The organism is Vibrio sp. YYF0003, assembly GCF_036350715.1.
Taxonomy (GTDB): Bacteria; Pseudomonadota; Gammaproteobacteria; order Enterobacterales; family Vibrionaceae; genus Vibrio; species Vibrio natriegens.
The window spans coordinates 403232-459896 of sequence record NZ_JAZDWA010000002.1 but is presented as its reverse complement, the minus strand read 5'-3'; the positions used below and the strand labels follow the sequence as shown (position 1 = coordinate 459896).

Here is a 56665-nt window from a genome sequence, read left to right as displayed (position 1 = left end):
TTCTAGTTGAAAAAGCGAAAGCTGCTCTTTAATTAGCAGTTTAGGTTTAAGAAAAGGAGAGCATTAGCTCTCCTTTTTTATTACCTCTAAAAGCCAATCCCTCATATTTCTCTCAATTCCCTTATCTCTACTGCTCTTATCGTCTCTCCAGCTGTCATACCATACTTGTCTGTGAGCAGGTGAAAGCCATTACTCAGTCCAACTGCTAAATTCTACGCTTGTCATAGTAGGTTAATCCAAGTCGATGATGATTTTACCAAAGTCCACGGTTTCAATGTCGTAAAAGGGAGGGGGTAGCGATTAATTTCCCCTGGTTTGATAAATTGTATTTTACTGCGCATATTGTGAATTATTATTCATTCAATGTTTTGGGTTGGTAAAGTGTAACATTCTGAAATGGTATAATTTCTATGGTGTAACATTCTGAAGTTTATGAACGGAATGTTGTAAGTGTCTAAATAAATGCTGAATTTATTTGTTTTTATTATCAATAAGATTTGATGGGAATAATGAAATCAACAGCATTTTTCAATGTGCCATTTGTCATGCGAATGTAAGGGGCGGTATATTAATTCATATTTTTATGATAAAAATATGAACTATTCACTAGCTGAGTGATTCTAAGTTGTTACAAATGTTGTGCAGCTGTAACTTTGCCAAAAAGGAATCGTAGATGAGAGATTTGACTCCCGAGTATTTGCTAGCCGCTTTAAGACAAGCGATTAAGACAAAAGGGCTAACATATCGAGAGCTATCTGAAAAAATGGGCATGCCGTTGTCCACTTTTAAAAGACATTTAACCAGTACCAACCTAGCTCTAGATAAATTACTCGAATACTGCAGAGCCATTGATTGCACGTTAGATGAACTGCAAAAGCTAGCAGACCAGCTTCAAGGTGAAGACGAAGACTACTTTAGCCGCACTCAAGATGAAGTGTTTTTCCAATACCCACACCTTTACGACTTTTATCGCGAGTTAAGGATGCTACGTGGTAAAGACGGTTACTCTATTTTGAAGAAAAAGTATGAACTGTCTAAACAGAGCATGTCTGATTATCTCAAGGCTCTTGAGCTGTTGGATCTCGTCTATGTTGATGAAGAGAACAATATTACCCTGCATGGTCCGCTTTTTTACAGCTATGCTGAGAACTCGAAGCTTAACGATAAATACACAGAAATCATTAAAAAGCAGGCCATTGCCGCTGAGAACTGTGTCCGTGTTGCTTTGGCAAGGATGAAGATCACTGAAGAGCAGCTTTTACAGCTTGAAGACATTGTCGCCAAGACAGTGCTTGATTTCCATTCAAAGAATGTTGTCGCAGAGAACTATGACGTTTCGGATTTCACCAACATCGTCGTATTGGCTGGCCCGCATCAGCCTGTCACATTCTCTGATGGCATTACTGAGACAAACACGCATTTTATTGACGACATTCGCTATGCGATTGCATCCGCGGGTGAAAAACCGAGTTTATCTATTTAACTATTCTTCGCTTGTTGGTATCTCTACTATTTCTTAAACCATGGGATGTCTGAAATAGACATTGGTTTGAAATAGTAGCGGTATCTTGCAGCAGCTTCGAAATACTCTCGCCGTGAATGTTTACGGTTTCCCTTTGATTAGTTGTTCTTTGTGAAAATCACGTATTGTTCGAGTTTCATTTTCCGTAATCAACTCAGATGAATTCGGCTCAATTTAATAACAACAGTGCTTTTTTTGCGTTTTTGTGTTCTTTTTATTCAATAACCTCTTCTTTTCGTAATTCAATTTGGCATTGGTGTCTGGTTTGGCTACTATGTACAGCTATCAAAAAACCAATCACTCCCTTATGGATACTACCAACAGGTAGATGAGGAAACGATGCAACATCTAGAAGAGATCATTGCTAGCGCAAGCACTGCAATTGAAGCTGCCGAATCGCTAGTCGCACTTGATGAAGTGCGTGTTCAGTATCTAGGTAAGAAAGGTGAGCTAACTGCTCAGCTTCAAAGCCTAGGCAAACTACCACCAGAAGAGCGCCGTGAAGCTGGTCAAGAGATCAACAAAGCGAAAGGTGCCGTTCAGCAAGCAATCGCTGCTCGCAAAGACGCGCTTCAACGCGCTGAGCTTGAAGCAAAACTAGCTGCTGAAACCATCGACGTAACCCTGCCAGGTCGTCGTATTGAAAATGGTGGTCTACACCCAGTAACTCGCACTGTAGAACGTATTGAGAAGTTCTTTGGCGAACTTGGTTTTAACACTGAGTCTGGTCCAGAGATCGAAGATGCATTCCACAACTTCGATGCGCTAAACATTGCCGCTGATCACCCAGCGCGTACTGATCACGATACTTTCTTCTTCAACCCAGATTTGATGCTTCGTACTCACACGTCAGGCGTACAGATCCGTACGATGGAAAATGGCAAACCACCATTCCGTTTCATCGCACCGGGCCGTGTATACCGTAACGACTACGACCAAACGCATACGCCAATGTTCCACCAAGTGGAAGGTATGCTGGTTGATGAGAACGTAAACTTTGCTCAGCTGAAAGGCATTCTGCACGATTTCCTATGTAACTTCTTCGAAGAGGAAGTAGAAGTACGTTTCCGTCCATCTTACTTCCCATTCACTGAGCCTTCAGCAGAAGTAGACGTGAAAGGTAAAAACGGTAAATGGCTAGAAGTACTAGGCTGCGGTATGGTTCACCCGAACGTACTACGTAGCGTAGGCATCGATCCTGAAAAATACTCTGGTTTCGCATTCGGTATGGGTGTTGAGCGTCTGACGATGCTTCGTTACGGCGTGAACGACCTGCGTGCGTTCTTCGAGAACGATCTTCGTTTCCTAAAACAGTTCAAGTAATCCAGAGGGTTCATTAACATGAAATTCAGCGAATCATGGCTTCGTGAGTGGGTAAACCCTGCGGTTACTACTGACGAGCTAACTCACCAAATTACAATGGCCGGCCTTGAGGTAGACGACGTTCTTCCTGTAGCGGGTTCATTCACTGGCGTTAAAATTGGTCACGTTGTTGAATGTGGTCAACACCCAGATGCAGACAAACTACGCGTAACTAAAATCGATGTGGGCGAAGAAGAACTTCTGGACATCGTTTGTGGTGCGCCTAACTGTCGTCAAGGCCTAAAAGTTGCAGTTGCTACAGTAGGCGCAGTGCTTCCTGGTGATTTCAAAATCAAGAAAGCAAAACTACGTGGTCAGCCATCTCACGGCATGCTTTGTTCATTTACTGAACTAGGTATCGACGTAGAATCAGACGGCATCATGGAACTGGCAGAAGACGCAGCGATCGGTACTGATTTCCGCGAATTCCTAGGTCTAAACGACGTAACGGTAGACGTAGACTTAACAGCAAACCGCGCTGACTGTTTCAGCATCCGTGGTATGGCTCGTGAAGTAGGCGTACTTAACCGCGCTGATGTAACTGAACCTGCAGTAGAAGCCGTTGCTGCTTCTATTGAAGATACAGTATCTATCGACGTAAAAGCGCCAGCAGCGTGTCCACGTTACATGGGCCGTGTAGTTAAGAACGTAAACGTTCAAGCTGAAACTCCACTTTGGATGCAAGAGAAACTGCGTCGTTGTGGTATCCGCTCTATCGACCCTGTAGTAGACATCACTAACTACGTACTGCTTGAGCAAGGCCAACCAATGCACGCGTTCGACCTAGCGAAGATCGAAGGCGGCATCGTTGTTCGTCTGGCGGAGCAAGGCGAGAAGCTAACACTTCTTGACGGTAGCGAAGCAGAACTAAACGCAGATACTTTAGTTGTCGCTGACCACAACAAAGCACTCGCTATTGCTGGTATCTTTGGTGGCGAAGGTTCTGGTGTAACATCAGAAACTAAAGACGTCCTACTTGAGTGTGCGTTCTTCGCACCTGACCACATCCGTGGTCGCGCGCGTAGCTACGGTCTGCATACTGATTCTTCAATGCGTTATGAACGTGGTGTGGATTACGCACTTCAAGCAAGCGCAATGGAACGTGCAACAGCACTTCTTGTTGAAATCTGTGGTGGTGAAGTGGCTCCTGTTGTTGCGGTTGAGTCTGAAGCAGACCTGCCTAAGCCAAACAAAGTAGCACTACGTCGCGCGAAACTAGACAACCTACTAGGTCACCACATCGAAGATGCTGACGTTGTAGAAATTCTGGAGCGTCTTGGTCTAACGGTTGAAGCTTCTGCTCTTGAAAACGGTGAAGCAGGTTGGGTTGCTATTGCTCCAACGTGGCGTTTCGATATCGCTATCGAGCAGGATCTGATTGAAGAAGTTGGCCGTATCTACGGTTACGACAATATTCCAAACCAGCACCCAGCAGCAGCGCTTAAGATGCACAACCACGTTGAAGCGGATCTTCCACTGAAACGCGTTCGTGATCTTCTTGTTGACCGTGGTTACCACGAAGCAATTACTTACAGCTTCGTTGAGCCTGAGCAACAAAAACTGGTTGTTCCGGGTGTTGAGCCGCTAGTGCTTCCAAACCCAATTTCAGCAGATATGTCAGCAATGCGTCTTGGCCTTATCCAAGGTCTGTTGAACACGGTTGTTCACAACCAGAAACGTCAACAGCCACGCGTTCGTCTATTCGAATACGGTCTGCGTTTCATCCCATGTGAATCTGCTGAAAACGGTATGCGTCAAGAGCCTATGCTAGCAGGTGTTATCGCTGGTACTCGTAGCGAAGAGCACTGGGACATCGAAACTAACACAGTTGATTTCTTTGATCTTAAAGGTGATCTAGAAGCGATTCTTGAGCTATCTGCTAACGAAAAAGCGTACTCTTTCGCAGCAGCGAAGCATCCTGCACTTCACCCAGGTCAATCTGCTGCAATCATCGTAGATGGCAAAGAAGTTGGTGTAATCGGTACGGTTCACCCAGAGCTTGAGCGTAAGTTTGGTTTAAACGGCCGCACTATCGTATTCGAAATCGAATGGTCTGCAATTAACGCTAAAGTGATTCCAGAAGCAGTCGCGCTTTCTAAGTTCCCTTCAAACCGTCGTGATATCGCGGTAGTAGTGGATGACGCAATTGCTTCAGGTGACATTGTTAATGCTTGCCTAGAGCAGGGTGGCGAATTCCTGAAAGATGCGAAACTATTCGACGTTTACGTAGGTAAAGGCGTTGAAGAAGGTAAGAAGAGCCTTGCAATCGCTCTGACTCTACAATCAGTAGAGCGCACGCTTGAAGATGCAGACATCGCGGGTGCGGTAGAAGCTATCGTTGCTCACGTATCTGAGAAGTTTGGTGCAACTCTACGTGACTAAGCGTATCGCAACTCTTCTCTAATTAGAGTGTTTAAAAACCCTGCCAACTCGGCAGGGTTTTTTTATACTTTCAGTCAGTAAATCAAAATAAACGAGCATGACAAATAAGGAACGTTCCCAACTAAAAGTGAAGATAATGGCGTTTAATGGACTTTATCGGGTCTAAAAACAAGACCTACCTCAACTATGGCTACTTAAAATATGTGGAAAACTAGGAAATTAATGGATGCTATGCTAATTTTGCAAACGTTCCCAATTTAACTGTTTAGGTAAACTGATGTCTTTAGCACCATACTTTGATGTTTGTGGCGGTATTGAAAATATCACCCGTACTCTGCTTACAGAAAAAGACCTTATGATAGAAGTCCGGGATAAGCATTTAGTTCAGGATTCTGAACTGATAAAAGCCCGAGATCAGATTCAGGGAGAGACTCAGTTAACATTCTCCCGTCCAGAGAGCTTGACCACAGAGATGTTGCTCAAAGTGGGGGAAGATATTGCGGCCCAGCAATCTAAACGTTTTTCTGTTTTACAGCAGCCTGTTGAGTGCGAATATCGCCCATCATGGCATATCTCTCCACCGCAGGGGTTGCTCAATGATCCCAACGGGTTTATTTATCATGATGGTGCTTATCACCTGTTCTACCAATGGTTTCCTTATGGCTGTGAACACAAGGACAAACATTGGGTGCACCTAACGAGCCAAGACTTGGTGGAGTGGGAATGGCAATCCGTCGCTTTGACGCCTTCACTTTGGTGTGACAGCCACGGTGTGTTTTCTGGACACGCATTAAGTCAGGGGAAAGAGTTGATGCTGTTCTACACCGGAAATACCCGTATAGGGCAAGAGCGGGACAGACAAACTACCCAATGTTTAGCGACCTCTAGCGATGGTTTGAACTTTACCAAGCATGGCCCCGTCATTGACGCTCTGCCACCTAATGTCACCCCACATATTCGAGATCCAAAAGTCGTTCGTCATAACGATAAGTGGCTAATGTTGCTCGGTGCACAGACAACAGAGCTGAAAGGGCGTCTGGCTATTTACCAGTCTGAAGATCTGTACCAATGGGCGTTCGTTGGTTTATTTGGTGAAGAGATGGGTGATTTTGGCTACATGTGGGAATGCCCGGATTTGTTTACATTGAACGAACAACTGTTTGTCGTTATTGGTCCACAGGGTATTCCCTCATTCTCTGAACATAACACCATTCCTCATCATAATGGAATTGTGAAAGCGCAATGGGTTGATGGTGATGGCTTGAGAATGGGTGACTTTCAGCATTTAGACTACGGTTTTGATTTTTACGCACCGCAAAGTATGCAAACGCCGGATGGCAGACGTGTAATGTGTGGCTGGATGGGGTTGCCCGACGAAGTAGATCAGCCAAGCACCGGTAACGGTTGGGTACACCAGCTTACTGCGATGAGAGAGCTGTCGTATCGGGATGGTGCTTTATACCAGTGGCCTATTCTTGAAATGGAATCCTTGATTGAGTCTTCTTCTGAGATCAAATTGGATTCGAATGGCGTGGATGTTGGGACTAAGTCCTTTGATCTGACGGTTACTTTAGATTGGGGCGACGAACTGAATCTATTTGAAAACTCCGTGCAGAAATTCGTATTACGAGCGGATGAAGAAAACCGACGTCTGATAATGGATCGTTCACAAACACTTAATCGTGCCCAAGATACGATTCGTGAGCTGCCGTTGGCGAGTGAACGTATTGAACTTCGTATTCTTGCCGATAATTCTTCGCTTGAAGTGTTCGTTAACGGTGGTGCAGCGGTCATGACGTCGCGTGTATTCACGGATAAAGATGCGACGAAAATTTCGATTCAAGGCGAAGAGAAAACAGCGACATTCCGCCTTTATAAACCGATTAAAGCGCCTTTTAGTCAAAGATAAAAATGGTTGCAAACAATCCCCGCACTTGCGGGGATTTTTCTATTGGTCGATTGTTTCTTTAATCTAGATGTAAGCGATGAGGGCATCCTGAGTTGGTAATGCTGTCATTGCGCCTTTTTGAGTTGTGGCTAACGCGCCGCAACCATTCGCCCATGTCACCGCGGCGTGAATAACCTCTTTATTCGCCCATTCAGTATGCTGAGCTAATTTCGCCAGCAAACCACCGACAAACGCATCGCCAGCACCCGTCGTATCGACTGGTTTTACAGCTTGACCAGCAATCAACTCTTGCTCTCCTTCAAAGACGGTCAGTGCGCCTTTCGCACCTTGAGTGATTAAGACCAGAGTATTATTGTAAACTTTGATCGCTTCTAAGCCTTCTTCTAAAGAGCTGGTATCGGTTAAGAAAAGTAGCTCATCGTCTGAAAACTTGACGACATCTGCCAGTTCTATGGCTTGGTGAACCACAGGTTTCAGTTGCTCTGGGTTCGCCCACACCTCCTCTCGAAGGTTAGGATCAAAGCTAACAAAGCCACCGGCTTGTTTAACGTCTCGCATTGCTTTTAGAGTACTGCTTCGGCTTGGCTCGTTTGCCAGAGCGATGGAACACACATGCAGCCAGTCTCCCTTCGTGAAAGAAGGAATATCTGTAGGAAGCAAGAACTGATCAGCACTTGGTTTGACCATAAAGGTAAAGCTACGCTCACCAGAATCATCCAGATCTACAATGACAGTAGACGTTCGTTGTGCCTCGTCAAGCAACATAAAATCGGTATTGACGGTTTCGTTGGTCAACGTTTCCTTCATAAAGCGACCTAAAGGATCAAGCCCCACACGGCCAAAAAATGCAGCCGCGCCGCCCAATCGTGCGATAGCAACTGCGACATTAGCAGGTGCGCCTCCAGGACATTTCAAATATGTGTCGTTGGCATCCGGAATCAAATCAACCACGGCATCACCAGTCACCCAAATCGTACTCATCATTCTTACCTTAAACTTCTTAATTTCACTGAGAGTATTTTTAGCTAAAACGATTTAGCTAATCAATGGAAATTGACTTATCAGAAGCAAAAATGATCCTGATTGTGATCTACGCCGCGAGTCGACAATGCAGCCTTAGTCCCAAGATACTAAAAGTGATGGTTTTCGACGTTTTCATCGGTATGATGACCGCCGATGTGTCGAATCCAAATAGCCAGAGCGAAACTCATCTCGGAAGGGTAAGGTGAAGAAGAAAAAACTAAAGTTAGCAGATATCGCTGAGCTCGCTGGAGTTTCAAAGTCCACCGTTAGCTTTGTCCTCAATGGTCATGCGAAGAAACATCGTATTAATGAAGAGACCGTAAAGCGTGTTCAAGCTGTGGTAGATGAACACAATTACGCTCCGAGCTTATACGCTCGCGCTTTAAAGGCAAACCGTACCTACACGCTGGGTCTTGTTATTCCTGATTTGGCCAATATGGGTTTTGCTACAACGGCCAAGTTTTTGGAGAAGTTGGCGCGTAGCCATGGTTATCAGCTTTTAATCGCCTCTTCTGAAGACAACCCGAAACAAGAAAAAGCGGCAGTTAAAAGCTTGCTAGAAAGGCAAGTCGATTTGCTAATGGTGGCAACGGCTATGACTGAAGACACCTTCTATCGCAAAGTCACCGAGCAAACCCCCGTGTTGGTGTTCGACCGTATTTTCGACGCCACGACGTTAACGACGATAAAAACGGATGCTTATAACGCGACTAAGCAACTGGTAGAGAAGCTGTGTCAGCAAGCGGAAGAATGTGCTTATTTAGGCGGACAGTTAGAGCTCTCTCCGAGTAAAGATCGATTCTCTGGTTATCAGGCGGCTGTGTTAGCCGCTGGAGTGGAGTTGGATACGGAGTTAGTGAAACACAAAGATTATCAACCCGACTCCGGTTACGCCATGATTGAGGAAATCCACCAGAATATTGGGCGTTTGCCAACTCGCATATTTGTCGCTTCGTATTCGATTCTCGAAGGTGTTTTGCGTTATATGTCTGAGCATCAGTTATTGAATGCTAATGTGAAAATAGCAACGTTCGATAACTCACCGATTTTAGATTGCTTACCGATCAACATTGATTCAATCGAACAAGATTGCGAGCTCATCGCTAAAACGTTATTTGAGCAAGCAACGGCATCTATAGGTTCACCCGATCGTAAAGCCGAGCATCTGATTCTTCCTGCGAAACTGCACTATCGTTAAGCTAGCTAATCTCAGCGCTAAGAGAGCGACAACGTATAAGAGAGAAGAAGGGGTAGGGTCAAGACACTGAAAAAGTTGCCAAATAACACCATCGACGCCACTTTCATCGGTTCTATATTGAGTCTCTCTGCAAATAAATAGTTCATAACCGCAGGCGGTAACATGGTGAAAAGTACCATCATCTGCAATTGCATTGTGGGTAACGGAATAAACCAATAGATAAGCGCAAAGGCAACTGCACCTGTGGTCAGCGATTGTACCGTACATATCACGCCAACTCGCAGACCATCCAATCGTAAGTTGCACATTTGTGCCCCGAGAGAGAGCAACATTACCGGTACTGCGGCCTGACCTAATAATGCCGTCGCTTCATAAAGCGGTGCCCAAGCGCCAATTCCTGACAAGTTCAGGCCCAGCGCGAGAGAAGCCGATAAAAAGATTGGCATTTTTATGATCTGTTTTAGTGGGTTGCCACTGCTGAGAAGCATCACCCCTAAACTAATGTGCAGACAGGCCGATACAACAAACAGTAAGACGGCAGAAGAAAGCGCCACGTCTCCGAACGTATAAGTAAATAGTGGGATAGCCAAGTTGCCACTATTGCGAAACATGTGGGGTGGTGCCCAGGCTTTGAAAGTTAATCCGGTCGCTTTACAGATCGGTATCATGACCAATCCAGGGACGAGAACCGCAACAATCGCAGCAAAAAGAAGAGGGCCTTGTTCCGCATCGAGCGGCATGCTGACTAGAGACGAAAACACCAGCGCAGGCGTAAAGACATCAATATTGATTCGATTGATTGGGCGAAAATCTGGCTTGATATGCCGACCGACTAAATAGCCGACGCCGACAAGAGCGAAGACGGGAAAAAGAATATTGATGACTTGATTAATCATGACCGCACTTTAATTAAAGGTAAAAGATGTGATTATTTCGTTAAGTAATGAATCTAGGTTCACACTAACAACCTTTGATTAGTGAGTCATCGTAAAACAGTGAGAATCTTGGCGTTTATCAAGCTTTATAAAAGTAAAACTGCTGGTAAGTGGTCATACTTCTTATCAAGTGTTTATGTACCTAGTTACTTACAAATCAATGAAATACCGACAAGTTCTATGTCAGGTGTTTGTAAAATAGCCTATACCTGATAAATTTATTAAATGGTTTTTTATTTCAAATTTTACCAATTTATTGGTTTAATTGACTGGTTGAGTTTTGTATTTAAGAACTCTCTAAATAAAAAATGTTAAAATGTTGGTATTTAACAATAATTTATACAGCCATATTCCATTTATTCGCAAAGAAAAAAGTTGGCGAAAATCATAAGCTTGTCATACACTTCCTGATGTAACCCCGATATGTTCTTGAATTGGTAGGGTAAAACTGCTCTGGCGCTACACTAAGTAGCATTGTTTAACATAGCTTTGAGGAAAGTTTTATGGCGCTCACAAAAGCCGAACTGGCAGAAAACCTGTTTGATAAATTGGGATTTAGTAAGCGGGACGCCAAGGAAACGGTGGAAGTGTTCTTTGAAGAAATTCGCAAGGCACTAGAAAGTGGCGAACAGGTAAAACTGTCAGGTTTTGGTAATTTTGATCTTCGTGACAAGAATGAACGGCCTGGTCGTAACCCGAAAACTGGTGAAGATATTCCAATTACTGCTCGACGTGTAGTGACTTTCCGCCCGGGTCAGAAATTAAAAGCTCGCGTAGAAAATCTTAAGAAAGAACAGTAAGCTAACCAAATAGATCACGCTTCGTCGTGGTCTTTTGTCGTGCATGCATTTTCGTTTCGGCATGCAAAAGAAAACCACCGCATTGCGGTGGTTTGTTGTTTTCAGGGAAGCAATTTTTTATGCCGCTTCTAAGTGAGTTGTTAAGTATGGTTGCCACGCGTGCTGGTACAAGTTCTTAGCTTGGCTTCGCATGCTTCGAATCGCTGCCGTTTCAAATTCAGTCAGCTGGCGTTTTTCTGCCATTGCCTGACGTTCAAGCTTTTGAATTTTCTCATAAAGGTCATGCTCAGGACCATTCTTCACATCCGCAATGGCTTTCAAATGGAGCTGAACTTCTGCAATTAGGTTTGTTTTCGGTAAACGAACCAGTAAGTTTAAATCTCGGTAACCCGAAGGTCCCGGCTTTTTGAATCTGTTTTTCACTTTAACGATAGTTGTTTCGCGCTCTAGTGTTTCATAGATAGAGACCAAACTTGCCACATCTTCCGCAACTATCGTCGCACGTGCTAGATCGGTAATGCGTTCAACCTGACCATCCAGTTCGTAAGCAATTTTTTCCTCTGCACGTTGTTTGGATTTTACGCCAGCGAAGTAAGGTTGGGCGTCGTTGAGAAGGGCGGTACTTTTACAGATGGTTTCCAGTTCGAACTGAGCTTGGTGAGCTTTGGAGTAAAGAATATCAAAATCAGCGTATGGCTGGGTTGGATTTGAGTCGATAGTTTGAATGCCATATAAGCCACTTAGGCTATGTTTGAAGAGTTTTGAACAAACCTCGTTTTGACTTGCAGAACGATTCTGTTCACTAGTTGTTGGCGCAATAGGCATTGCGGCAATTGCAGGTGCACGGCTTAGTACCAAAAGCATCAATGCTGCTGTACGTAAAAATAAGCTCATTCACTCTCCTTAACTTGCTTGCACTTAGAAAATGGGGACAAAGAAGTCGCTAAGATTTGCAAATCAGGTTGTTATTAATAAATGGGGATCTTTTGAAACATTCCAAGGTTAACTCTCATGTTTACAGTGGAATTATGCGTTAGATCACTATTTATATTTTCATTATTCTGTTAATTAAACGTCAGTATCATTTCGTATATCGTGATTGCATCGTAGCATTTGAGGATTAACGAAAGATGAACGGCATAGACAAATTCGAAAAAATCATTAGTCTTACTCCACAAAACGTAATTCAGCCGATAAGTAGAAAGTAAAATGAGAGACCCAGAATTTTGGCACAATAAGTGGGCCAGCAATAAAATCGGATTCCATTTGGAAGATGTAAATCCATTACTGCCTCAGCATTGGCACCACACCAACCCTAAGCGCGAAGACACTGTGTTGGTTCCGCTTTGCGGTAAGTCTGAAGATCTTGTGTGGTTGGCGACCAAACATGATGAAGTGAATGGCGTTGAATTAAGCCAAATTGCAGTTCGAGCTTTCTTTGCAGAGCACTTTTATACTCCAACTGTTACGCCAATAAGTGGTACGCATGAGTTGTATCAGTTTGATGAGCTTTCTATTTATACCGGAGATTTTTTCACGGCACCGGTTTCTCAAGTCGATATCATTTACGACCGAGCGGCTTTGGTTGCGCTGCCACAGGAGATGAGACAAGAGTACGCCGAACGTTTGAAAGAGTTACTTAAACAGGGTGGCCGTATTCTGCTTGTGACACTCAATTACCCTCAGCAAGAAATGGCGGGACCTCCATTTAGCGTACCAGTAAACGAAATCGAACAGTTATTCTCGGGTTACAAAGTGACTTGTCTCAACGTGGACGAAGCGGATGAGAATCACCCGAAAATTGCTAAGCAAGGCTTAAGTCGTTTTTCTGAAGAAGTGTATTTGATTGAAGCTCAGTGATTTCGAACAGCGTAAGTGACTGACTACGTGTACGAAAAGACTAAAAAAGCGCAGCTATTAAATAGCTGCGCTTTTTTGTTGATAAAAGATGGCTTAGTAAACGATGTTTACCTTCGATGCATTTGCTACCGCATCTTGAACGGACTCTTCTGTACTATTTCGACGAGTAAGAACAACACCTAAGCGGCGGCGACCGTCGATTTCTGGTTTGCCAAATAGGCGAACTTGAGTCTGTGGTTGTGCCAGTGCTTCAGACACATTGTCAAAACGAATGTTTGTTGACGTACCTTGACCAAGAATCACCGCTGATGCAGAAGGACCATATTGAACGATTTGGTTAATCGGCATACCAGTAAACGCGCGCACGTGCAGTGCAAACTCAGACATTTCTTGAGAAATAAGCGTAACCATACCTGTGTCATGTGGACGAGGAGACACTTCGTTGAAGATGACTTTATCGCCCTTCACAAATAACTCAACACCAAAAATTCCGTAGCCGCCAAGTGCATTCACTACTTTTTTCGCAGTGTATTCCGCTGCTTTGATGGCTTCTTCTGACATCGCTTGAGGCTGCCAAGACTCACGGTAGTCACCATCTTCTTGACGGTGACCGATTGGTGCGCAGAAGTGTACGCCGTCAACCGCACGTACGGTTAGTAGGGTGATCTCGTAATCAAAGTCAATAAAGCCTTCAACAATGACACGGCCAGCACCAGTGCGGCCACCTTCTTGAGCGTAGTTCCATGCTTTTTCAATATCAGCTTCTGATTTAATGACACTCTGGCCTTTACCAGATGAGCTCATCACTGGTTTAACTACACAAGGGATGCCAACAAATTCAACTGCTGCTTTGAAATCGTTGTAGTTGTCTGCAAATCGGTAAGGGGAGGTAGTAAGCTCAAGCTCTTCAGCAGCTAAACGACGAATACCTTCACGGTTCATTGTAAGCTTAGTCGCTTTTGCTGTTGGAACGACATTCAGACCTTTTTCTTCTAACTCAACCAGTTTATCGGTCGCGATAGCTTCAATTTCAGGAACAACATAAGCAGGTTGCTCTTTATTGATGATTTCTTCTAATGCTTGACCATCCAACATATCAAGCACGTAGCTGCGGTGAGCGACTTGCATCGCCGGTGCATCCGCATAGCGGTCACACGCGATGACTTCCAGACCTAGTCGTTGGCATTCAATCGCGACTTCTTTACCAAGCTCGCCAGAGCCTAAAAGTAATACACGAGTAGCGTTTGCGCTGGTTGCAGTACCGAACATATCGTTCCCTTACAAAATAAAGTGATGAGACAGAATTTGCAGGGGATCATACTGAATTTTTATCGTAAAGCAAACGTTTGCGTATGGTTTTTTGCTAATAAAAAAGCTCTACATCATGTAGAGCTTTCATCGACATCATTATGTAAATTACACGTTAACGAAACTTAGTGGAATGTCGGGATTCAACGCTTCTAACGTTGATTGCGTATCAGCAAGATGACTGATCTTACCTTCTGAATTTTCCACTAAAGCGGCCGCTTTGATGCTATCAAAGGTTTCACCCGCCAGTAGCACTTGAATCAAAGCAACTTGAAGAGGAGGAAGGCTCGGGTTAAACGCCGCATTCTCTGCGTAAGCGCCTTGGAAAACGCGACCATCAGCAAGCTCTAACGCCAGTCCACTCAGGTTATTGGTGTAAGGAGCATGGCTCATGTTCATCGCATCGACGGCTTTTTGAATCAACGCATCGTTCTCATCACATTCGAATTGATGCTTAACTTCTGCCATTAAGCCAGATTTGATACCCAAATCGGCCGGGCCAAATGCTTCAGGCAGATATTCATGTAACGATTTTTCTTCACGCTCTGGCAACTGGACTTTTAACTCTTTCGCTGTAGACAGCTCGTTCATGAACTGACGACAGTGGCCACAAGGGCTAAAGTTAATCGTGATGTCTTTAACACCGCGTTCACCCTTCATCCAGGCGTGGCTGATTGCAGATTGTTCTGCGTGAACTGTTTGCCCAAGTTGAACGCCAAGAAACTCCATGTTTGCGCCGAAGTAGAGACGGCCAGAAAGCCCGCGAACAATGGCACCAACATAAAACTCAGAAATAGGCGCGTAAGAATAAGCAGCGGCAAAAGGAAGCAGAGCAACACGCAGCTCTTTGTCAGATAGAGCGGTAGCAGACAGTAACTGCTCAAACTGCTGTGCTGAAAGAGTAGCATCAAAATCGTCGGCTAAAACGATAGGAGCAAGTTGGTTTGAAAGTGCTTCAGGTGCGCTTGCTAGCGCTTGTTCAATGCGACTTTTCATGTTGAATCCTTGTTATTGCATGGACAGTTATTCTATGCAAAGTGGGAAAATGTTCTGTGCTTTAGATCACGCAAAGTAATGCAATTAAATTTCACGTTACATAATTAGAGTGAAGTCACACATGTATTCGATTGCACAGGCGCTGAATGTTAGGTCGATCTCTTAACTATATTAACTCATACACATATCGCCAAGTAATGAGGCTTTGATCGTCGCTCTATTACATGTCCAAGAGGTAAGGTTGCAAACGGATTTAAATCTTTAGAGGGAGACTTGGAGAGAATTGGGGGAAGACCTGCCCGGATGATAGGCAGGCCGAAAACTTGATTCTTATTGATATAACCAGACAGCCAGAGCGAAAAAGCTCGGAGCCAGAACCGACGTAATAATGCCGCAAAGCACTAACGCCAATGACGAGAACGCCGCGTCTGCTGGTTGTTTCTCAACACACGTCGCGGTACCCAGTGCGTGGGACACCGTACCCATGGTTAAACCTCGGGCAATAGGATGCTTGATCCCAATCAGGTTGTAGATAGGGTAAGCCACAATCGCACCCAACAAGCCAACTAGAAGAACTAAAATCGCCGCAACTGCCGCTTCACCACCAAGGTGGCTGGAGATTTCCATCGCAATAGGGGTGGTCACTGATTTACCAACCAAGCTCGCGATCAAACTTAACTCGGTGTGAAACGCAACGGCGATGAGAGTTGCCGTCATCATCGACATCACACTACCCAAAACACAAGCGAAGGTAATGATGCGCCAGTTTGCTCTGATCTGAGGAAGCTGCTCATATAACGGGTAAGCTAGCGCCACAACGGCTGGTTGTAGCAGGAAACTAAACACTTCGTTGTCGGCGTAGTAAGTGTCAAACGGCACGTTCAAGTAGGTCAACAACGGAATAATGACCGCAATACAAATAAGCAGTGGGTTAACAATTGGGTGGTTCGCTTTAATCGCAATCTGACGTGCAACAAGGAAAACAACAATAGTGAGTAAAATCCACATATTAGTGTTTCTCCTTTAGCAAATAATCCAGCAGCCATGCGAGACTCACCAGCACAATCAAGGTGCCGCCGACCGCACTTGCAAGAATGGGTAGTGCGTTGGCGAAAAGCATGTCGAAGTGATCCATCAGGCCAACACTAACCGGAACGAACAATAAGATCATGTAGCGAATAAACAGAGTTGCGCCAGTTTTCACCCACTCAACTTTGACAAGTCCGGTTGCCATAGAAAGGAACAACAGGATCATGCCGATAACACTGCCTGGGACGGAAGTGTCAGTAAATCTTTGAATAGTAACTCCGATCCCAAGTGCTCCCATGATGAGAAAGAGGGAAACGAGCAATTGGGTCAGTTGTAATAATCGATCTTTTATCATTTGGGCAGCATATAAAAACAACAAGTGCACCTGACGGTGCCCTTGATTAAGTAAGAAATTAAGAGGCTAGGCTCTCTACGTAACGATAAACGGATTTTAATAGTGCTATTTTCTTTTCGTCACTTTCATGTTCGTGAACTAAGTTTTCTAAATTCAGCATATACTCTTCGATTTGGCTTTCAAACACTTCACGGCAGTGCTGTGCCCAACGTCTTTGTTCCTGTTCGTCTAGCGTGCCAGGGAAGTTTCGAGCACGGTAACGGAACAACAGTGGTTTAATGCGCTTGTCATCGAACTCAATATCCAGAGCGGCCAGATTATTCGGGTCGGTCTCGCGAATAATATCCATCGCTGCGCGATCCGCCGGAGAGAAAAAGCCATCGTACAGTTGAGTATCCACATCATCACTTTTTTCAAATGTGCGCTCAACAGAAAACAGGCTGATCAGCTTTTCTCGAATCTCTGGGTGCTGACGCAACAGAGCCAGATTGTTCAAGCATTGTTGACGATCAATGCCGATAGACTCCGCGTTTTCAGCCGTCAGTGTTTTCGCTGGTGCCAGAATAGGGCACTTATTCAAGTGAACAAGTTTAACTGGCACAGGCAGTAACTCACCGAGATCTTCTCGCTTGGTGTACAACCTTTCGTGCAGCTCTTCCGCAGACAGTTCTAAGATTGGTTGCGGATCTTTGGCTAAATCAATGGTGATAACCGCGTTGTTGTTCGTCGGATGCCATGCAACAGGCACAATCCAGCTTGTGTACTGACACTCGCGTCCTAACATGCCAGAAACGTGCATTAGAGGCGTCATATTAACGATATCAACCAATTCATTCAGCTTACGCTTTTGACGCATGGAGAAGAAGTAATCGAACAACTTAGGCTGAGCGGCTTTAACTTTCTTCGCCATCTCGATCGTTGCGATAACGTCAGCCATGGCATCGTGTGCATTGCTGTGTTCAATACCGTTGGCAACAGACAAATGTTCAAGTTTGAAGCTAGGAAAGCCTTCTTCATTTTCTGGCCATTCAACGCCTTCTGGTCGAAGGGCATGACAAGCGCGCAGCACATCAAGTAAATCCCAGCGCGAATTGCCGTTCTGCCAACTCCACGCATACGGGTCAATAAAGTTGCGGTAACAGGTGTAACGCGTCACTTCATCATCAAAACGAATACTGTTGTAACCCAAGCTGGTGGTATTGGGTTTGGATAACTCAGCATGAATTTTAGCAATGAACTCAGGCTCAGGCAGACCTTCCTGCACCGCCTTTTGTGGGGTTATCCCAGTAATTAAAGCAGCTTCAGGAGAAGGAAGGTAATCAGCAGGTGGCTGGCAATACATAACTAAAGGCTCGCCGATGATATTGAAATTTTCATCTGTGCGAACACCAGCGAATTGACTCGGACGATCTTTTGCAGGGTTTGTTCCCCAAGTTTCGTAGTCAAAGAAGAAAAAAGTGGGCTGATTATCTTGGTGCATTCTGCTTACCGTTTACGGAACCGATAAGAGTATTAGACCATTCAATGCCTTAACTCGCAACGAAAGATGCAAGGTAAAGTTGTGAATATGAAAAAGCCGATAAGTGTCCATCGGCTTGATTTTTCCGCAACTATTGTGAGCCCAATTTGAAAGGTTACGCGATAACTTAATCTTACCTCAGTGGCGAGCCCACGACTTCCGCCGCAGTATTTCTACCACCTGTTCAGAACTCGGCAACATGCCGCACGTGACCGAAAAAATGCTCGGGCATGAGCAGGTCGGCGTAATGGCGATATACAACAAGCATGATTGGCTATCAGATCAAAAAGAAGCATACGAAAAGTTTGCAGAAGCGTTGTTTACGCAAGTGCAAAAAGGGTTGGAAAATAAAAAAGTAGCTGTGAGTTAGTATGCTTATTGCTGATCAATTAGTCTCATAGATCACTAACTCGCTGATTAGCTTTTGAACACGTCAATGAAAAGCGGCATGATGATGGAAGAAAAAGACGGCTCTGAGCCGCTTAATATGCGTTAGGGCTTTAGAGGTACGGTTTTGGAACTAATAAATGCAATCTTCAGTTTTATATTAGATGCAGGCTCAACAATAGCGATAGCGTTGATATCTTCTGCTTTTTCGGTTTGGCTTGCTTTGAGTCGCTATAAGTCTGAAAAATGGTGGGATAAAAAGCTATCTTGTTATTCGGAAATCGCTGATTCTTTGAGTCAAGTAGTTATTTACGCAGATATGGTTATGGATGTTGAGTTGGATAATGTGGAGCATGCAGAGGACTTGTATACGGCTCAAAAAGTAAAGTTCAATGAAGCTCTCATAAAGTTACAAATGCATTCACATATGGGGGCATTATTCCTTGACCAAAAATCTCAACGAGTAATTGCTGTCTTTGAAGGGGCTATATTTCGCTTTAACACTAGCGGTGAAGACGCACAAAAGTTGAGTCAGTTAAGGGAAGTAGCGTACGAGTGCTTGGTGGAATTGTCCAGAAACGCGAAGAAAGCGCTTAAAGTAAAGCCCTGACAAACTATTCAAGAGGATAGAAAATGGTACTAGACGAAGAAAAAGAATATGTAATAACGATAAAAGAGTATTCAAGAAATGAAGCTGTAAATGCGTTTGAATTAGGGTATTTTCTATATTTTTTCCGTTCAGCATATGTCGCGTGCCTTGAATTAGCAGAAGATGAATCTTTTATTAATAAGTTCAGTTTTAGCTCAGTTATATATAATGATATCATCTGGGAAAATTTGGAAGCTAAGGATATTGAACTACCTTTACACCATAGAGTGATAGACTTATGGATGACTGATTTAGAACAAGAGTTTGATTTAGAATTTGTAAGTATATCAAAAAATAGCCCATTAAAGTTCGTAGCAAAATCAGCAGGCATTAGCTTAATAGCTTTAACACTTGCAGTTATACTGTCAGGAGGAAAAGCTAATATATATGAAGGTAGTTTTGAATTACCTCCTTTGGCTGTGGGCATTAGAGCCTTAAAAGATGCATTTCACCAACCTCAGACTAAATCCTTGCCATCTGAAATAAAAGAAAAAAACTAAAATAGTAACGACAGAAACTAGTTGTGAATATTAGGTCCTATAAGGAGCCGGAAATGGAAATAACAGGAGTTCCCAAATCATTTTGGCATGCATCAAGCTTTTGTATAGTAGCACTTACTATTAGCTTTATAGTGTTTTCTTTTAAGTCAGGTGAGTTAAACATTAAATTTAATCAATTGGAAATTAAAGCTACACAAACTTTAGCTCTTCAGCAGACTATAGAACGACAAAAGCAAAATTTGGATAGTCAAAGAAAGCTTATTGAAGAACGAAGTAAAATTCTTAGTGATGTTGAGGGGCAAATCTCGACAAAGATTAGTGAATTAAAAAAACTCGAAGAAGAGCTGACAAGCGTGAAGGACGATATAGATGCGGGTCGTCTGAAAGACTTCTACGATAATGTGTTAGGTGGGAGTATAACTTCAGATGCGTTGGTTGACAAAAAGCAGGAGTTGAAAGCTATACAAAGACAAGAATCACTTTATCTTGATTTATATAATCGAGACAATGAGCTTTATGAACGACAGAAAACACTCCGGGGTAATGAAACGGTAAAAGATTTATTGGATAATCCCGAAATTGATGGGCAGTGATTTATGGACTATTTAATAAAAAGGCCAAACTGTCGATTTGGCCTTATTAGATTTATTTAAAATGTATTAATAGCTTAAATCTTGATGATGTCTTAATATTTCAAACTCGGCTGATAAGCGAGCGTAATCCTCAGGTCTTAACAGCATAGGATCATCTAGCTTTATGACATGAGCTCCTTCAGCGAGGCTAGTTAACGCTGGGTGCTCCATAGCACAAATTATTACCTGAGTGTTTCTAGGTATATTATCTTGAAGTACATTAATAATGTTTGTGTAGTGGTGGTATGCTTGGTCTTGTTGGTTTGGTGTATCAATTACAAACGGGCTTAATTTGCAGCTTTGGACATGCGCTATCATTTTAACTATGGTCAGTTGATAAGCTAGCAAGCTGCGTGTAGCTTCCGCAGCACCGCCACCAATGATTTTTTTGTAGTCAGTTGGTCCTTTTACTCCATCAAGTTCTACTTTCTTCGCACCAAGAACTGTGCACTGCTCTTCAAGCGTACTAATGAAGAAATCATTTAAGGCATTAGTTTCTTCTTTAGATAGAAGTTTCCTTTGTTTTTTCTTTAGTTCACTTTTTCTTTCTTCAGCTTTTTTTGAAGTAAGTTGATGGGTATCTTTCTTTTTAACTACTTCACTCTCAACATTCTTTTGTGCGATTTGATTCAGCACATAAGAAAAATTTGATTCATGAGATTCACTACCAAGATATTTATTATTGATACGCGTAATTTCAGATTCAATAACATCAAGTATGGTTTCTACCTCTTCTAGCTCGACCTTTTTAGCGTTCAATGCATTTTCAAGCTCATGGATTTGATCCTGCATCGTAACTTTGTCTGCCAGAATTGAAGACCGACTAGCCAGTGAATTGTCGTGCATAGTGCCACACATAGGGCATTCCAGTTCATCATTAATGACTGACTCAACTGAGAAAGCATAGTCTTTGGATAGCTCAGATACAGATGCCTTTGCGACTTCGATTTCTTTCTCGACATCATAGATTTCGGCTAATAACGTAGCCTGATGTTCTAAAGCATCAGCTTGAGAACGAGTAAAAAATGTAAGTTCTTCCTCTATCTCTGACTGAATATCATTGAATTCTTGTACGCTAAGTGCCAGTTTAGGCGCATCTGATTCTGTAGATAGTGATACAGAATCTAGAACCTCAAGTGCAGAGTCGATCTTTTTTACTTCGTCTTCAGCTTCAGAAATAATCACTTTTTCACTGAACACTTCCTCTTCAATATCAAAATGCTCTGGAGTGTAATAGCCACAAAAGTATCTGATTAATGATCGCTTCCAGTTTGTATATTGCTTCAAATCGTCAAATGCTTCCCATGGCTCCGACCAACTTTTACGTTGATCTATATAAAATGGGAGAAAGAAGAATGCCGGAGGAGGGGTCTCAAGTTCCAAACCAGATCTGGCCGCTAAACGAAGCTTAAACCCCAACAGTTCTGCAATGTAACGAGAGTACTTACCCGTAATTTTTGTGAATTTATGTTGAACCCCTTTGTTGTCAGTTATTGTAATGGATTCGCCTACTCTCGTACTGATGTAGTCTTTTCCATCTATGCTGAAAAAAAGAGCAGCTTTTACATTTAGTTTCTTCCAAGGCTCATCGAAAAACGGAGTACAACCTAAAGCCCAAAAGATGTTCATAACAATAGACGATTTACCAATACTATTGTCGTTTCCGGTAATTAGATTCAATCTCTTCGGGAATGTGAACTGATTGGCCGACCTTGTCGAATCTGATACGAGTATTAGGCGATTGAATCTTAAGCCGTTCATCTTTTTGATTCCTCAAATTTCTAATTAGTAGTTTGTAGTTTTTAAGCATCGGATTCATCCAAAAATGCATATAGTGATTGAATAATGACCTCATCATCACCGAGTGGCACCAACGACGGAACAGCTTGCTTTACTCTAGAGAAAAGAGTTTCGAAGTATAGTTTGTCATCATCAGGGTCGTCTAAGTCGTCGATGATTCTTTGTATCTTTTTCGTGATGTTAATGTCGCGTGCAGAGTTCCCTCCCAGCCTCGACATACAACGCTTTCTGAAGCTAATTGTTATTTTTCTACGTCTTGGAGCACTAAACTGTAGCGGTTTTATGCAGTCGGCTAAGGCATCAATTTTTCGTTGAACTGATGGGTGTTCAATGTTTGAAGCAATTACAGAAGATACATCTTCAGAAGTAAGAGATTTATATTGCACTAAGTCTTCCCATTCTTTGTAGTCTGTAATCTTGGCTCCCTTTCTATGGAGGTCATCTATAATCGCTCGATAGATATCGAGCGCCCTGTGGGTAGCTCCTGGCATCGTAGTTTCTATTAGCTCTGCAAACTCACCAATGACGTATTTTTGTTGGTTTTCTTCCTTAAGAGTTGGAATTATGAATTTTAGGTTTTCGGGAATGGAATCACTGCCAAGCTCTTCTTTCAAGCTTTGTTTCAAATGTTCAACACAGTCATTTGACAAGTCACCCTTTGAAATGACATTTAAGTTCATTTTTTCCTTATCTAATCCAAGGTTAAAACCTGATGCTACAACCAATCCTATCTCGTTGATTCTTTTTTCATAAGCTGAGTAAGTCGTTGATTCAAGCAACTTACCAAGGATAGAACTTTTCAATTTGCCCGAGTTGCCTTTAGCCCGCTTTGTCAGTGATTTGGTCGTCACCTTGTTAGTTGAATACGCCTTAACCTGATAGAAGTCGTATTGAGAATGTTCACCATCAAGTGAATCACTGATGACCACATCCTCATGAAACTCAACTAGCAGCGCATACTCTTGTTTCTTAGCATGTTTTTCTATGATTTTGCAAAGTGCCCAGTGGTATTGGTATTCATACTTTGAAAAAGTAGAGCCACCTGAAGTTTCACGTTGGGGTTCATAAAGAACGTTTTTGCTCATTGAATAGACAACCATTTGTATTTGTTTACAAATGATACTATCACTGAACTTTTTTATTCGCATGTGCCTAATAGCAAATCGTTTGCTTATGTCACAAGTTGTCTAGAATTAGTTCTGTTTAAAACCTCCTTCATGCTCAACCCATTCCATCACCGCTGCTCGTATCCAACGCAGCGGTGATTTGCTAATTTGCTCTGGGAAGTTGGGTTCTTGGTTTATGCAATTTTGCTAATATGCCTATTATTGCTAAAAAATTAGTTCCATAGATCACTAACTCACTGATTTTACTTTGAAGCTCGTAATGAAAGGCGGCATGATAATTAACAAAGGATGGCTAGGAGCCGCCTTATAAGCGTTAGGCAAAAGGAACAAAAATGAGCATCAAGCAATCAGTTTTAGTGCTACTTATAGGAACAACGTTAGTCGGTTGCAATAATAGTGATAAAGAAGAACCCTCAAATGAGAGTGGTGCCGAGCCAATCAAGGTAAAGATAACATTTGAGGAGTTTCAGGCTCAGGTCCTATCTACTATCCCCGATACAGGGTTGTACGTAGATTGTGGTGTTTCTCAAATAGATCAAGATGTAGACGAAGTTCAAAAGTGTATAGAATCATCGTTTTATGATGCTAAACCGTTTTATGGTTTTGACAAATTTGTGGGTGTTGACACTTTGCTGGGAGCAGCTTCAATCTTGAACGAGAATGGTACAGTTACAAATTGGTATTACGATAAAAACTGTTTAATCGGCGCAGCAGAATGCAATAGCTTTGTTGAGTCAGTTACTTGTGAAAATCCAGCACTGCGATCAATAGATGAAATTCAAGAGAAAGAACTTATGATGCAGTTCAGAGATAGGTTTTTTGAATGTAGTAATAGTAGTCAGTAATTTGCCCAACAAAGAGTTAAATGGGACTTGGCTCGCGCAGCATTAGTCCTTTTACATAGATATATTTGCTAAACATCCAGCCAGTTTAGTAATGGAGAATTGAGTGTGAAACAAAATAAATACGACGATCCGGCTTTTTTCGAAGCTTACGCCAAGATGCCGCGTTCAACTGATGGCCTAAAGTCCGCTGGTGAGTGGAAAGTATTTCGTTCCAACTTGCCTGAATTGTCGGGGAAGAAAGTACTGGATTTAGGTTGTGGTTACGGATGGCACTGCCAGTATGCCGTTGACCAAGGCGCTGAAGCCGTAGTAGGTATAGACTTATCAGAAAAGATGCTAGAGAAAGCTCGTGAGTTAACAGACAAAGGCAATGTTACTTTTGAGCGATGTGCGATAGAAGATTTTGATGCAGAAGACGGATCCTTTGACGTCATATTTAGCTCCCTTGCTTTACATTATGTTGAAGATCTTCGCTCGGTTTTTCAAAAAGCATTCAAGTTATTAAAGTCCAAAGGTGTTATCTGTTATTCCGTTGAACATCCAATTTTCACTTCAAATAGTTCTCAAGATTGGTATTACGAAAAAAGCAAAATTCAACACTGGCCTTTGGATAATTACTTTCATGAAGGGGAAAGAAAAACAGAGTTTTTAGGCAGTGAAGTCATTAAATATCATCGCACAATAGAAACTCATATATCTACTCTGCTGTCCGAAGGATTTGAAATACGATCGGTATTGGAGCCTAAACCATCGGAAGAAATGGTGGAAAAAATGGGGTGGCATGATGAACTGAGAAGGCCAATGATGTTAATAATAACAGCCGTTAAAAAATAGCCACCTAACAAGTGATTTACTTGCTCTTCTTTAAGAGGTTTTACCCATCTAATTTGTATTATGGATCGCTAACTCACTGATTATCATTTCAATATTCGAATGAAAATCGGCATGATAGCGGAAGGAAAGGACTCTCAGCCAATTTACAACCGGTCTGTGCTGGAACATAAAAACAGGGAAGGTTGATGAAGAGAATAAACGTCGTTGGGACGAGTGGGAGTGGTAAGAGTACATTCGGTCGAAGGCTTGCGCAAAAGTTGAATTATCCGTATCTGGAAATGGACGCGATGTTCTGGAAACCGAACTGGCAAGAGTCACCTGATGACGAGTTTTTTGCCACACTTGAAGTGCAGTTAAGGGAAGAGCATTGGGTGCTTGATGGCAACTATAATCGTACTGCGCCAATAAAATGGGCAACGGTTGATACTGTTATATGGATTGATTATTCGTTTCCCAGAACGATTTATCAGGCGGTAAAAAGGGCGGTCACCCGTTCTTTAACCAAGCAAGAACTCTGGCACGAAACCGGGAATGTTGAATCATTCAAAAAGTCGTTTTTCAGCCGAGACTCCATCATTCTTTGGACATTGAAAACGTATAAAAGCAATCGGCTGCGTTATCAGGAAATGTTCTCAAACCCGCAATACAGTCACATTAAATTCGTGCGTATCTCATGCCCTAGAGAAGCGCAGGCGTATATCAATGGCTTTCACACCTAACTAGTGGGATTCGAAATCAATCAACTGCTCAGTTTGTAATTAATAATGGAGTAACTGTGTTTCACGTCATCTACCGTTTAGTCGCAAGTCGCGACTCGTTTCTGACTATCTTGCTGCCTTCAATTTTGTATTTTTTGGCTTATCAGTACGTTGGTTTAATGTCGGCAGTGGTAGTCACTTCACTATATGGTCTGCTAACCCTCTTGTTTCGCAAAGAGTTAGGCATGATTTCGTTAGCCTTTGCCTTGTCTGGCTTTGTTGAGTTAACCATCGCAGCTTTCGTTCCTAGGGAGATTCTGGTTGAAGCTGTTGTGCTTAAGCTCGCCATGGGGTCGCTCAGCACTGCCAGTGTGTTTCTAGTCTTTTCGTGGTTTAAAAAGCCTATTCCTATGTTGGTTGCTGAAATAACCACGCCAGCCTTAAAGGGAAGTCGGGAATCAACGGGCATTCCAAGCTTGATGACGTGGCAGAGGGTCAACGGGATTTGGGTATTTAGCTATCTGTGTAAGAGCGTTTTTCTGCTAAGTGTTGACTCGGTTTCTGAATCCGAATTGGTGGGCTACACACTGGCGCTGGGTTGGCCCTTACATGTAGGTTTAATCGTGGTGTCAGTATGGGTTGTCAACAACAGCTATAAACAAGCATGCCACAAACGGGCTGCTAATAAATCGTGATGAGGGATTCCCTACACTTGGCAAGTTTGCTCTAATTGAGTTTGAAATTTGACTGCATAACAGGTTAGGCGAGTGGTTTATATTACGCCCTATATCCGCGGTGTTCCGAGTCATGGATCGACGGCAATTTTGGGTGTGAACTCTATTTCTCTGGTCTGAAATGAAGGGTATATAAGCATCGAGGGGAAAGATGATTTCAATTGAAAAATATAGTGATAAATGGAAATCACAAATAGGGTTTCTGAGTGTAAAGCAGGAACAGGCACAGTTTACGGTGAGCAATGTTGGCGACGTTATTCCCACTTTGCAGCAACACGAACATCCTTTTTTAGTCATTGAAAATGATAAAGTGGTTGGCTTCTTTCTTCTGGATTTATCGTATTCAGAAACGTATAACTTCGGCAATAGGAAAGCGCTGGGGATACGCTCTCTTTTAATTGACCAGCGATCTCAAGGAAAGGGTATTGCAACTCAAGCAATCAAGTTATTGCCGGATTACGTTCGCTCAAATTATCCTGATTTTCAGGTTCTCCAACTAACGGTGAATTGTCGTAATAAAGCCGCTTATCAGTGTTATTCCAAATGTGGCTTTGAAGATACCGGAAAATTGTATTTGGGCGGCCCAGCTGGCCCGCAACATATAATGCAGAGAGAGATTGTCTAGCAATGGATTCAACAAGGGCTATTAACGCTGATGGATTGTAGTCGTTGAGATCGTTTGTTTAGGTTTGGTGCTATTGCCCGCTTTGTAACTGAATAACTTATGGGTGCATTACACAGTTAGAAAATATGCAAAAGCCGATGGCGAACCATCGGCTTGAGTTTTGCGCTGAACTGTTTTCATTGCAGTTAGCGGATTACGCTTTTGCCTCTTCTGGCTTTGCGTCCGCTTCAGTATGAGTTGATTTCAACAAGCGGCTTGTGATGGTACCTGCCGTCATAGAACCTGAAACGTTAAGTGCAGTACGCGCCATATCGATGAGTGGTTCGATAGAGATAAGCAGTGCAGCGATAGTCACTGGCAAGCCCATAGCAGGAAGCACGATTAGCGCAGCAAAGGTTGCGCCGCCGCCAACGCCCGCGATACCGAACGAACTGATGGTGATAATCGCAATCAGTGACAGGATAAAGTTGAACTCTAGTGGGTTAATACCCATTGTTGGCGCAACCATTACCGCAAGCATCGCTGGGTAAATACCTGCACAACCATTTTGACCAATCGTTGCACCGAATGATGCTGAAAGGTTAGCAATCGCTGGTGGCACGTTTAACTTAGTGATTTGCGCTTCTACGTTCAGAGGAATCGTTGCCGCTGAGCTACGTGAAGTGAAGGCAAACGTCAGTACCGGCCAAATTTTCTTGAAGTATTCTGCTGGGCTAACGCCAACAAAAGAAACAAGGATACCGTGTACAACAAACATCAATGCAATCGCAACGTATGACGCAACGATAAAGCCAAGCAGATTCAGAATGTCCGCTGCACTTGATGTCGCAACCACTTTGGTCATCAATGCTGCGATGCCGTATGGGGTTAGCGCCATGATCATCTTAACTAAGCGCATTACGATAGACTGAGCCGCTTCAACGAATGTGCGAATTGGTGATTCCAATTCTGCTTTTTCGGCCATTACTTTACGTGCTGCAATACCCGTTAGAACACCGAAGATAACAACCGCGATAATAGACGTTGAACGTGCGCCTGTTAGGTCTGCAAATGGGTTAGTTGGAATAAAGCTAACCAGCATTTGTGGAATGGTTAGATCGCTTACCGAGCCAGCACGGCTTTCCAATACCGCAATGCGAGCCGTCTCGCGAGCACCTTCCGTCAGGCCTTCTGCCGACAGGCCAAACGCTGATGTGACGAAAATACCAATTAATGCCGAGATCGCTGTGGTGATAAGCAGGACTGAAATTGTCAGACCAGAAATCTTACCCAGTGAGCCGCCTTTTTCCAGCTTCACAACCGCTGAGATCATCGATACCAACACAAGTGGCATGATCACCATTTTCAGTAGGCCAACATAGCCACTACCAACGATAGCTACCCAAGAAAGGGTTTCAGAAATGACGCTGCTGCCTTCACCGTGGATCAGTTGAAGGGCAAGGCCAAAAAGGGAACCAGTGACAAGACCAATTAAAACGAGACGAGAAAGTGTGTTTTGTTTTTGTTGCTGGTTAAAAAGAAAGAATAATATGCCAACAAAGACTGCAAGTGAGGCAATTACTGCAAAATTCATACTCTTACCTTAGTACTCAGTCAATATGCTGAGGGTTGTATACGAGGTGATAAAGGGGGCAGTAAGATAGCTTTCAATATATAACTTTTAAAATGATTAACGGGTATTAGATATATCAAAATGGAATATGTTTTGACGTAAGTGACCCGTTAGACCGTCACTCAGTACTTATTGAGCGTAGTTGAGGCTACTCGTAGTGTCGCAATAAATCGAGCATTTCTCTGCGTTGCAGATAAATTATTGAGTCTTCTTGATAGCTGAAAATTTGATAAATCATAGCCTTGGCGACCAATTCCGCATCGATTGGAATAAAGTTAGAGAGTTTCCCCAACATGAACGGACGAATCACTCTAAAAATCCATTGAACGATTTTCTCGTCGTTTCTTGGATTTGTACGCTGGCCAACAAGCGGACCCGGACGAACGAAGACCACTTCTTCAAACCCCATTTCTTCAATGTTGGCTTCCATCTGACCTTTGCAAGCTAAGTAATGCGAAGGAGATTTACTGTTAGCACCAAGGCTAGAAACCACTGCGACTCGCTTCACGCCGATCATTTTCATTTGCCTGGCAACGTTTGTCACAAGGTCTACATCAACCTTGCGCAAGTTCTCTTTACTGCCAGCTTGCTTGAGCGTCGTTCCTAAACAGATAAAGCCGATTTCTGGCGTCAGGTGTTGCTCATCCCAATTTAGGATAGAAAGATCAGCGTCTATCATCGGAACGATTTTTTGCTCAGGGTCCGAGATATCGGTAAGAGGGCGTCTGGAAAGTGAATATAATGTGTGGATACCCGGTTGGGAAACCAATTGAGTAATCACTTTGCTGCCAACTAAGCCAGAGGCTCCAGCAATGATCACACAGGTATTATTACTCATGCCTCTTCTCCTCTATGGCAGCAGCGTGAGTTAATAGTAGCCGATTTCAATGACTTATACCCAGCTTTTACGTGGCTTGAGTGTAACAACACAAATCGTTTTTGAAATAAGTTGGTTGCTTGTAAACACGGCATCACGGCTTTACCGAGCGAATCGACATTATTTGGCGAAAAGTTTTCGTAATTAGGAGAAAGTAGGTGAATTACCTTTAGAGAAAGGTACACTGTTTCTCTTTATCGTTTGAATTTGCGATATTATTTCGGCACACGCGAATCAAGGAAGAAAAATGAATGTAGACGTCAGCACACTTGCTCCGACGCAGGTGTATCACCTAATGACTCAGACGGTCATTCCTCGCCCGATTGCTTGGGTGTTAACGGACTCTGGTGAAGAGAATTTCAACCTGGCTCCATTTTCATATTTCACCGCCGTTTCCAGCCGTCCTCCCTTGCTAATGCTATCTGTTGGTAAAAAGCCAACTGGCGAGGTTAAGGATACGACTCGCAATGTATTAGAGACAGGAAAGCTGGTCATTCACATCGCTTCGAGCGCACTGGCGCAAAAGGTTACGGATTCTTCTGCTGGTTTAGATCACGGACAGTCAGAATTAGCGCTGACAAATCTGGAAACGGTTGAATTCGGTGGCTTTGAACTTCCTAGATTAAAAGACGCACCGATTGCGTTCGGTTGTAAATTACATGAAGTCATTGAGATGGGTGAAACCCCTCAAAGCTTAATTTTTGCCGAAATAGAACACATTTATGTCGATGAGAAAGTGATAACTACTCAAGGCGACAGATTAAAAGTGGATGCTTTAGCCGTTGATCCTCTCTCTCGTTTAGGCGGAAGTGAATACGCCACTCTAGAGAAGACTTTCTCAATTGCTCGTCCCCAATAAATAAAAGGAACCAAACACATGGACCGCACTTTCGCCGCTGATATTCAAGCGCGTATTGATAACAAAACCAAACCAGTTGGATCGTTAGGGCTGCTTGAGAAAGTCGCCTTGGAACTGGCACTGATACAAAGCCAAGATCAAAGCGCAGCGGTAGAACAAATCACAATTCGTCAGCCAACCATGCTGGTATTCGCTGGTGACCATGGTGTAGCCGAAGAGGGCGTAAGCATTGCACCTAGCGCCGTCACACAGCAAATGGTCGCTAACTTTCTCGCTGGCGGCGCGGCAATCAACTGTTTTTGCGAGCTTAACCAAATTCAATTCAAAGTGATCGATTGTGGCATGTTGTCACCGATAGATACGCTGGTACCGGACTTTAAATCGCATCCGAACTTGATAGAGAAACGCTTGGGTAATGGCACTGCGAACTTTTCCAAACAAACCGCGATGTCTTTAGAACAAGTGGCGCTTGGTTTGGAATATGGCGCGAAGGTGGCAGAGCAAGCCATTTTGTCGGGTTCCAACCTGCTTATGTTCGGAGAGATGGGGATAGGCAACACAAGTTCTGCGTCGGCATTGTTAACCGCACTTAGCCCACTGGAAGTAGATCACTGTGTTGGATTGGGTACTGGCATCAATCAAGAGCAGTTAAACCGTAAGATTAGAGCCGTTGCCCACGGTGTGGCGCGTTGCCATGAACTCAGCACGAAAGAAGTGTTAGCCCAAGTGGGTGGCTTTGAAATTGTGCAAATGGTGGGGGCATTTTTAGAAGCAAAACGCCAGAAAACACCAGTATTGGTCGACGGCTTTATTGTTTCAGTTGCAGCATACATTGCCACGTTGCTTGACGAAGAGACACGCGATTTCATGTTGTTTGCTCATTGTTCTGAGGAAGCCGGGCATAAGTTTGTTCTGGAGTATTTGCAAGCAGAGCCTTTATTGGACCTTGGTTTGCGTTTAGGTGAAGGAACGGGTGCAGCGCTGGCTTTACCTTTAGTGAAAGCGGCAGCTCAGTTTTACAACAACATGGCGAGCTTTGAGAGCGCTGGAGTAACAGTTTAGTGTCAGAAGCACCTCATGAAGCAAAGACAGGTAATTGGCGTTATCAATGGGAGCTGTTCCTGTTAGCGGTGAGTTTCTTTAGCCGTTTACCTGTTCCTGAAAATTTGCCATACAGTGAAGCTCGCATGAACCAAGCCGGGCGCTACTTCGCGCTGGTTGGTGTTGTGTTGGGCCTACTGTGCGCTGCGACTTTTTGGCTGTTGAGTTTGGTTTTTCCTGCTTCCGTCTCGATCGTTTTAACCATGGTATTTAGTCTGCTGCTGACAGGGGCATTTCATGAAGATGGTTTAACCGACATGGCGGATGGTATCGGCGGTGGAATGACCGTCGAGCGACGACTGTCTATCATGAAAGACAGCCGTATTGGTACTTATGGCGCTGCAACTTTGGTTATGGCACTGCTGGCGAAGTTTGTCTTTTGGGGCGAGCTGGCTCAGGAGCCACAATTTTTGCTAATGATTGTAGTTGCATACACCGCCAGTCGTGCTTTGGCGGCTACGCTTATCTACGACATGCCGTATGTCAGTGACAGCGACACTTCCAAAAGCAAGCCCCTTGCCAACAAACAGTCGTCATTAGAAGTGGCGATCCTACTGTTCACCGGTGGCCTTGTTACTTTGTTTCTTGGCGTTACTCAGGCCGCCGTTATTGTGCTGGTCTTAGCGGTATTTCGCTATGGTTTTAAACGATGGCTGACCAAAAGAATTGGCGGATTTACCGGCGATTGCTTAGGGGCTGCGCAACAGTTATCTGAGTTGCTGGTTTATCTCACTCTCATTGCCTTTTATCACACATCATGAAACAACTAATATTAGGTGGAGCACGCTCCGGAAAATCCAAGTTAGCAGAACAAACCGCGAGACAAGCTGCTGACGCTCAACACGCTTGCTTGCATTACGTCGCGACGGCCTTGCCGTTTGATGATGAGATGCGTGATCGAATTCGTCACCATCAAAAGCAACGCGGAGAAGGGTGGCAGGAACACGAATGTCCGCTGCATCTTGCTGATTTGCTATTAAGCTTTAATCACGATGATGTCGTTTTGATTGATTGCCTGACACTGTGGCTGAACAACTGGATTTTCGAACTGGGCGACGAATGCTCAAATGAGAAGTTAGAAGCAGAAGTTCATAAACTGGTAGAAGCGGTGTCTCACTCACAAGCGACGTTGATCTTTGTCTCTAATGAAGTCGGGATGGGTATCGTTCCACTTGGCGCGATTAGCCGCTATTTCGTCGATAATGCCGGTCGAATGAACCAACAACTTGCGCAAGTGTGCCAGCGAGTTTCATTTGTTGCTGCTGGCTTACCACTCGTACTCAAAGCATAGGGCTCAATATCATGGAAACGCTTAATATCTATCTCATGCGTCACGGTAAAGTGGATGCCGCACCTGGGTTGCACGGTCAGTCGGATTTAAAGGTAAAAGAGTCCGAGCAGCAAGACATTGCTCAGGCTTGGAAAGAGCAGGGACGTGAAGTCAGCGGTATTATTACGTCTACACTTTCCCGTTGCAGCGACGTGGCAGAAATCATCGGCGAGCAGCAAATGCTTCCTGTGAGCGAAAATTCTGAACTAAGAGAAATGAATTTTGGCGATTTCGATGGTGTGCCGTTTGACATGCTGAACGACAATTGGAAAAAACTAGAGTCCTTCTGGCAATCTCCGTCACAACACACCTTACCCAATGCTGAGAGCCTTAACGCATTTTCACAGCGTGTAACTAGTGCCTGGTCTCAAATTATCAATAATATCAATGACAACCTGCTGATTGTCACGCATGGTGGCGTTATAAGAATGATTCTCGCTCATATATTAGACGTTGACTGGCGCAACCCGCGTTGGTATTCGACGTTAGCGATCAGCAATGCGTCAATCACACATATAACAATCACTATTGATGACCAAATCTACGCCTCCGTTCGTTCGATAGGTGTACCTTTGATTGAGCATAGATAGTAAAAGTCACGGAAGAGGCCAATTTTATTCCCTAAAACAATTCAAATAGGGAAGGGTTGGCCAGATTACATAAAAAGGAAAGATAAATGACCACTCCAAGTTGGGACTTATCCATCGCATATCAGGATCTCGCTGATCAGCGAATTCAAGATGACATTGCTTTGGTAGAGCAATGTATTGAACTTCTTAATAAGCAGTCATTGGATTGCCAGAATGTTGAAGTGATGCAAAACGCCATTTTAACCAACGAGGCAGCAAATCGCTTAGCACGTACGATTTTTAATTTCGCTAATTGCTATTCATCTGTTGATTCAAGCAACGCGGAAGCAAAAGCGTTGTTAGGGCGTATGACTCGTATTTTTTCTGAGTTATCGCAAGCATTCAGTGCGTTTGAGTTAACGCTAACACACGCGGATGATGATTTTATTGCGCGTGTTTTGAACCATAAAAATACCGATGTGAGTGGTCAGGCGTTCACCATCGAGAACTTGAGAAACCTGGCTGATACTCGTCTAAGTACAGAAGAAGAAAAACTGTTGGCGGCGATGAGTGTGGATGGCAAGTCGGCATGGGGTAAGCTGTACGACAACCTGACTGGCTCTCTGAAAGTGACCTTGAATTACGATGATGGAAGCAGTGAAGAGCTTGGCTTCTCTCAGGCAGCCAGCATTCTTTATGGATCTGAATTTAACCGACAAGAAGCGGCGTGGCGCGGTGTACAGACCGCAATGGCAACGCATCAAGAGTCCTTTGCTGCCATTCTCAACGCGCTTGCTGGTTGGCGTCTGACTGAAAACAAAAAGCGCTCGACAAAGCGTGAAGTCCATTTCCTCGATCCAAGTTTGCATGGCAGCCGTATTCAAGCGGAAACACTGGATGCGATGATGGCTGTAGCAAAACAAAGTCGCGTTATCGGCCAAAAAGCGGGTTTACTGATGGCTCAGGTGCATGGTTTAGATGAGATGAAACCGTGGAATCACCTTGCTGCTATGCCTGCCCTGAGTGGTGACGCTAAAGTCTACGATTTTGACGAAGCGATAGATGTGATTTGTGAAGCATTTGAAACGGTAAACCCTGACATGTCAGAGTTTGTTCGAATGATGGTCAAGAATGGCTGGATTGATGCGAAGCCAAACGCAAATAAACGCTTAGGAGCTTACTGCACTAAGTTACCCGCAACGCGTACTCCATTGGTGTTCATGACCTGGAGTGGCAGTCGCTCTGACTTGATGACGCTAGCACATGAATTAGGTCATGCATTCCATAACTGGGTTATCCGTGATTTACCGCTTTGTCAGACCTATTACCCAATGACGCTGGCCGAAACGGCTTCAATTTTTGCGGAAAACATCGTTCGCGATCATCTGATTTCAAAAGCTGAAAGTGTCGATGAAAAGCTGGAAATGCTATGGGAAGAGCTCTCTTCTGCACTTGCGCTGATGGTAAATATTCCTGTTCGTTACGAATTTGAAAAAGCATTCTATGAACGCCGCCAAAACGGTGAACTGACTGCGCAAGAGTTTTGTGAATTGATGTCTGAAACCTGGAAAGATTGGTATGGTGATGTGATGAGCGAAGCCGATCCGTATTTCTGGGCGAGCAAATTACACTTCTCAATCTCAGGTGTGAGCTTTTACAACTACCCATACCTGTTTGGTTTCCTATTCAGTAAAGGTATTTATGCTCAGCGTGACTCAAAGGGCGAAAACTTTTACACCGATTACCTTAACTTGCTTCGCGATACAGGCAATATGACCGCTGAAGAAGTCGTTGATAAGCACTTGTCGATGGATCTAACGAAACCTGATTTTTGGCAGCAGAGTGTTGCTTTGGTTCAGCAGAAGGTCGATGAGTTTGAGCAACTGCTTAATCAACGAGCCCAGACAGCATAGTATTGTGATGGTGCATGAGCTCGACGCGAAAAATATCGTGAAATCATAATGATCTTAATCAGGGCTGTGTTAAAGTTCACAGCCTTATACCCAAGTAACTTGAGATGCCGTTTGCACTAGGTTACTTGGGTATAACAATTTGTAATTGATTAACAAATAAGCGGTTTGTTGCTTGGTTTGAGTGTATGGCTCGAAACGGTATTGGATTTTCGTTGAAAATGTCGATTTCTACTCATAAGTGGGATCGCAGCAACAAAAATTCTTTGTACAATTTATTAACATACCCGCCGTGCAATTAAGGAGTAACGCATGACGAAGTCTTTCTTTCGCCAATCGTTTTTAGCTGATACGTTAGATATGCATATTGATGTAGAACCAGCAGAGCTGGCGCTATCTAATGGAGTGACACTAAAACTCTATCAGCGTGGTGTGCTAGAAGTGGTCCCTGAGAACTACACTCAGGAGACGAAAAACATCATTATCTCAACAGGTATTCACGGCGACGAAACGGCACCGATGGAACTGGTCGACTCAATGATTAAAGACATTGAATCCGGTTTTATGAAGGTTGATGCCCGTTGTCTATTCATCATCGCTCACCCTGAGTCTACCTTGGCGCATACGCGTTTTCTTGAGGAAAACCTCAACCGCTTATTCGATGATAAAGGTCATACGCCAACCAAAGAGTTGGCTATTGCAGATTTACTGAAGTTGCACGTCTGTGACTTCTTTAAAGGTACTGACCCAGAAACGCGCTGGCATCTTGACTTACACTGTGCAATTCGTGGTTCTAAACACTACACGTTTGCTGTGAGTCCTAAGACACGCCATCCGGTTCGAAGCCAAGCTCTAATGGAGTTTTTGGATAGTGGCCACATTGAAGCGGTTCTATTATCAAACTCTCCGGCGAGTACATTCAGCTGGTACAGTGCAGAAAACTTTAGCGCGCAAGCTCTGACAATGGAGCTTGGACGTGTTGCTCGAATTGGTGAGAATGATTTAGATAAGCTGACGGCGTTTGATTTAGCGCTGCGCAATTTAGTTTCAGGTACCAAAGCTGAGCATTTGCCTAAGCCATGTATTAAATATCGTGTTAGCCGTACTATTGTGCGTTTACACGATGACTTCGACTTCATGTTTGACGACGATGTAGAAAACTTTACGTCGTTTGTTCATGGTGAAGTGTTCGGTCACGACGGTGATAAACCACTGATGGCTAAGAATGATAATGAAGCAATCGTCTTTCCAAACCGTAAGGTTGCCATTGGTCAGCGCGCAGCTTTAATGGTTTGTGAAGTGAAAACCCGCTTTGAAGACGGCGAATTGGTATACGATTAAAGCAAAGCTTTCAGACACATAACGCGAAATATTAGGTGTAACGCTTCGAAGTCGTTGCAATTTACCGAGGCTTAACTGTAAGGTTAGGCCTCGTTTGTTTTTATCGGCTATTATGGATTTTCAACAACTTATCCTGAACAAGGAGCGTCGCTGGCAGCGCAATCTTTTGATTATGTCCGCCGTGCTCATATTACTCTCTGCCATTCACCTGATGGTCGGAGAGATTTTCCTTTCTCCTTTTCAATCGCTTTCCGCATTCGAGCACAAGTTATTAGTGGATTTACGCTTACCAAGATTGCTGTCTGCCGCCATTATTGGCGCTGCGCTCGCTGTCTCTGGTGCAACACTTCAAGTGCTGTTAGGAAACGTTCTCGCTGAACCGGGTGTGCTTGGTATTTCCGGTGGCGCTAGCCTCGCCATGGTATTGGTGATGTTTGCGATTCCTACCTTGCCGACGCCGCTGATCTTTATGCTGGCCGCCATCGCAGGTTCGATGTTGTTTACCTTAATCTTGGTTTCTATTGCAAGAGTGATGCACCTGACAACCGCACGCTTGTTGTTGGTTGGTGTGGCGTTGGGGATATTCTCCAGTGCGATAGTAACCTGGGCATTCTATTTCAGCGACGATCTCAGTCTTCGCCAATTAATGTATTGGCTGATGGGGAGCATTGGTGGGGCGAGTTGGTATCAGCATACCGTAACATTAGTGATGTTGCCTGTTTTGATTTGGCTGTGCTGTAAGGGCAAGCCACTCGATAAGCTGATGTTAGGTGAAATCCACGCCACTCAGCTCGGCATCGATGTTCATCAAATGCGTTGGAAATTGATATTAGCGATTTCAATCCTTGTCGGTGGTTCGGTCGCTCTTGGAGGGATCATCAGCTTTGTTGGATTAGTTGTGCCTCATCTGCTGCGTTTAGCATTTGGTACCGAGAATCGCTATTTGTTGCCGCTGTCTGCGATAGCGGGTGCAGCGTTGTTGGTGTTTGCTGATATCGGTGCGAGATTATTACTCGACTCTGCTGAACTGCCACTGGGCGTAATGACCACATCGATTGGTGCGCCTATTTTCATTTGGATGCTGGTGAAGAGTCATGATGCACGTTAAGCATATTGCGGTAGGAAACCGACTATTACCATTGTCGTTTGAATGTAACGCAGGGGAGATCGTGCATGTCGTCGGCCCAAATGGCTCGGGGAAAAGTACCTTGTTAGCCGCGATTTCCGGCACGCTTACCAGCCACGACTCTGTTAGTGGTGAAGTGAGCGTTAATAGCGGGGATTTACTCACTATGCCGTTGTCTGAGCAGGCTTACCTGAGAGGGTATTTATGTCAGCAATCCAGACCAGTATTTAACGTCGATGTATTTCAGTATCTCGCGCTGTCTTTACCTAGTGGGGTGAAGATCAGTGACAGCAAAGTGCGCGACGCGGTAAACGCAGTAATTGAGCTTGTTCAGTTACAAGATAAGTTACACCGTAGCATTCAGACGCTTTCTGGTGGTGAGTGGCAGCGTGTGAGACTGGCCGGTGTCTGTTTGCAGGTTTGGCGCAGTATCAACCCGTATTCGCAGCTACTGATTTTGGATGAGCCTGCTGCTCCGTTAGATATCGCCCAAGAGGGGCTGCTCTATCAGTTAATTGCTGAAGTCGCGGCTCAAGGTGTAGGTGTGTTGGTCGCGAACCATGATTTAAACCGAACACTAAGGCATGCTGATAAGGTGCTGTTGCTGAGTAATGGCGTGTTGCACTCATCAGGCAAAGCTGAGGATGTATTAACAGAAGAGGGGCTGGGAGAGGTTTTCAACACTCAGGTAAGAAGGGTGATGGTTGAAGAGAAACCGTATTTGCTTTTCGAATAGGTTTTCCTATTCTCTCTTAGCTTTCAAGCAATAAAAAACGACCCACTCGGGTCGTTTTTTCGATGTGATTTTTGTCGCTGTTTATTGCGTCAGTGGCTTAAGGTCCGCCGGACGGTAGTAAACCGATTTTAGAACTTTGCCTTTACGTACCGTTTTGCCTTCAGATACAAAGTCTTCTGCACATTTGGCGATGATGTACTCGCCCTGATGTACCGCCATCAGTTTGATGCCTTGTTCTGCGTAGAATGCTTCTGTTTCTATGTATTCTTTTTCGTTGCGGCACACTTTGCTCATGTTGCTTGAGTGCACTTCGTCCCAGCAAGGAATAAAGTCGATACCACGGTTTACCGCAACGTTCAGTAGCAGGTCAATCAGGTAACTGATCGCCAGATTGTCTTCCACTTTGCTGTTACCAAGGTGTACAAGACGACCCATAAGAACGTAAACGCTGTCTACGATTGCGTCTGCTTGTTCTGTTTTACAATCTGCTTCTGCCAGCTCAGTCAGCTCTTCGATCGCCAAAGATGTGTGTAGCGTATCCGCTTGCGCATCCAGACTCGCTTCGTCTGCGACTGGAAGATCGAACGTGCTACGGAACTCGGTGATGTCACGGTATAAGTGATCAAAAATCTCTTGGGTTAGCTTTGACAGTTGCATTCTGATATCCATTGAATCGATTGAAGCGGTCATGATAACAAACCGCTCTTTATTCCCCAAGAGACAAGAGTCTAACTGACTATTAAATCTGCCGCTTGGAGTGAAGTAGGGTGCCACTCTGAAGGTTATAAGCCGTAACTTATCTAAATAAATAAGGGAACAACGTTTTGCGCTCTTCCTCTGAAAGGGCAGAAACACGCGCGATGTTGGTATCTGGGATTGACTCAGGATCAGGGTAGTGTTTCAACACCTTTTCCATGCTCTCTTCACGAATAAGATGGAAGATCGGATAAGGCGAGCGGTTCGTCAGGTTCTCGTCGTCTTCTGGCTCTGCACCACCAAAACAGTAATCTGGATGGAACGTAGCCACCTGGAAAATACCTTCCCAATCTTGCTGCTTGATTAAGCCTTCAACCCAATCAATAAACAAGTTGTAGTCCCAGAAATCGTCGAGCATATTCGGAACAACGACTAAGGTCGTTTCCAGCTTCTCTGGCTCTGTATTACTGAGTTCAATTAACTGCAACAAAATATCTTCCAGCAAGGCTTCTTCTTGAGACGCCTCGCTAACGAAGATTTTAATTTGTTTATTGCGTTGAGGTTTGGCAGCAAACGGGCATAAATTCAGTCCGATAACGACATCATTCAGCCATTGATCCACTTGTTGGGTGATCGCGTTTACATCTGTAGTTTGGTTTGTTGTTGTTGAGCGCGTTGACATACGATTTTTAAATCATTTTGAAAGTGGCGCAAGCATAGCAGATATACTAGGGGCTGTTGACCCTAATTAACTTCTTCTCAAGCTGGCTACTTCTTCACTTTCCTTTGTGTCGTGTGTCTGTGTGATGCGTTTGAGATAAGCTATCGCGCTAAACATCGCTAGATAGACCACGCTACCGCCGACAAGTACTGTTGACCATCCGCCATGTTGCCAGCAGTAAAGCAGTAAGAATCCACCAAGACTGCCGCCCACATAGTAATGCACCAGGTATAGAGCCGTTGCGGTCGCTTTCGCGGTTGTCGCTTTTTGGCCAACCCAACCGTAAGCCAAAGTGTGGGTGAAGAAGGCTCCAAAGCTAATCAGAAGCAAGCCGAACAGCATGGCAGCCACACTTTCAATTGCCGCTATCCACATGCCGCTCATGCTGAGAATGGCACCTAAGAACATACCCAAAATAGATGAGTAACGTTTACTCCAGTGTCCTGCACAACGGGATGAGAACGTACCACCTAAATAACAAACGAAGATAAGCGATGCCAAGCCGACCGGAATGTTGTGCGGCTCACTAACCAATCTGAAACCCATTACTGAATACAGGTTAACGAATAGTGCGAAATTAAGGCCACCAATCAACATGGCGAACCATATACGCTGGTTTTTGAAGTGACCTAAGATGGCGCGGTTCTGTTGTCGTAATCCACTTGAAGAAGGGGTGAAGTTACGTTGTTTTGGCAGCAAATAATGTACGCAAATTACGCCTAACAGGGTCACTACCATTATGGCTTCAATCGCTACATCCACACTGAAGTTGTCAGCCAATAAGCCGCCACTAATACGGCCCACAATGCCACCTAATGAGTTGGCTGCAATATAGGTACCTATCGCCATGGAGAAGGCGTGCTTATCGAGTTCTTCTGCCATATAAGCGACCGCTACGGCAGCAAACGCCGCCAATGCAACACCAATAAGGGCGCGGCAGATAACCAAAAATAGGAATGAATCACCAAGTAGCATCAGTGCAGACAGAACCGGGATAGCGAATAAGCCAGCCATCATGACCGGTTTTCGTCCGATGGTTTCAGACAATACTGCCATCGGTACCAGGCTGAAAGAGAGCGCCAGCGTGGAAGAGGCAAACAACCAGTTCACCTGCGTTTCAGAAATGGCAAACAACTGAGCAAAGGTCGGCAACATAGGCTGCAATTGATATAAGTTAGAGAAGACTAAGAATGAACCCAGCGCAAGAGCGAGCGTGATTCGTTTGTATTCTGGCGTGCCGAAGATGACCATGTGTCCTGCCTGATGCGAGAGCGCAATATAAAGAAACTGTGATCAATCTATCAGCTAATCGTAAATTAAAAAAATATATTAAAAATATGGATACCATATATTTTTGATCTAGTGGAATCGAAGCAACTGAAACATTTCCTTGCTGTCGCAGAGCAAGGCAACATCACCCATGCCGCGAAGGTGCTGAACATTGCTCAGCCTGCCTTGAGTATCTCTATTAAAAAATTCGAGCAGTCTCTGGGAGTCACGCTGTTTCGGCGAGAAGATAAGAAGATTAGCCTAACTCAAGAGGGCGAAACCTTACTGGTGCACGCGAAGCGGGTCATTCAGCAATTGCACGATGCACAGCTCGCGATTAATGAACTGAAAGGGTTAGCTAAAGGTGAAGTGCGCTTGGGTACGCCGTCGATGATGGGAAGCTATTTTTTCCCACGTATCGTTATGGCGTTTAAGAGCCGGTTCCCGGATTTGAAATTAACGCTGGTGGAAGCGGGCACGCATTCGATAAGAAGTATGTTGCTTGATGGGCGGTTAGATATCGGGGTGATAAGTTGTGACAATGTACCCGACGATCTCGAGACCGATCATCTGTTTACCAGCCAGATGGTTGCCGTTGTCGCGCCAGAGCACGAGTTAGCACAGCGTGAATCACTCTCTTTTGATGAGTTTTTTGAACATGAATTGGTGATGTTCCAGCGCGGTTATTTCCATCGTGAGTTTTTAGACCAGGTCAGCGAGGAGCACGGCTTTACCATGAAGTCGTCATTTGAAACCAACTTATTGCCATTGATCCTCAGCATCGTAAAGCATGAGTTTGCGATTACGGCGTTACTCGAACTGGTCACTCAGCATGAAAAAGATGTGGTGGGCATTCCGTTTAATCCGCCAGTTACGCTCGATCTGGCGCTAGCATGGCGGAAAGACGGTTATTTATCGATTGCAGACAGAACGTTTATTGATTTCGTTAAACGTTATTTGTAGTCAGACCCTAGTCACCTTTATACATCTTTTCGAAGTTTTTGGGATTCCAGCCAATCATCAACTGGTCGCCAATTTTCAGGACTGGAAGTGAGCGGGCACCCAGCGCATCCAGCTCTTTACGGCCACGTTGCATTTTCGCGTTGCACAGGCGATAGGTGATGTTTTTCGAATCCAGATAACGTTGAGCATCTTTGCAGTGGGGGCATTTATCTTTGACGTAAAGAACGACACGTTTCATTGAATTTCTCTCCATTATCTTTGGGATGCGAAGTTTAACGGCCTTTATCGACAATTGAAAGGCGAAATCTATTGTCAAAGCGAGGGTGAAAGTGCTGATTATCTCAGGTATATTTAGCGCCTTTCCCTTGTCATAGCAGACTTTATACCATGCATCCGTCACTTCGATACATTCAGGGTTATCCTCCACACTTTGTTGAGCAAGTTAGCTCGCTGGTAGACAGCGGTAAACTGGTTCCTTGGTTTGAAAAGCGCTATCCAGAACGTCATCAAATTAAAAGTGAAAAGGCGCTGTATGAGTACGCCATAGCGATAAAAAATCGTTACATGAAGAAAGCAGCACCTATCAGTAAAGTGGTCTACGATAAGAAAATTCACTTGATTAATAATGCGCTAGGGCTGCACAGCGTGATCAGTCGTAATCATGGTGGCAAGCTCAAATCGAAGAACGAGATTCGTATCGCGAGTGTTTTTAAAGAAGCTCCGGAGCCACTACTGAGAATGCTGGTGGTTCATGAACTGGCTCATACGCGAGAGAAAAACCACGATAAAGCGTTTTACCAACTGTGCTGTTATATGGAGCCCGAGTATCACCAGTTAGAGTTTGATGCCCGTCTGTTTATGATTTACCTCGATTTAAAAGCGAATTCGAATGAAGAACAATAACCACACCGCTAAGCCAGAAAAATCTAAAAAAAATGCCAAGCCAAAGCAGAGTAGAGGCGATGCAAAAGGCGAAAAGCGTGTGAAGCAAAAAACCTCTGCTAAAGCAAAATCGCCAGTGGCAACGAACAGCGATGTGGACTTCATTAAAGTAGCTAAAAGTGGATTACACGAACGTAACCAGCATCGTGGCCGCTATGACTTTAAAAAATTGACGGCAAGTGAGCCTGGGCTAAAAGCTTTTGTGATTAAAAATCCGAACGGGGAAGACTCGATAAACTTCTCTGATCCAAAAGCGGTCAAAATGCTCAATAAAGCCTTGTTAGCCGCGCATTACGATATTGAATTCTGGGATATCCCTGAACACTATCTTTGCCCACCCATTCCGGGACGTGCGGATTACATTCACCGTGTCGCTGAGTTACTCGATGGGGAAGTGAAAGGTAAATACCCGCATCACGATGTGCGAGCGTTGGACATTGGTGTTGGTGCAAACTGTATCTACCCAATCGTTGGAGTGACAGAATACGGATGGCGCTATACTGGAAGCGACGTTGATCCTAAGTCTATTGAATCGGCTCAGGCAATCGTCGATGGCAATGTGTCACTAAATGGCAGAATCGAACTGGTTCGCCAGATGAGCCAGGCAAACATCTATCGCGGGGTAATTCAGCCGAATGAGCGTTACGATGTCACAACTTGTAATCCACCATTTCACCGTTCGGCAGAAGAAGCCGCGATGGGAAGTCAACGTAAAGTGGACAACCTTAGAGCTAACCAACGTAAGAAAGGCGTGAAACCAGCGCGCGAAAACACGGCAAAACCAACGCTTAACTTTGGTGGTCAAAACGCAGAGCTTTGGTGCGAAGGCGGAGAAGCGGCGTTTATCCGTAAAATGGCTAACGAAAGCCAAGCCTTCAGCGCCCAAGTGCTCTGGTTTACTACGCTGATTTCGAAAAAAGAGAATGTTCGCCCTATGCGCAAGCAGCTTGAGAAATTGGGCGTAAAAGCCATTCGTGTGGTAGAGATGAGCCAGGGACAAAAAATCAGCCGTTTTATTGCCTGGTCGTATATGGATAAAGAGCAGCGAAAGGCGTGGCTAGCGCTTAAGTAGCCAATTAAACAATGTAGCTCACCTAAATCTTATAATCTGTCAGTTCTTTATTTACTCTGTAATCAGAGCTGACAGATTCTACTTAGTTATTCCCAGCGCATACTCCATTTTTGCTTTAGGCCTACAACATCACTTTCTATTTTGACGAACTTTCAGGGCGTTACTACTATTCAATAAACTCCCTTATATGAGTGAATAAACATGAAGGTAGGAATTGTTAGAGAATATTCTTCAACGGATAAAGTTGAAGAAGACGAATGCGTTGTCATGTTAGGAAAGGCAGAGTTAGTCGCCGGTGAGATCCGCATAAGTGGTAGCGGTGAAAGAGATCCAACCTCCAAACATGATGGGTACGCTTTGACGGGGTATGTCATGCTTCACCCCACCGAATTTCAAAAGGTGGTCGATATGGCGCTTGCAGCTGGCGTGATCACGATAAATGTTGCGGATAATAAATAGATGGATATTTAAAATGTGAGATTTAAGGTTTCGCCTTATCTATATTTGCCCACTACCTCTTTCCACCCGTCAGCTCTAATTTACTTCGGTATTTAGAGCTGACGGACTGCTTTATTTCAGCCATCCCTGTTTCATTCCCCGTCAACACTCCCTCATAAGCGGAATGTGTGCCTTTCCCGTAACAAAAGTTCCTCAAATGGCTGCGTCACATCGAAAGTCCAGAATAATGCAATATTGTATAGCTAAATTCGTAGTGTCGATCGCTAACTTACTGATTATCCTTTGAAGTGCTCAAAAAAAGACGACATCATATTTGACAGAAAATGCAGGCTTGGTGGCGTCTAAATAGCGTTAGGCAAATAGATGAGAAGTGGATGCGTAAATTAAAGTCGTTGTTAACTAGTGCATCCCCAATGGTTATTGATAGTGTTGGCGATTTATCGCTCAAGGGAGTTTGTGTGGGCACTAATGCAATTTTGCATTCTAAATGGTCTCTATATTTTTGGTTATTATTGTTAGCTATGCAATCGTACTCTTTTACCAATGATCTTGCCGATGGATTTACATTGGAGGCACTATCTGACCCATTACTGCCTTTATTCTTTATTCTTCAGCATGAGAAGATTATGAGTAAATTAAATGTAACGTTGGTAACGATATTATGCTGGTTGATAACAGCAATACTTGCTTATAACTTAGTGATTAAGCTCTCTAACCTCACTTAATGTTTAATAATTTACCATACAAGCGTTTAAGGCAGCGTTCCCAACGCTTGGCATTCTCAGCTCAGGATTGGGTCATGTGTTTACGTCGCAATGGTTATGGTCAGGTTACTGCGTCGCTCACACAGTAATGTGGCGTTATGTGCTTTGGAGAAAATATGGAAGATCGAGACCTATTAAAGATTGATAGGTATTTGGGAATTGAGTTAGTTAAAGATGCTGTATTTTTTGGCGCGCTTTATGCGATTTCTAGGGAGTTTGGCCTATTTCTGCTTATATGTTTCGTTCTATCATCTGTTTTTCTAGCTTTTGATAAACGAAAGTATCTTCAAAATATCTTTAAAAATCTTTCTGTCAATACAACTCGCGGGATTATTTTTTGGGATGGACATGGTTGTGATGTTGAGATTTCAGGTTTTAGCATATGGCCATATTTAGAACTGACTTACATGGAGGGTATGAATAGACGCATGGTTAGAATTCCATGTACTGTATTTAGCTCTACTGAATGGCAACAGCTGGTTAAGTATCGTACCTAACAAATAATTTAAAAGCGATTCGGCACACGCGGTATTTTTACTATGCGTTGGCTTGAGCGATTAAGGTGTTTTACGGCGGCTTCGGTATTCGTCGTTCACCCATTAATAGGGCGTTAGAGGTTTCCTAAAAAAATTGTGAAATTACTCGGTAAAATCATTATTTTACAAGTGGTTAGATTTAATTGGTAATACTCTATAGTTATTTGCGGGTGTGAGGAAAATATTATGTACTTTTGGAATATTGAGGCTTTGAAACGTGACATTTTAGGAGGCAGGCTTACAGAAAAAGATAGGTTTATATACGCACTGATTTATATTGTATCCAGTGCTGCTGCTTTTGAGTACTTTCAAGGCAGCAACAACGAATATACAAATATATGGGACCAAATAGAGGCAATTTCCAATGTTGTTGTAGTTTTGGCGGGAACCTATTTTACGTACAGGGCTAATGGTGCTAATAGTGGGAGAGACTTTTTAGGACGATATTTCAGTCTTGGCTTTGTAGTAACCATTAGATTTTCGGTTATCCTTTTTCCAATCGTCGTTTTACTTCAAATGTACGACTCAGCTTTCGGCGTAGAAAATGAGGTAACCGTTACAACTCCCTTTGGTGTTAGCATTATTCTTCTTTGGAGCTGTTTTTTATATGTAAACCTAGCTAAGCACATGAAGTTTGTAAGAAATACATAACAAAGCGTTTAACGTTGATTCGCAACGTTTGGCACTTTGAGTTTGAATCAGCTCTAGGGTTTACGGCACAATGTTTTAGGTTGGGTGGTAGAGTTGCTCGCACGTTAACGCGGCGTTAGGTGAATATATAAATGTATTCGTTATGCGACGTAAAATTCTTAAACGTTAAAGGCAGGTTAAAAATGGATAATAAGAAAACTTCAGATAAAAAAATATTGATTACATTTATATTGTGTTTATTTCTGGGGAGTTTTGGTGTTCATCGATTTTATGTTGGAAGAGTAAAGTCTGGTATTTTTCAGCTCTTAACATTAGGTGGTTTGGGCTTTTGGGCTATTTACGATTGCATTGTGTTAGCTTTAGGGAAATTCACGGATAGTGAAGACAAGTTGTTACAAAAGTGGACATAAATAGTCTAACAAATTGTTAAAGAGTGAGTCACAACCCGCGGTATTTTTACTATTCGTTGTTCACCCATTAATAGGGCGTGAAGTTGTCCAGTAAATTTGATTGTCTAGAGTTTAAAAATGATACGAAAGTACAACAAAAATGACTTAGATTCAGTTCTTGAAATTTGGCTTAACGCTTCAGTGCAAGCCCATAATTTCGTTTCAGCAGAGTTCTGGGAATCTCAACTCGATAACATGCGTAATATCTATATCCCATCCTCAGAGACCTACGTTTATGAAGTTGAGTCTAAAGTAATTGGTTTTTATGCGTTGTATGAAAATAAATTGGCTGCGATATTTGTTGCTTCCGAACGTCAAGGTGAAGGCATTGGTAAGCAGTTGTTGAGCCATGCTAAAGCGCAGAGAACGGTATTAAGTCTGTCCGTATACAAGGAAAACCAAGCTAGTTGTCAGTTTTATTTGTCTCAGGGGTTCAAAGTGGTCAGCGAACAACTAGATGAGCATACTGGACACCCAGAACTCACAATGTGTTTGGGATCCTGAAAACTACTTAAAACGGCATTATAGACCAGGAGGAAAAATGGAATACTTTCAGTACTATGGGATTGACTGGATTGCTATGGTGCTTACATTTCTCGCAATTTGGCAGATCGGGAATAAGAACAAAATCGGCTTCATTCTAATGATGTGCGGAAATACGAGTTGGGTCGCGGTTGGCTACCTTACAGGCAGTGTTGCCATGATTATTGCAAATATCATCTTTTTCTCAATGAACCTAAGAGCAATTATCAAGTGGTCAAAACCCGAGCAAGAATCGAAAGTTGGCGTGGTTGACTAGTAACTCGCAAACCAAAAAAGTACGCACATGATGATGTACTTACGAGGCGTTTGGCTACAAGTAAAATACATATAAGGAATTAAATGGAACAACTGCATGGCGGACGAGAAAATGCAATTTATCGCTTAGGGGACAAGGTGTCTCGCCCAAGTGGTAAATGGTCTGAAACCGTTCAAAAGTTGCTATTACATATCGCAAATGAAGGTTTTACTTCTGCCCCAAAACCTTTCGGCTTTGACAACAATGGCAATGAAATTCTGTCATATGTTGAGGGTGAGGTTTTCAACTATCCTCTCAAAGGAAATATCGCAACTGTAGAAGCTCTCGTTTCAGCTGGCCAGCTATTACGTCAGTATCATGATGCATCTCGCTCATTTATATCAGAAAATTCAGCGGAAAATTTAACTTGGATGCTCCCATGTAGAGAACCGATGGAGGTTATCTGCCATGGTGACTATGCGCCATATAATGTTGCTTTGGTTGGTTCCAAAGTCGTAGGGGTAATTGACTTTGACACTGCTCACCCGGCTCCAAGGAATTGGGATATTGCTTACGCACTTTATTGTTGGGCTCCATTCAAAACAGATAAATATGATGCAATGGGGGATCTACATTCGCAGTCGATTAGGGCAAAGCAGTTTTGTGATGCTTATGGTTTGAGTAAAGCGGAACGAATTTCTCTTGTCACTGATATGTGTCACCGAATCCAAGCGTTGGTTGAGCATATTCATAATGAAGCGAGTAAAGGAAATGAAGCTTTTATGACAAATATTCAAGATGGCCATCACTTGGCGTATTTAGCTGATATCGAATATTTGCAAAATAATTCACACCACATTGCAGACGTATTGATGTGTGACGAATGCCTATAGCAAAGCGCATAAAATTGATTCGCAACGCGTGGCCTTTTTGCTTTGCGCTGCTCATCCCTCAACAGAATGTTAAAAAAACTAGAGAGTTAAAATGAAAAATTGACGCAAGTTTATAGTGGTAGCTTCCCTCATAAGCGGAATGTGTGCCTTTCCCGTAACAAAAGTTCCTCAAATGGCTGCGTCACATCGAAAGTCCAGAATAATGCAATATTGTATCGCTAAATTCATAGTGTCGATCGCTAACTTACTGATTATCCTTTGAAGTGCTCAAAAAAAGACGACATCATAGTGGACAGAAAAAGACGCTTGGTGACGTCTGAAAAATGTGGGTTGTTAGTCAGAAAGGAGTCGTAGTGAGATGAAACAAATACTAGCTTCAGTGTTACTCATTTTCGGATTATGTTGGGACTCTCTGAGTAGTACTCTTGACCTACCAGAATGTCAAATGTCACGTACTCTAGAAACACCAATTACATTCTTTATCTCAGATTCAGTTCAAAAAGATTACGAGTCATTTGTCATCGAAGATCACATTCAACGATGGATAACGTTTTCGAATAGCGCTTTGAAAAACTCATGTATTCCTATAAAGCGGACGTTGGACAAAATTATCTATGCTCCCAAAATTCTTGGGGAAGAAGCGGAAGAATTTAGCGTAGTGCACGATTTTTTAGCGTATTACTACTCTAAAGAAGTTGAGCGGGTCAATGGCAGTAAAACGGGTTTTTATGGTCTGGTTTTCAAAAAAAACATCTCGCAATTTACAACCGATTGGTGTGGTGAAACTCGTCCATCAGTGTATCCTCAGTTTTTTACAATTGGACTTACATGTAAAGATCATGTGTTAGAACATGAGTTAGGTCATTTGGCGTGGGCAAGCCATGATATGGAAACGCTATCGAACCAAACTGGTGGAATGCCATTTGATCTTTCAAAACGACTCCCCTTAAGCTTATCGAGTAAAATTACAAAGTATTCATATGGTTATATTTGTGGTGGCAAAGGTACCATCATGGCTTATGCGGATGAAACGCATCCATTCTATTCATCACCAGAGATTAGTTATGAAAACATTGTTTGTGGCAATGCGGCTTATGCAGACAATGCCAGAGTTCTTCGTGAGTATGCCATCGGTCTTATGGGTGAATAAAATAGCTAACAGTGTTTAAAGCAGATTCGCAACAGATGGCACTTTATCTGCCTTTTCTTCTCCCTCAACAGAATGTTAAAAAACTAGAGAGTTAAAATGAAAAATTTACGCAAGTTTATGGTGTTAGCTTTACTTGTGGCTAGCCCAATTAGTGGTATGGCAGCTGATAAACAAGAAGTCGTCGATCGCTTACTAGAGGTGATGAAAGTTGAGAAGCAGCTTTCCGGTGGCTTTGAAGCAATGACACCAGTCATCGAACAATTAGCGAATAACCTTCAGTTGAATGCAACTGAAAAAGAGGAACTCGTTAACATTTATAGAGATTGGTTCATCAATGATATCAATCGCCAAAACATCATCGTTGAGATGGGTGCACTTTATTCTCAAGCTTTCAGCCAACAAGAAATCGAATTAATGATTGAGTTTTACGCGACACCTGTAGGACAAAAACTTGTAGAAAAATCGCCGGCATTAATGCAAGCAGGCGCTCAACTAGGCATGCAAGAAGCTGAGCGTGCTCAACCCAAACTTATTGAGAAACTGACTCCTTTCTTAGAAAAGCACCAAATACAGTAGACGCTATGTGTTTAAAACAACAATGAGGATCAAATGAGTATTTTTCCTAAATTAAGGCAGCCAGATGGTAGTTTGTATTGTGGTCCTTATTGTGTAGTTGCATGTTTAGCAGCTTTGGGGAGATTGCCTTTTACATCGTCTATTGAATTACGAAGATATGTGCCAGAAGAAGTTGCATTCACAGGGTCTTCAATAGAAATAAACGATTCATACGACTTAACCAGCCTTGCACTAGAGCTCTACAAAGTCACCGGGATCATTACACCCGGAGAGAATCCAGATTATATAAAACACTCGGGGTACAACTCCCTAGGCGCAATGCTTTATGTTCTTGGTCAATTTGGCTTGCAGTGTAAAGTTGTCATTCGTGACGATGAAACAAACCGATACTTGCGTAAGGTGTTTCCTGTCGAATTCCAGCTGATGGAAAATTTACAGGTTCCGGTGAGCATTCTGGATATGGAGGAATCTACCCCAAATAAAACGATGCTTATATCCGTCATTTCGGTGGAGGATTCCTTGCATTACATTCTCAATAGTGCCCAAGGCGAGTGGTTCGACTCAGGCGTCGATGGCGTGACGAACTCCAAGTGGGCTTTCATTGAAAATTGGCAATCTTCAAACGATAAGAGAGAGGGGGCGTCTTGGCTAGGGATATCCATTCAAATTTCGTATTAAACGCGAAATAGCAACCAAACTGGATGTGTTCTCAAGTGATAATTTATTGCTAGATATCGGCAGCTATTGCGATATCTAGCAATATTTCATCTACGCCAATTTACCAAGTTGCACCTAACTGGCCTTCATCGTTCTGACGAATGGTACGCCGTCGTTGTCATGATGAACATTCGCTTCCACTTGATAGATGTCTTTCACTAACTCTGTGGTTAAGACGTCTTTTGGCGAGCCTACGCTAACCAATTCCCCCTGTTTTATTACCAATAGATTATCGGCGTACTGCGCGGCGAGGTTGAGATCATGCAATACCATGATGCTCACGTAATTCTCGGCTCGGGTTTGAGTCATGAGATGATCAAGCAATACATGCTGGTGATGAAGATCAAGCGCGCTTACGGGTTCATCAAGCAGCATAATTTGTGGGTTACGCATGATGGCTTGCGCGAACAAGATCATTTGACGCTGACCACCACTTAAAGAGCTTACGTTCCGGTTCGCTAAATGCGCCATACCAATACTGTTTAGTATTTGTAAGCCTTCACCAAGTAATTTGTCATCGATGCGCAGGCTTAAACTGTCTAAACGTCCCATCAGTACAACCTCAAGAACGGTCAAACTAACCTGTAAGCCGATGTCCTGTGGCATGTAACCAAACTTGGCACGCCATGAGGAGAGAGACTTGCTATCTAGCTCGTCACCGTAATGAGAAATGGAACCACTGGCCAGATTCACATCACCAAAAATGGCTTTGAGTAGCGTACTTTTACCCGCGCCATTTGGACCAAGAACGGCGGTTACCTGACCCGGTTCCAATGTGAAATTGAAGTTCTTGGCAAGGGTAAGTGACTCAATCTGAATATTTACATTATTTGCTACCAGCATCATTAACCTCGCTTCGCCAAAATCAACCAGAAAAAGAAAGGTACGCCGATGATCGCCGTAACGATACCGATCGGGAATAGTGCACCTGGAACGATGATTTTTGACAGTACTGAAGCGCCAGAAAGTAAGAACGCACCAATCAAGAAGGAGAGCGGCAAGAAGAAGCGCTGATCTTCTCCCACCATAGATTTGGCCATGTTTGGCGCGACGATGCCTACAAATCCGATGATCCCGACGAAACTGGTGACAGTAGCCGTGATGACAGCAACGATAAACAGTGTTTTCATGCGTAAGCGAGTGATGTTCACGCCGACGCTTTTCGCACGCTCTTCACCCAGTCGTAGGGCGGTAAGCTTCCATGCATCTTTAAGTAATAATATCCCGCCGACGAAGACAACTGCAGAGGTAATCGCGACTGTATTCCAGGTTGCTTTCGTTAAGCTACCAAACAGCCAAAACAGGATCTGCTGGCTAAGCTCTGGAGAGGAGACAAACTGCACCAGAGATAAGAGTGACTGGAATAAGAACAGTAGGGCAATACCCGCCAGAATGAGTTGTCCCGAGCTGATATGACGTGCTGAGGCTAACGAGAAAAGAAAACACGCCGAAAGCATACAGCATAAGAATGCGCCCATCGGCACCGCGTAATAGCTGCTTAAGCCGAAGGACCCCATATATAGAGTAATCGCAGCGCCAAAACCCGCCGCCGCAGCCATACCCAAGGTGTACGGACTTGCCATTGTATTATTGAGTAAGGTTTGCATCTCTGCGCCGCCCATACCAAGCGCGCCGCCAACAACAATCGCCATTATCGCGATTGGAAGTCGCAACTCAGTCACAATGATCTGGGTAGATGGTGCAACCTGATAGGGCAAGCCAATGAACTCAAACAGAGAGTGGAGTACTTTGGTTGCATCCAGTAAAGAGGGGCCTGTCATGATATCAAGGATGAAGGTCGTCAGGATGAGTAAGCCAAAAGCTCCGATCACCAAGATTCGACGTTTTTCACTCTTACGTTGTTGTTGAATGAGTTGTTCTAAAACTGCAGATTGCACGACTTACTACCTAATTGTTATTTATTTTACGACCAGTAGAGGGGCCTACAGAGCTCGTGAGAAGGTGGCGATATTAGCACTAATGATAGTTAGTTGCATTATCGTTAACAAAAGAATTAATATACGCCACGAGGGTGGAAGTGTCTCTGCCTGACTCATGGAATAAAAAGGAACCTTCTTGATGTTGAAACACTTATTCGCGCTTGCTGCTGTCTGCGTTAGCACGTTGTCTTTTGCCGAACAAACTACCGTTACAGATGTGCTAGGGCGTGAGGTTACGTTTGATTCGCCGGCGAAAAGAGTGGTAGTCGGATTCTACCCAGAAGATTACATGGCGATCGGTACCGAAGCGGCGTATGACAACGTTGTAGGCATGTCAAAGTACATTTGGCAGGCACGTTCAGCAAGTTGGCAGGCGTATGTGGCGCATCGACCATCACTGGATAATATCCCTGAGATTGGCCGTGTCGATACCAATGCGTTTTCCGTTGAGAAGGTAATAAGCCTGAGCCCGGATGTGGTAATGCTTGCGGATTGGCAGTTCAAAGCACTGGAGTCAGACGTTGAGCGCATGAAGAGCGCAGGTATTGCCGTTATCGTGGTGGACTACAACGCTCAAACGGTAGAGCGTCATGTTCAGACGACTAAGCTGATTGGTGAAATCACCGGCCAGCAAGAGCGTGCAGAGACCATCGCGAATGAATACAAACAGAACGTCGAGATGATCAGCGATCGTTTAGCCAAAGCCAATCTGGATAAACCGAAAGTTTACACCGAATACGGCGCATCTGGTGTTAATGAGGTTGGCTATACATTCGGTAAAAACATGTGGGGCGCTATTGCGACAATGGCGGGTGGCGACAACATTTCTGCACCGTTTGTTGAATGGTGGGGCAAGCTGAACCCAGAACAGATCATTGCAGCAAACCCTGACGTTATCGTAATGACTGGCTACGAGTCTGGCAGTGCGGATGATTCGATGATCATGGGCGAAGGTGTTGACGAAGCATTGGCAAAAGAGCGATTAGCGGGCTTTAAAAATCGTATTGGTTGGTCTTCAATTTCTGCGGTGAAAAGCAACCGTATGTATGCAGCTTACCACGGTGCTTGCCGCACGATCATCGACGGCGCGTTGATCCAGTTTTATGCCAAAATCATGTACCCAGATGTGTTTAGTGACTTAAACCCTGAAGCGGCTTACGACAACTTTTATGAGAAGTACCTGCCGATCAAACCAGCTGGCACTTTTATGACCGAGCTTTAATCTAAAGCCTTAATATTTAATAAGCCGAAATGAGTCACTCTTGATTCACTTCGGCTTTTTACTTCGCGCTATTCATTGACTACGCGCTATTCATTGACTAACAGTGGCTAGGCGATTAAGTTTTTGAGTTAGCTTATTTTTTAAAACTTAGCGGCTCTTGATTGAAATACCTGCCAGGTCAAAACGAGCCATTAACGGCTTTTCATGCCCCTGATACCAGCTCGCCGGCATATTTGGCTTGAGCTTTGCGTGCTCTTGTTTACTCACCACCACATAGTGCAAAAACGTGTCTAATGTTTTCGCCATAGCGTCGAAGGACATTTCTCCATCTTTGTATAGTGTTTTAAGCAAACCAACGACTGCGTCTTCAGGAACCAGCGGGTCAATCACACTGTTTTTTCGAGTTTGAACTGAGCTTGATGCAGGTAATTCATTACGCGCGGTTTCCCAACACGGCTTATTCGTTTTGCTAACGAGGTTGTGTTTGTAGCAGTAAAAACTAAACAGGAAACGAGGGATGTTGTGCCAGCGTTCTGTCTGAACTTCCAGCCAAATGTGTTGAAGCTCGATATCAGCGTCGGTCATAGAGTTTTACGAAGTTATCAAAAGTAGCGCATTTTAGCGTGGGGCGATGGTATTCGTCCATAAAACGCCGCTTTGAGCGATGTGAGTGTTTTGGATGCAGAATAAAAAAGGCTCTCGACGAAAGCGAGAGCCTTTGTATCCAACCAGTATCGCGAGTAAGAGGCGATATCTCTGTTTTCGATTATTTCACTAGGTAGTGCTTGATGAACTGAGTGATTTTCACCATATCGTCAACGGCGATGTACTCTTCCGTGGTATGCACTTTTGCCATCCCAGTAGAAAGGTTTACGGTTGTCAGGCCTTTCTTGTTGAAGTTGTTCGCATCGCTACCGCCACCCGTGCCTTTGGTAAACGCTTCGATGCCCATATCCGCGAATGCTGCTTTGATATCAGCAACGTGTGCATTGTCTTCTTCAATAACAAACGCATCGTATGCACGTTTAGATTCGATTTCGACTTCTGCACCGTGTTTTTCTGCAACAGACTCAAAGGTCGAGATCATGTGGTTGACTTGTGCGCCCAGTTTATCTCCATTCAGCGAGCGCGCTTCGGCCACAATTTTTAGCTCAGGCATAACAATGTTGGTCGCCTGACCACCGTTTACCATACCGATGTTAGCCGTCGTTTCTTCGTCGATACGAAGGAGTTTCATCTGGTTAATTGCATCTGCCGCGACCATGATGGCGCTGATGCCTTCTTCTGGCGCTAGACCTGCGTGCGCCGGGCGGCCTTTGATCGTCGCAACGATCTTTTGCTGGCCCGGAGCTGCTGTCACGATCGTTCCAATTGGGCCACCTGTATCAAGTACGATTGCTTCTGTTGACGTTACATGGGTCATGTCGAAGTATTCAGAGCCAAACAGGCCGCCTTCTTCATGCACAGTGAAAGCAAGTTCTAACGTTTTGTGCGCTAGATTTTCCGCTTGAATGCAACGTACAGCTTCCATAATTGCGGCGATACCGGATTTGTCGTCACCACCAAGGATTGTATTGCCTTTCGAGCGAATAATACCGTCTTCAATGATCGGTTCAATACCGATACCTGGCGTGACTGTATCCATGTGGCAACTCATCAGGATAGAGCCTTCTTTCTTGCCTTCCAAACGCGCATATACGTTGAAGCCATTTGAAATATGTTCTGGAACAGGAAGCTTTTGAACGGTAAAGCCTAACTCGCCCAATTGTTCAGCCAGCGTTTCTGCAATTTGCTTTTCATTCATCGATTCGCTGTCAATGCGAACCAGTTGGCAGAAGTGGTCAACTAGACGTTCTTGATTAATTTGTGTCATTTGGAGGTCTCATCTTGTAGGGCGAGGGCGTAAACGGGGGAGTTAGAACACGTCCTCTAAACAGAGTCGTTGTTATTACATACTGGAGAGTGAGGGATACTGAGATGAATCAATAAAGTGGGGAGGCTGACACAATTATAACCAGATATGCTGAGAAACTGATCGCATTGTCAGGCTATAAGAGAAAGGTCATGCAAGCTGAAGGCGCTGCTTTAATGTAAGTGAATGATTTGTTTAAAACATCACCACACTGCCAATAAATATCACCACGGTAACAATCTGTTTACATTGATCTGTGTGGTTGTAATTCAATTAAAATATAATAAGTAATTGAAAATAAAGTTTAATATTGTGAGATTTACGGGCAAATATTGCATAGAGATTGCGTGTAACAAATATTTTACATTTACACCTTCGAAACCTGAAAACAGAGATTTTGGTTGATGTATTCCAATTTTCTTCCGCCTGCGCCAAGTTAGAAAAATAGTTTAGAAACGCTGTAAA

Annotated in this window: 61 protein-coding genes (1 of these 61 only partly in view); 41 read left to right on the top strand and 20 right to left on the bottom strand. The window is 43.7% G+C overall.

Annotated elements, in window-relative coordinates; translation table 11 throughout:
- The 5 genes from rplT to V1U08_RS08605 all read left to right on the top strand — a co-directional run.
- Positions 1–32 carry the final stretch of a 50S ribosomal protein L20 gene (gene rplT, locus V1U08_RS08625; protein WP_004727974.1) on the top strand. The gene continues 322 nt to the left of window position 1, outside the view, so the window shows 32 of its 354 coding nt (coding positions 323–354); its start codon lies off the left edge, out of view; it ends in the stop codon at positions 30–32.
- Between the two features lie 641 nt (positions 33–673).
- Positions 674–1483 carry a helix-turn-helix domain-containing protein gene (locus V1U08_RS08620; RefSeq protein ID WP_020333032.1) on the top strand — a complete coding sequence of 270 codons (810 nt, stop codon included), beginning with the start codon at positions 674–676 and terminating at the stop codon, positions 1481–1483.
- 378 nt (positions 1484–1861) lie between these two features.
- A complete protein-coding gene (pheS, locus tag V1U08_RS08615) occupies positions 1862–2845 on the top strand; it encodes a phenylalanine--tRNA ligase subunit alpha (RefSeq protein ID WP_014231614.1) in 984 nt (327 codons plus the stop codon).
- A gap of 18 nt (positions 2846–2863) precedes the next feature.
- The gene (pheT, locus tag V1U08_RS08610) at positions 2864–5266 is read left to right on the top strand and encodes a phenylalanine--tRNA ligase subunit beta (protein WP_330470416.1); all 2403 of its coding nucleotides are present in this window, start codon (positions 2864–2866) and stop codon (positions 5264–5266) included.
- Positions 5267–5543: 277 nt separating this feature from the next.
- On the top strand, positions 5544–7175 hold the full coding sequence (locus tag V1U08_RS08605) for a glycoside hydrolase family 32 protein (RefSeq protein WP_330470415.1): 1632 nt from the start codon (positions 5544–5546) through the stop codon (positions 7173–7175).
- Positions 7176–7238: 63 nt separating this feature from the next.
- On the opposite strand, the gene V1U08_RS08600 is transcribed toward V1U08_RS08605, so the two are convergent.
- Entirely contained in the window at positions 7239–8156 is a 918-nt protein-coding gene (locus V1U08_RS08600) for an aminoimidazole riboside kinase (protein ID WP_330470414.1), read from the bottom strand.
- A 244-nt stretch (positions 8157–8400) separates the two neighbouring features.
- Here V1U08_RS08600 and V1U08_RS08595 point away from each other — a divergent pair, with 244 nt between their 5' ends.
- Positions 8401–9396, top strand: coding sequence for a LacI family DNA-binding transcriptional regulator (locus V1U08_RS08595; RefSeq protein ID WP_330470413.1), 996 nt, complete (start codon positions 8401–8403; stop codon positions 9394–9396).
- Between the two features lie 17 nt (positions 9397–9413).
- Here the strand turns inward: V1U08_RS08595 and V1U08_RS08590 are convergent, their stop codons facing one another.
- A complete protein-coding gene (locus tag V1U08_RS08590) occupies positions 9414–10292 on the bottom strand; it encodes an AEC family transporter (RefSeq protein WP_020333039.1) in 879 nt (292 codons plus the stop codon).
- Positions 10293–10834: 542 nt separating this feature from the next.
- Here V1U08_RS08590 and ihfA point away from each other — a divergent pair.
- Positions 10835–11131, top strand: a complete 297-nt coding sequence (gene ihfA, locus V1U08_RS08585; protein WP_005462650.1) for an integration host factor subunit alpha — start codon at positions 10835–10837, stop codon at positions 11129–11131.
- Between the two features lie 117 nt (positions 11132–11248).
- Here the strand turns inward: ihfA and V1U08_RS08580 are convergent, their stop codons facing one another.
- Positions 11249–12025 (bottom strand): phosphoribosylglycinamide formyltransferase, encoded by a 777-nt coding sequence (locus V1U08_RS08580; protein ID WP_014231621.1) that lies wholly within the window; start codon positions 12023–12025, stop codon positions 11249–11251.
- A 315-nt stretch (positions 12026–12340) separates the two neighbouring features.
- Between V1U08_RS08580 and V1U08_RS08575 the strand changes: the two genes are divergently transcribed.
- Positions 12341–12991 (top strand): thiopurine S-methyltransferase, encoded by a 651-nt coding sequence (locus V1U08_RS08575; RefSeq protein WP_330470412.1) that lies wholly within the window; start codon positions 12341–12343, stop codon positions 12989–12991.
- Positions 12992–13084: 93 nt separating this feature from the next.
- On the opposite strand, the gene purT is transcribed toward V1U08_RS08575, so the two are convergent.
- From purT to sbcB, 5 genes are all read right to left on the bottom strand, one after another.
- Positions 13085–14260, bottom strand: coding sequence for a formate-dependent phosphoribosylglycinamide formyltransferase (purT, locus tag V1U08_RS08570; RefSeq protein ID WP_330470411.1), 1176 nt, complete (start codon positions 14258–14260; stop codon positions 13085–13087).
- Positions 14261–14407: 147 nt separating this feature from the next.
- A complete protein-coding gene (gene cdd / locus V1U08_RS08565; RefSeq protein WP_330470410.1) occupies positions 14408–15295 on the bottom strand; it encodes a cytidine deaminase in 888 nt (295 codons plus the stop codon).
- A 330-nt stretch (positions 15296–15625) separates the two neighbouring features.
- Complete coding sequence (locus tag V1U08_RS08560) at positions 15626–16303, bottom strand: LrgB family protein (protein ID WP_014231625.1); 678 nt, start codon at positions 16301–16303, stop codon at positions 15626–15628.
- Between the two features lies 1 nt (position 16304).
- Positions 16305–16679, bottom strand: a complete 375-nt coding sequence (locus V1U08_RS08555) for a CidA/LrgA family protein (RefSeq protein WP_020333045.1) — start codon at positions 16677–16679, stop codon at positions 16305–16307.
- A 58-nt stretch (positions 16680–16737) separates the two neighbouring features.
- Positions 16738–18159: an exodeoxyribonuclease I gene (gene sbcB / locus V1U08_RS08550; protein WP_330470409.1), complete on the bottom strand. Its 1422-nt coding sequence runs from the start codon at positions 18157–18159 to the stop codon at positions 16738–16740.
- Between the two features lie 238 nt (positions 18160–18397).
- On the opposite strand from sbcB, the gene V1U08_RS08545 reads away from it, so the two are divergent.
- From V1U08_RS08545 to V1U08_RS08530, 4 genes are all read left to right on the top strand, one after another.
- On the top strand, positions 18398–18568 hold the full coding sequence (locus V1U08_RS08545; protein ID WP_330470408.1) for a hypothetical protein: 171 nt from the start codon (positions 18398–18400) through the stop codon (positions 18566–18568).
- Between the two features lie 144 nt (positions 18569–18712).
- The gene (locus V1U08_RS08540; protein WP_065302255.1) at positions 18713–19195 is read left to right on the top strand and encodes a hypothetical protein; all 483 of its coding nucleotides are present in this window, start codon (positions 18713–18715) and stop codon (positions 19193–19195) included.
- 23 nt (positions 19196–19218) lie between these two features.
- Entirely contained in the window at positions 19219–19734 is a 516-nt protein-coding gene (locus tag V1U08_RS08535; RefSeq protein ID WP_330470407.1) for a hypothetical protein, read from the top strand.
- A gap of 53 nt (positions 19735–19787) precedes the next feature.
- On the top strand, positions 19788–20327 hold the full coding sequence (locus tag V1U08_RS08530; protein ID WP_065302257.1) for a hypothetical protein: 540 nt from the start codon (positions 19788–19790) through the stop codon (positions 20325–20327).
- Between the two features lie 66 nt (positions 20328–20393).
- On the opposite strand, the gene V1U08_RS08525 is transcribed toward V1U08_RS08530, so the two are convergent.
- Together V1U08_RS08525 and V1U08_RS08520 are read right to left on the bottom strand one after the other, a co-directional pair.
- Complete coding sequence (locus V1U08_RS08525; RefSeq protein WP_330470406.1) at positions 20394–22127, bottom strand: hypothetical protein; 1734 nt, start codon at positions 22125–22127, stop codon at positions 20394–20396.
- A 41-nt stretch (positions 22128–22168) separates the two neighbouring features.
- Complete coding sequence (locus tag V1U08_RS08520; RefSeq protein WP_065303078.1) at positions 22169–23251, bottom strand: DUF4297 domain-containing protein; 1083 nt, start codon at positions 23249–23251, stop codon at positions 22169–22171.
- Between the two features lie 374 nt (positions 23252–23625).
- On the opposite strand from V1U08_RS08520, the gene V1U08_RS08515 reads away from it, so the two are divergent.
- From V1U08_RS08515 to V1U08_RS08495, 5 genes are all read left to right on the top strand, one after another.
- Positions 23626–24138 carry a hypothetical protein gene (locus V1U08_RS08515; RefSeq protein WP_330470405.1) on the top strand — a complete coding sequence of 171 codons (513 nt, stop codon included), beginning with the start codon at positions 23626–23628 and terminating at the stop codon, positions 24136–24138.
- A gap of 105 nt (positions 24139–24243) precedes the next feature.
- Positions 24244–24972, top strand: coding sequence for a class I SAM-dependent methyltransferase (locus tag V1U08_RS08510; RefSeq protein ID WP_330470404.1), 729 nt, complete (start codon positions 24244–24246; stop codon positions 24970–24972).
- Positions 24973–25157: 185 nt separating this feature from the next.
- Positions 25158–25691: a shikimate kinase gene (locus V1U08_RS08505; RefSeq protein ID WP_065299563.1), complete on the top strand. Its 534-nt coding sequence runs from the start codon at positions 25158–25160 to the stop codon at positions 25689–25691.
- Between the two features lie 56 nt (positions 25692–25747).
- Entirely contained in the window at positions 25748–26365 is a 618-nt protein-coding gene (locus V1U08_RS08500) for a hypothetical protein (protein ID WP_065302261.1), read from the top strand.
- Between the two features lie 190 nt (positions 26366–26555).
- Positions 26556–27029 carry a GNAT family N-acetyltransferase gene (locus V1U08_RS08495; RefSeq protein ID WP_330470403.1) on the top strand — a complete coding sequence of 158 codons (474 nt, stop codon included), beginning with the start codon at positions 26556–26558 and terminating at the stop codon, positions 27027–27029.
- Between the two features lie 193 nt (positions 27030–27222).
- Here the strand turns inward: V1U08_RS08495 and V1U08_RS08490 are convergent, their stop codons facing one another.
- Together V1U08_RS08490 and V1U08_RS08485 are read right to left on the bottom strand one after the other, a co-directional pair.
- A complete protein-coding gene (locus tag V1U08_RS08490; RefSeq protein ID WP_118118297.1) occupies positions 27223–28602 on the bottom strand; it encodes an L-cystine transporter in 1380 nt (459 codons plus the stop codon).
- A gap of 187 nt (positions 28603–28789) precedes the next feature.
- The gene (locus tag V1U08_RS08485) at positions 28790–29479 is read right to left on the bottom strand and encodes an NAD(P)H-binding protein (protein ID WP_330470402.1); all 690 of its coding nucleotides are present in this window, start codon (positions 29477–29479) and stop codon (positions 28790–28792) included.
- Positions 29480–29765: 286 nt separating this feature from the next.
- Here V1U08_RS08485 and V1U08_RS08480 point away from each other — a divergent pair, with 286 nt between their 5' ends.
- From V1U08_RS08480 to btuD, 9 genes are all read left to right on the top strand, one after another.
- Positions 29766–30377, top strand: a complete 612-nt coding sequence (locus tag V1U08_RS08480; protein ID WP_014231639.1) for a flavin reductase family protein — start codon at positions 29766–29768, stop codon at positions 30375–30377.
- 18 nt (positions 30378–30395) lie between these two features.
- Positions 30396–31439 carry a nicotinate-nucleotide--dimethylbenzimidazole phosphoribosyltransferase gene (gene cobT, locus V1U08_RS08475; RefSeq protein WP_020333105.1) on the top strand — a complete coding sequence of 348 codons (1044 nt, stop codon included), beginning with the start codon at positions 30396–30398 and terminating at the stop codon, positions 31437–31439.
- A complete protein-coding gene (locus tag V1U08_RS08470; protein ID WP_330470401.1) occupies positions 31439–32239 on the top strand; it encodes an adenosylcobinamide-GDP ribazoletransferase in 801 nt (266 codons plus the stop codon). Before cobT ends, V1U08_RS08470 begins: the two co-directional genes overlap by 1 nt.
- Positions 32236–32769 (top strand): bifunctional adenosylcobinamide kinase/adenosylcobinamide-phosphate guanylyltransferase, encoded by a 534-nt coding sequence (gene cobU, locus V1U08_RS08465; RefSeq protein ID WP_239947773.1) that lies wholly within the window; start codon positions 32236–32238, stop codon positions 32767–32769. Before V1U08_RS08470 ends, cobU begins: the two co-directional genes overlap by 4 nt.
- 11 nt (positions 32770–32780) lie before the next feature.
- Positions 32781–33398, top strand: a complete 618-nt coding sequence (cobC, locus tag V1U08_RS08460; protein ID WP_065296730.1) for an alpha-ribazole phosphatase — start codon at positions 32781–32783, stop codon at positions 33396–33398.
- Between the two features lie 86 nt (positions 33399–33484).
- Positions 33485–35290 (top strand): M3 family oligoendopeptidase, encoded by a 1806-nt coding sequence (locus V1U08_RS08455; protein WP_065296731.1) that lies wholly within the window; start codon positions 33485–33487, stop codon positions 35288–35290.
- Positions 35291–35599: 309 nt separating this feature from the next.
- Entirely contained in the window at positions 35600–36628 is a 1029-nt protein-coding gene (locus tag V1U08_RS08450) for a succinylglutamate desuccinylase (protein ID WP_065296732.1), read from the top strand.
- A gap of 112 nt (positions 36629–36740) precedes the next feature.
- A complete protein-coding gene (gene btuC, locus V1U08_RS08445) occupies positions 36741–37736 on the top strand; it encodes a vitamin B12 ABC transporter permease BtuC (RefSeq protein ID WP_014231646.1) in 996 nt (331 codons plus the stop codon).
- Positions 37723–38490 (top strand): vitamin B12 ABC transporter ATP-binding protein BtuD, encoded by a 768-nt coding sequence (gene btuD, locus V1U08_RS08440; protein WP_014231647.1) that lies wholly within the window; start codon positions 37723–37725, stop codon positions 38488–38490. The genes btuC and btuD overlap by 14 nt, the downstream gene beginning before the upstream one ends.
- Positions 38491–38571: 81 nt before the next feature.
- Here the strand turns inward: btuD and V1U08_RS08435 are convergent, their stop codons facing one another.
- From V1U08_RS08435 to V1U08_RS08425, 3 genes are all read right to left on the bottom strand, one after another.
- Entirely contained in the window at positions 38572–39147 is a 576-nt protein-coding gene (locus V1U08_RS08435; protein ID WP_065297650.1) for a nucleoside triphosphate pyrophosphohydrolase family protein, read from the bottom strand.
- Between the two features lie 139 nt (positions 39148–39286).
- Positions 39287–39868 (bottom strand): DUF1415 domain-containing protein, encoded by a 582-nt coding sequence (locus tag V1U08_RS08430; RefSeq protein WP_065296733.1) that lies wholly within the window; start codon positions 39866–39868, stop codon positions 39287–39289.
- A 66-nt stretch (positions 39869–39934) separates the two neighbouring features.
- Entirely contained in the window at positions 39935–41158 is a 1224-nt protein-coding gene (locus V1U08_RS08425) for an MFS transporter (protein ID WP_065296734.1), read from the bottom strand.
- A gap of 111 nt (positions 41159–41269) precedes the next feature.
- Here V1U08_RS08425 and V1U08_RS08420 point away from each other — a divergent pair, with 111 nt between their 5' ends.
- Positions 41270–42139, top strand: coding sequence for a LysR family transcriptional regulator (locus V1U08_RS08420; RefSeq protein ID WP_065296735.1), 870 nt, complete (start codon positions 41270–41272; stop codon positions 42137–42139).
- 7 nt (positions 42140–42146) lie between these two features.
- On the opposite strand, the gene V1U08_RS08415 is transcribed toward V1U08_RS08420, so the two are convergent.
- Positions 42147–42377 (bottom strand): glutaredoxin family protein, encoded by a 231-nt coding sequence (locus V1U08_RS08415; RefSeq protein WP_014231652.1) that lies wholly within the window; start codon positions 42375–42377, stop codon positions 42147–42149.
- Between the two features lie 149 nt (positions 42378–42526).
- On the opposite strand from V1U08_RS08415, the gene V1U08_RS08410 reads away from it, so the two are divergent.
- From V1U08_RS08410 to V1U08_RS08350, 13 genes are all read left to right on the top strand, one after another.
- The gene (locus tag V1U08_RS08410; protein WP_065296736.1) at positions 42527–43042 is read left to right on the top strand and encodes a M48 metallopeptidase family protein; all 516 of its coding nucleotides are present in this window, start codon (positions 42527–42529) and stop codon (positions 43040–43042) included.
- Positions 43029–44153: a 23S rRNA (adenine(1618)-N(6))-methyltransferase RlmF gene (gene rlmF, locus V1U08_RS08405; RefSeq protein WP_065296737.1), complete on the top strand. Its 1125-nt coding sequence runs from the start codon at positions 43029–43031 to the stop codon at positions 44151–44153. The genes V1U08_RS08410 and rlmF overlap by 14 nt, the downstream gene beginning before the upstream one ends.
- Before the next feature lie 201 nt (positions 44154–44354).
- Entirely contained in the window at positions 44355–44612 is a 258-nt protein-coding gene (locus V1U08_RS08400) for a hypothetical protein (RefSeq protein ID WP_065296738.1), read from the top strand.
- Positions 44613–44986: 374 nt separating this feature from the next.
- Entirely contained in the window at positions 44987–45337 is a 351-nt protein-coding gene (locus V1U08_RS08395) for a hypothetical protein (protein ID WP_155759720.1), read from the top strand.
- A gap of 155 nt (positions 45338–45492) precedes the next feature.
- On the top strand, positions 45493–45873 hold the full coding sequence (locus tag V1U08_RS08390) for a hypothetical protein (RefSeq protein WP_065296740.1): 381 nt from the start codon (positions 45493–45495) through the stop codon (positions 45871–45873).
- Between the two features lie 225 nt (positions 45874–46098).
- Positions 46099–46563, top strand: coding sequence for a hypothetical protein (locus V1U08_RS08385; RefSeq protein WP_065296741.1), 465 nt, complete (start codon positions 46099–46101; stop codon positions 46561–46563).
- A 182-nt stretch (positions 46564–46745) separates the two neighbouring features.
- The gene (locus V1U08_RS08380; RefSeq protein WP_065297651.1) at positions 46746–46973 is read left to right on the top strand and encodes a TM2 domain-containing protein; all 228 of its coding nucleotides are present in this window, start codon (positions 46746–46748) and stop codon (positions 46971–46973) included.
- A gap of 117 nt (positions 46974–47090) precedes the next feature.
- Positions 47091–47516 (top strand): N-acetyltransferase, encoded by a 426-nt coding sequence (locus V1U08_RS08375; protein WP_065296742.1) that lies wholly within the window; start codon positions 47091–47093, stop codon positions 47514–47516.
- Positions 47517–47553: 37 nt separating this feature from the next.
- Positions 47554–47811: a nicotinamide mononucleotide transporter gene (locus V1U08_RS08370; RefSeq protein WP_014231660.1), complete on the top strand. Its 258-nt coding sequence runs from the start codon at positions 47554–47556 to the stop codon at positions 47809–47811.
- 83 nt (positions 47812–47894) lie between these two features.
- Positions 47895–48683, top strand: coding sequence for an aminoglycoside phosphotransferase family protein (locus V1U08_RS08365; protein WP_065296743.1), 789 nt, complete (start codon positions 47895–47897; stop codon positions 48681–48683).
- Positions 48684–49128: 445 nt separating this feature from the next.
- On the top strand, positions 49129–49833 hold the full coding sequence (locus tag V1U08_RS08360) for a hypothetical protein (protein WP_231113046.1): 705 nt from the start codon (positions 49129–49131) through the stop codon (positions 49831–49833).
- Between the two features lie 96 nt (positions 49834–49929).
- A complete protein-coding gene (locus V1U08_RS08355) occupies positions 49930–50409 on the top strand; it encodes a DUF2059 domain-containing protein (protein WP_065296745.1) in 480 nt (159 codons plus the stop codon).
- 159 nt (positions 50410–50568) lie between these two features.
- Positions 50569–51087: a hypothetical protein gene (locus V1U08_RS08350; protein WP_231119382.1), complete on the top strand. Its 519-nt coding sequence runs from the start codon at positions 50569–50571 to the stop codon at positions 51085–51087.
- Between the two features lie 114 nt (positions 51088–51201).
- Here V1U08_RS08350 and V1U08_RS08345 read toward each other — a convergent pair whose 3' ends face one another.
- Both V1U08_RS08345 and V1U08_RS08340 read right to left on the bottom strand, forming a co-directional pair.
- Positions 51202–51972, bottom strand: a complete 771-nt coding sequence (locus tag V1U08_RS08345) for an ABC transporter ATP-binding protein (RefSeq protein ID WP_231119383.1) — start codon at positions 51970–51972, stop codon at positions 51202–51204.
- Complete coding sequence (locus tag V1U08_RS08340; RefSeq protein WP_020333135.1) at positions 51972–53024, bottom strand: FecCD family ABC transporter permease; 1053 nt, start codon at positions 53022–53024, stop codon at positions 51972–51974. The genes V1U08_RS08345 and V1U08_RS08340 overlap by 1 nt, the downstream gene beginning before the upstream one ends.
- A 181-nt stretch (positions 53025–53205) precedes the next feature.
- Between V1U08_RS08340 and V1U08_RS08335 the strand changes: the two genes are divergently transcribed.
- A complete protein-coding gene (locus V1U08_RS08335; protein WP_014231667.1) occupies positions 53206–54288 on the top strand; it encodes an ABC transporter substrate-binding protein in 1083 nt (360 codons plus the stop codon).
- 147 nt (positions 54289–54435) lie between these two features.
- Here V1U08_RS08335 and V1U08_RS08330 read toward each other — a convergent pair whose 3' ends face one another.
- Together V1U08_RS08330 and V1U08_RS08325 are read right to left on the bottom strand one after the other, a co-directional pair.
- Complete coding sequence (locus V1U08_RS08330) at positions 54436–54873, bottom strand: hypothetical protein (RefSeq protein WP_330470400.1); 438 nt, start codon at positions 54871–54873, stop codon at positions 54436–54438.
- A 181-nt stretch (positions 54874–55054) separates the two neighbouring features.
- Positions 55055–56161, bottom strand: a complete 1107-nt coding sequence (locus tag V1U08_RS08325; protein WP_330470399.1) for a M20/M25/M40 family metallo-hydrolase — start codon at positions 56159–56161, stop codon at positions 55055–55057.
- Positions 56162–56665: the final 504 nt, after the last annotated feature.

What these genes read in the sequence shown, in the direction of transcription:
- V1U08_RS08620 (WP_020333032.1), top strand. Translation starts at nt 674, where the DNA reads ATGAGAGATTTGACTCCCGAGTATTTGCTAGCCGCTTTAAGACAAGCG.
- pheS (WP_014231614.1), top strand. Translation starts at nt 1,862, where the DNA reads ATGCAACATCTAGAAGAGATCATTGCTAGCGCAAGCACTGCAATTGAA.
- pheT (WP_330470416.1), top strand. Translation starts at nt 2,864, where the DNA reads ATGAAATTCAGCGAATCATGGCTTCGTGAGTGGGTAAACCCTGCGGTT.
- V1U08_RS08605 (WP_330470415.1), top strand. Translation starts at nt 5,544, where the DNA reads ATGTCTTTAGCACCATACTTTGATGTTTGTGGCGGTATTGAAAATATC.
- V1U08_RS08600 (WP_330470414.1), bottom strand. Translation starts at nt 8,156, where the DNA reads ATGAGTACGATTTGGGTGACTGGTGATGCCGTGGTTGATTTGATTCCG.
- V1U08_RS08590 (WP_020333039.1), bottom strand. Translation starts at nt 10,292, where the DNA reads ATGATTAATCAAGTCATCAATATTCTTTTTCCCGTCTTCGCTCTTGTC.
- ihfA (WP_005462650.1), top strand. Translation starts at nt 10,835, where the DNA reads ATGGCGCTCACAAAAGCCGAACTGGCAGAAAACCTGTTTGATAAATTG.
- V1U08_RS08580 (WP_014231621.1), bottom strand. Translation starts at nt 12,025, where the DNA reads ATGAGCTTATTTTTACGTACAGCAGCATTGATGCTTTTGGTACTAAGC.
- V1U08_RS08575 (WP_330470412.1), top strand. Translation starts at nt 12,341, where the DNA reads ATGAGAGACCCAGAATTTTGGCACAATAAGTGGGCCAGCAATAAAATC.
- purT (WP_330470411.1), bottom strand. Translation starts at nt 14,260, where the DNA reads ATGTTCGGTACTGCAACCAGCGCAAACGCTACTCGTGTATTACTTTTA.
- cdd (WP_330470410.1), bottom strand. Translation starts at nt 15,295, where the DNA reads ATGAAAAGTCGCATTGAACAAGCGCTAGCAAGCGCACCTGAAGCACTT.
- V1U08_RS08560 (WP_014231625.1), bottom strand. Translation starts at nt 16,303, where the DNA reads ATGTGGATTTTACTCACTATTGTTGTTTTCCTTGTTGCACGTCAGATT.
- V1U08_RS08555 (WP_020333045.1), bottom strand. Translation starts at nt 16,679, where the DNA reads ATGATAAAAGATCGATTATTACAACTGACCCAATTGCTCGTTTCCCTC.
- sbcB (WP_330470409.1), bottom strand. Translation starts at nt 18,159, where the DNA reads ATGCACCAAGATAATCAGCCCACTTTTTTCTTCTTTGACTACGAAACT.
- V1U08_RS08545 (WP_330470408.1), top strand. Translation starts at nt 18,398, where the DNA reads ATGCCGCACGTGACCGAAAAAATGCTCGGGCATGAGCAGGTCGGCGTA.
- V1U08_RS08535 (WP_330470407.1), top strand. Translation starts at nt 19,219, where the DNA reads ATGGTACTAGACGAAGAAAAAGAATATGTAATAACGATAAAAGAGTAT.
- V1U08_RS08530 (WP_065302257.1), top strand. Translation starts at nt 19,788, where the DNA reads ATGGAAATAACAGGAGTTCCCAAATCATTTTGGCATGCATCAAGCTTT.
- V1U08_RS08525 (WP_330470406.1), bottom strand. Translation starts at nt 22,127, where the DNA reads ATGAACGGCTTAAGATTCAATCGCCTAATACTCGTATCAGATTCGACA.
- V1U08_RS08520 (WP_065303078.1), bottom strand. Translation starts at nt 23,251, where the DNA reads ATGAGCAAAAACGTTCTTTATGAACCCCAACGTGAAACTTCAGGTGGC.
- V1U08_RS08515 (WP_330470405.1), top strand. Translation starts at nt 23,626, where the DNA reads ATGAGCATCAAGCAATCAGTTTTAGTGCTACTTATAGGAACAACGTTA.
- V1U08_RS08505 (WP_065299563.1), top strand. Translation starts at nt 25,158, where the DNA reads ATGAAGAGAATAAACGTCGTTGGGACGAGTGGGAGTGGTAAGAGTACA.
- V1U08_RS08495 (WP_330470403.1), top strand. Translation starts at nt 26,556, where the DNA reads ATGATTTCAATTGAAAAATATAGTGATAAATGGAAATCACAAATAGGG.
- V1U08_RS08490 (WP_118118297.1), bottom strand. Translation starts at nt 28,602, where the DNA reads ATGAATTTTGCAGTAATTGCCTCACTTGCAGTCTTTGTTGGCATATTA.
- V1U08_RS08485 (WP_330470402.1), bottom strand. Translation starts at nt 29,479, where the DNA reads ATGAGTAATAATACCTGTGTGATCATTGCTGGAGCCTCTGGCTTAGTT.
- V1U08_RS08480 (WP_014231639.1), top strand. Translation starts at nt 29,766, where the DNA reads ATGAATGTAGACGTCAGCACACTTGCTCCGACGCAGGTGTATCACCTA.
- cobT (WP_020333105.1), top strand. Translation starts at nt 30,396, where the DNA reads ATGGACCGCACTTTCGCCGCTGATATTCAAGCGCGTATTGATAACAAA.
- cobU (WP_239947773.1), top strand. Translation starts at nt 32,236, where the DNA reads ATGAAACAACTAATATTAGGTGGAGCACGCTCCGGAAAATCCAAGTTA.
- cobC (WP_065296730.1), top strand. Translation starts at nt 32,781, where the DNA reads ATGGAAACGCTTAATATCTATCTCATGCGTCACGGTAAAGTGGATGCC.
- V1U08_RS08455 (WP_065296731.1), top strand. Translation starts at nt 33,485, where the DNA reads ATGACCACTCCAAGTTGGGACTTATCCATCGCATATCAGGATCTCGCT.
- V1U08_RS08450 (WP_065296732.1), top strand. Translation starts at nt 35,600, where the DNA reads ATGACGAAGTCTTTCTTTCGCCAATCGTTTTTAGCTGATACGTTAGAT.
- btuC (WP_014231646.1), top strand. Translation starts at nt 36,741, where the DNA reads ATGGATTTTCAACAACTTATCCTGAACAAGGAGCGTCGCTGGCAGCGC.
- btuD (WP_014231647.1), top strand. Translation starts at nt 37,723, where the DNA reads ATGATGCACGTTAAGCATATTGCGGTAGGAAACCGACTATTACCATTG.
- V1U08_RS08435 (WP_065297650.1), bottom strand. Translation starts at nt 39,147, where the DNA reads ATGCAACTGTCAAAGCTAACCCAAGAGATTTTTGATCACTTATACCGT.
- V1U08_RS08430 (WP_065296733.1), bottom strand. Translation starts at nt 39,868, where the DNA reads ATGTCAACGCGCTCAACAACAACAAACCAAACTACAGATGTAAACGCG.
- V1U08_RS08425 (WP_065296734.1), bottom strand. Translation starts at nt 41,158, where the DNA reads ATGGTCATCTTCGGCACGCCAGAATACAAACGAATCACGCTCGCTCTT.
- V1U08_RS08415 (WP_014231652.1), bottom strand. Translation starts at nt 42,377, where the DNA reads ATGAAACGTGTCGTTCTTTACGTCAAAGATAAATGCCCCCACTGCAAA.
- V1U08_RS08410 (WP_065296736.1), top strand. Translation starts at nt 42,527, where the DNA reads ATGCATCCGTCACTTCGATACATTCAGGGTTATCCTCCACACTTTGTT.
- rlmF (WP_065296737.1), top strand. Translation starts at nt 43,029, where the DNA reads ATGAAGAACAATAACCACACCGCTAAGCCAGAAAAATCTAAAAAAAAT.
- V1U08_RS08400 (WP_065296738.1), top strand. Translation starts at nt 44,355, where the DNA reads ATGAAGGTAGGAATTGTTAGAGAATATTCTTCAACGGATAAAGTTGAA.
- V1U08_RS08395 (WP_155759720.1), top strand. Translation starts at nt 44,987, where the DNA reads ATGCGTAAATTAAAGTCGTTGTTAACTAGTGCATCCCCAATGGTTATT.
- V1U08_RS08390 (WP_065296740.1), top strand. Translation starts at nt 45,493, where the DNA reads ATGGAAGATCGAGACCTATTAAAGATTGATAGGTATTTGGGAATTGAG.
- V1U08_RS08385 (WP_065296741.1), top strand. Translation starts at nt 46,099, where the DNA reads ATGTACTTTTGGAATATTGAGGCTTTGAAACGTGACATTTTAGGAGGC.
- V1U08_RS08380 (WP_065297651.1), top strand. Translation starts at nt 46,746, where the DNA reads ATGGATAATAAGAAAACTTCAGATAAAAAAATATTGATTACATTTATA.
- V1U08_RS08375 (WP_065296742.1), top strand. Translation starts at nt 47,091, where the DNA reads ATGATACGAAAGTACAACAAAAATGACTTAGATTCAGTTCTTGAAATT.
- V1U08_RS08370 (WP_014231660.1), top strand. Translation starts at nt 47,554, where the DNA reads ATGGAATACTTTCAGTACTATGGGATTGACTGGATTGCTATGGTGCTT.
- V1U08_RS08365 (WP_065296743.1), top strand. Translation starts at nt 47,895, where the DNA reads ATGGAACAACTGCATGGCGGACGAGAAAATGCAATTTATCGCTTAGGG.
- V1U08_RS08360 (WP_231113046.1), top strand. Translation starts at nt 49,129, where the DNA reads ATGTCACGTACTCTAGAAACACCAATTACATTCTTTATCTCAGATTCA.
- V1U08_RS08355 (WP_065296745.1), top strand. Translation starts at nt 49,930, where the DNA reads ATGAAAAATTTACGCAAGTTTATGGTGTTAGCTTTACTTGTGGCTAGC.
- V1U08_RS08345 (WP_231119383.1), bottom strand. Translation starts at nt 51,972, where the DNA reads ATGATGCTGGTAGCAAATAATGTAAATATTCAGATTGAGTCACTTACC.
- V1U08_RS08335 (WP_014231667.1), top strand. Translation starts at nt 53,206, where the DNA reads ATGTTGAAACACTTATTCGCGCTTGCTGCTGTCTGCGTTAGCACGTTG.
- V1U08_RS08330 (WP_330470400.1), bottom strand. Translation starts at nt 54,873, where the DNA reads ATGACCGACGCTGATATCGAGCTTCAACACATTTGGCTGGAAGTTCAG.
- V1U08_RS08325 (WP_330470399.1), bottom strand. Translation starts at nt 56,161, where the DNA reads ATGACACAAATTAATCAAGAACGTCTAGTTGACCACTTCTGCCAACTG.